At 61.5% G+C, this 56606-nt stretch carries 53 protein-coding genes and 1 tRNA gene (1 of these 54 running past the window's edge); 26 read left to right on the top strand and 28 right to left on the bottom strand.

Annotated elements, in window-relative coordinates:
* Together L8U60_RS04455 and manA are read left to right on the top strand one after the other, a co-directional pair.
* Positions 1-1045, top strand: partial view of a glyceraldehyde-3-phosphate dehydrogenase gene (locus tag L8U60_RS04455; protein ID WP_269965256.1) — the 3' portion only. 395 nt of this gene lie to the left of the window's left edge; the window shows 1045 of its 1440 coding nt (coding positions 396-1440); its start codon lies beyond the left edge, outside the window; its stop codon occupies positions 1043-1045.
* 117 nt (positions 1046-1162) lie between these two features.
* Positions 1163-2356, top strand: a complete 1194-nt coding sequence (manA, locus tag L8U60_RS04450) for a mannose-6-phosphate isomerase, class I (RefSeq protein ID WP_269965173.1) — start codon at positions 1163-1165, stop codon at positions 2354-2356.
* A 6-nt stretch (positions 2357-2362) separates the two neighbouring features.
* On the opposite strand, the gene L8U60_RS04445 is transcribed toward manA, so the two are convergent.
* Together L8U60_RS04445 and L8U60_RS04440 are read right to left on the bottom strand one after the other, a co-directional pair.
* Positions 2363-3505, bottom strand: coding sequence for a glycosyltransferase family 4 protein (locus L8U60_RS04445; RefSeq protein ID WP_269965172.1), 1143 nt, complete (start codon positions 3503-3505; stop codon positions 2363-2365).
* A gap of 24 nt (positions 3506-3529) precedes the next feature.
* Positions 3530-4723 carry an NAD-dependent epimerase/dehydratase family protein gene (locus L8U60_RS04440; RefSeq protein ID WP_269965171.1) on the bottom strand — a complete coding sequence of 398 codons (1194 nt, stop codon included), beginning with the start codon at positions 4721-4723 and terminating at the stop codon, positions 3530-3532.
* A gap of 176 nt (positions 4724-4899) precedes the next feature.
* Between L8U60_RS04440 and L8U60_RS04435 the strand changes: the two genes are divergently transcribed.
* Positions 4900-6570 (top strand): FAD-binding dehydrogenase, encoded by a 1671-nt coding sequence (locus L8U60_RS04435; RefSeq protein WP_269965170.1) that lies wholly within the window; start codon positions 4900-4902, stop codon positions 6568-6570.
* A 20-nt stretch (positions 6571-6590) separates the two neighbouring features.
* On the opposite strand, the gene L8U60_RS04430 is transcribed toward L8U60_RS04435, so the two are convergent.
* Positions 6591-7871: a D-serine ammonia-lyase gene (locus L8U60_RS04430; protein WP_269965169.1), complete on the bottom strand. Its 1281-nt coding sequence runs from the start codon at positions 7869-7871 to the stop codon at positions 6591-6593.
* Between the two features lie 125 nt (positions 7872-7996).
* On the opposite strand from L8U60_RS04430, the gene L8U60_RS04425 reads away from it, so the two are divergent.
* Positions 7997-9205 (top strand): MFS transporter, encoded by a 1209-nt coding sequence (locus L8U60_RS04425; protein ID WP_269965168.1) that lies wholly within the window; start codon positions 7997-7999, stop codon positions 9203-9205.
* Positions 9206-9207: 2 nt separating this feature from the next.
* Here the strand turns inward: L8U60_RS04425 and L8U60_RS04420 are convergent, their stop codons facing one another.
* Entirely contained in the window at positions 9208-9687 is a 480-nt protein-coding gene (locus L8U60_RS04420; protein ID WP_269965167.1) for a hypothetical protein, read from the bottom strand.
* Positions 9688-9718: 31 nt separating this feature from the next.
* Between L8U60_RS04420 and L8U60_RS04415 the strand changes: the two genes are divergently transcribed.
* From L8U60_RS04415 to L8U60_RS04390, 6 genes are all read left to right on the top strand, one after another.
* A complete protein-coding gene (locus L8U60_RS04415; protein WP_269965166.1) occupies positions 9719-10882 on the top strand; it encodes a YihY/virulence factor BrkB family protein in 1164 nt (387 codons plus the stop codon).
* 37 nt (positions 10883-10919) lie between these two features.
* Positions 10920-11786 carry a patatin-like phospholipase family protein gene (locus L8U60_RS04410; protein ID WP_269965165.1) on the top strand — a complete coding sequence of 289 codons (867 nt, stop codon included), beginning with the start codon at positions 10920-10922 and terminating at the stop codon, positions 11784-11786.
* Positions 11787-11843: 57 nt separating this feature from the next.
* On the top strand, positions 11844-12713 hold the full coding sequence (locus tag L8U60_RS04405) for a patatin-like phospholipase family protein (RefSeq protein ID WP_269965164.1): 870 nt from the start codon (positions 11844-11846) through the stop codon (positions 12711-12713).
* A 332-nt stretch (positions 12714-13045) separates the two neighbouring features.
* Positions 13046-13513 carry an LppP/LprE family lipoprotein gene (locus L8U60_RS04400; protein ID WP_269965163.1) on the top strand — a complete coding sequence of 156 codons (468 nt, stop codon included), beginning with the start codon at positions 13046-13048 and terminating at the stop codon, positions 13511-13513.
* 235 nt (positions 13514-13748) lie between these two features.
* Positions 13749-15302, top strand: coding sequence for an HNH endonuclease signature motif containing protein (locus L8U60_RS04395; protein WP_269965162.1), 1554 nt, complete (start codon positions 13749-13751; stop codon positions 15300-15302).
* A gap of 111 nt (positions 15303-15413) precedes the next feature.
* Entirely contained in the window at positions 15414-16064 is a 651-nt protein-coding gene (locus L8U60_RS04390) for an LppP/LprE family lipoprotein (protein ID WP_269965161.1), read from the top strand.
* 43 nt (positions 16065-16107) lie between these two features.
* Here the strand turns inward: L8U60_RS04390 and L8U60_RS04385 are convergent, their stop codons facing one another.
* Complete coding sequence (locus L8U60_RS04385) at positions 16108-17751, bottom strand: peptide chain release factor 3 (protein WP_269965160.1); 1644 nt, start codon at positions 17749-17751, stop codon at positions 16108-16110.
* Between the two features lie 92 nt (positions 17752-17843).
* Between L8U60_RS04385 and L8U60_RS04380 the strand changes: the two genes are divergently transcribed.
* Positions 17844-18389 carry an NADPH-dependent FMN reductase gene (locus L8U60_RS04380; RefSeq protein ID WP_269965159.1) on the top strand — a complete coding sequence of 182 codons (546 nt, stop codon included), beginning with the start codon at positions 17844-17846 and terminating at the stop codon, positions 18387-18389.
* On the opposite strand, the gene pth (L8U60_RS04375) is transcribed toward L8U60_RS04380, so the two are convergent.
* Positions 18386-19063 carry an aminoacyl-tRNA hydrolase gene (pth, locus tag L8U60_RS04375; protein WP_274708470.1) on the bottom strand — a complete coding sequence of 226 codons (678 nt, stop codon included), beginning with the start codon at positions 19061-19063 and terminating at the stop codon, positions 18386-18388. The genes L8U60_RS04380 and pth (L8U60_RS04375) overlap by 4 nt on opposite strands.
* On the opposite strand from pth (L8U60_RS04375), the gene L8U60_RS04370 reads away from it, so the two are divergent.
* Positions 19062-20012, top strand: a complete 951-nt coding sequence (locus L8U60_RS04370; protein WP_269965157.1) for a nitronate monooxygenase — start codon at positions 19062-19064, stop codon at positions 20010-20012. The genes pth (L8U60_RS04375) and L8U60_RS04370 overlap by 2 nt on opposite strands.
* 9 nt (positions 20013-20021) lie before the next feature.
* On the opposite strand, the gene pth (L8U60_RS04365) is transcribed toward L8U60_RS04370, so the two are convergent.
* Positions 20022-20576, bottom strand: coding sequence for an aminoacyl-tRNA hydrolase (gene pth / locus L8U60_RS04365; RefSeq protein WP_269965156.1), 555 nt, complete (start codon positions 20574-20576; stop codon positions 20022-20024).
* 89 nt (positions 20577-20665) lie between these two features.
* Positions 20666-21307, bottom strand: coding sequence for a 50S ribosomal protein L25/general stress protein Ctc (locus tag L8U60_RS04360; protein WP_269965155.1), 642 nt, complete (start codon positions 21305-21307; stop codon positions 20666-20668).
* A gap of 274 nt (positions 21308-21581) precedes the next feature.
* Here L8U60_RS04360 and L8U60_RS04355 point away from each other — a divergent pair, with 274 nt between their 5' ends.
* A complete protein-coding gene (locus L8U60_RS04355; RefSeq protein ID WP_269965154.1) occupies positions 21582-23057 on the top strand; it encodes an NAD-dependent succinate-semialdehyde dehydrogenase in 1476 nt (491 codons plus the stop codon).
* Here L8U60_RS04355 and L8U60_RS04350 read toward each other — a convergent pair.
* From L8U60_RS04350 to L8U60_RS04325, 6 genes are all read right to left on the bottom strand, one after another.
* Positions 23054-24400, bottom strand: coding sequence for an amino acid permease (locus L8U60_RS04350; protein WP_269965153.1), 1347 nt, complete (start codon positions 24398-24400; stop codon positions 23054-23056). The genes L8U60_RS04355 and L8U60_RS04350 overlap by 4 nt on opposite strands.
* Before the next feature lie 50 nt (positions 24401-24450).
* Complete coding sequence (locus tag L8U60_RS04345) at positions 24451-25428, bottom strand: ribose-phosphate diphosphokinase (RefSeq protein ID WP_269965152.1); 978 nt, start codon at positions 25426-25428, stop codon at positions 24451-24453.
* A 21-nt stretch (positions 25429-25449) separates the two neighbouring features.
* Positions 25450-26943 carry a bifunctional UDP-N-acetylglucosamine diphosphorylase/glucosamine-1-phosphate N-acetyltransferase GlmU gene (gene glmU, locus L8U60_RS04340; RefSeq protein ID WP_269965151.1) on the bottom strand — a complete coding sequence of 498 codons (1494 nt, stop codon included), beginning with the start codon at positions 26941-26943 and terminating at the stop codon, positions 25450-25452.
* A gap of 66 nt (positions 26944-27009) precedes the next feature.
* Positions 27010-28242 carry an MFS transporter gene (locus tag L8U60_RS04335; RefSeq protein WP_269965150.1) on the bottom strand — a complete coding sequence of 411 codons (1233 nt, stop codon included), beginning with the start codon at positions 28240-28242 and terminating at the stop codon, positions 27010-27012.
* Between the two features lie 63 nt (positions 28243-28305).
* Positions 28306-29583, bottom strand: coding sequence for a hypothetical protein (locus tag L8U60_RS04330; RefSeq protein WP_269965149.1), 1278 nt, complete (start codon positions 29581-29583; stop codon positions 28306-28308).
* 27 nt (positions 29584-29610) lie between these two features.
* Complete coding sequence (locus tag L8U60_RS04325) at positions 29611-30813, bottom strand: hypothetical protein (protein ID WP_269965148.1); 1203 nt, start codon at positions 30811-30813, stop codon at positions 29611-29613.
* Positions 30814-31075: 262 nt separating this feature from the next.
* Between L8U60_RS04325 and mfd the strand changes: the two genes are divergently transcribed.
* Both mfd and L8U60_RS04315 read left to right on the top strand, forming a co-directional pair.
* The gene (gene mfd, locus L8U60_RS04320) at positions 31076-34699 is read left to right on the top strand and encodes a transcription-repair coupling factor (RefSeq protein ID WP_269965147.1); all 3624 of its coding nucleotides are present in this window, start codon (positions 31076-31078) and stop codon (positions 34697-34699) included.
* Positions 34700-34766: 67 nt separating this feature from the next.
* Positions 34767-35978, top strand: coding sequence for an ATP-binding protein (locus L8U60_RS04315; protein ID WP_269965146.1), 1212 nt, complete (start codon positions 34767-34769; stop codon positions 35976-35978).
* A 17-nt stretch (positions 35979-35995) separates the two neighbouring features.
* Here L8U60_RS04315 and L8U60_RS04310 read toward each other — a convergent pair whose 3' ends face one another.
* Entirely contained in the window at positions 35996-36622 is a 627-nt protein-coding gene (locus L8U60_RS04310; RefSeq protein ID WP_269965145.1) for a CPBP family intramembrane glutamic endopeptidase, read from the bottom strand.
* Positions 36623-36677: 55 nt separating this feature from the next.
* Between L8U60_RS04310 and L8U60_RS04305 the strand changes: the two genes are divergently transcribed.
* Positions 36678-36751: transfer RNA gene (locus L8U60_RS04305), tRNA-Leu, on the top strand.
* Here L8U60_RS04305 and L8U60_RS04300 read toward each other — a convergent pair.
* Both L8U60_RS04300 and L8U60_RS04295 read right to left on the bottom strand, forming a co-directional pair.
* On the bottom strand, positions 36726-38159 hold the full coding sequence (locus L8U60_RS04300; protein ID WP_269965144.1) for an amidase: 1434 nt from the start codon (positions 38157-38159) through the stop codon (positions 36726-36728). The genes L8U60_RS04305 and L8U60_RS04300 overlap by 26 nt on opposite strands.
* A 13-nt stretch (positions 38160-38172) precedes the next feature.
* A complete protein-coding gene (locus L8U60_RS04295) occupies positions 38173-39186 on the bottom strand; it encodes a suppressor of fused domain protein (protein ID WP_269965143.1) in 1014 nt (337 codons plus the stop codon).
* Positions 39187-39339: 153 nt separating this feature from the next.
* Here L8U60_RS04295 and L8U60_RS04290 point away from each other — a divergent pair, with 153 nt between their 5' ends.
* Positions 39340-40170: a Bax inhibitor-1/YccA family protein gene (locus tag L8U60_RS04290; protein WP_420840146.1), complete on the top strand. Its 831-nt coding sequence runs from the start codon at positions 39340-39342 to the stop codon at positions 40168-40170.
* A 449-nt stretch (positions 40171-40619) separates the two neighbouring features.
* On the opposite strand, the gene L8U60_RS04285 is transcribed toward L8U60_RS04290, so the two are convergent.
* From L8U60_RS04285 to L8U60_RS04275, 3 genes are all read right to left on the bottom strand, one after another.
* Positions 40620-40922, bottom strand: a complete 303-nt coding sequence (locus tag L8U60_RS04285; protein ID WP_269965142.1) for a hypothetical protein — start codon at positions 40920-40922, stop codon at positions 40620-40622.
* Between the two features lie 64 nt (positions 40923-40986).
* On the bottom strand, positions 40987-41508 hold the full coding sequence (greA, locus tag L8U60_RS04280) for a transcription elongation factor GreA (protein ID WP_269965141.1): 522 nt from the start codon (positions 41506-41508) through the stop codon (positions 40987-40989).
* Positions 41509-41604: 96 nt separating this feature from the next.
* Complete coding sequence (locus L8U60_RS04275; protein ID WP_269965140.1) at positions 41605-42090, bottom strand: DUF4307 domain-containing protein; 486 nt, start codon at positions 42088-42090, stop codon at positions 41605-41607.
* A gap of 74 nt (positions 42091-42164) precedes the next feature.
* On the opposite strand from L8U60_RS04275, the gene mca reads away from it, so the two are divergent.
* The 3 genes from mca to L8U60_RS04260 are packed head-to-tail and all read left to right on the top strand — an operon-like array spanning position 42165 to position 44139.
* Positions 42165-43031 (top strand): mycothiol conjugate amidase Mca, encoded by an 867-nt coding sequence (gene mca, locus L8U60_RS04270; RefSeq protein WP_269965139.1) that lies wholly within the window; start codon positions 42165-42167, stop codon positions 43029-43031.
* A gap of 13 nt (positions 43032-43044) precedes the next feature.
* The gene (locus tag L8U60_RS04265) at positions 43045-43335 is read left to right on the top strand and encodes a hypothetical protein (RefSeq protein WP_269965138.1); all 291 of its coding nucleotides are present in this window, start codon (positions 43045-43047) and stop codon (positions 43333-43335) included.
* A 24-nt stretch (positions 43336-43359) separates the two neighbouring features.
* Positions 43360-44139, top strand: a complete 780-nt coding sequence (locus tag L8U60_RS04260) for an isoprenyl transferase (protein ID WP_269965137.1) — start codon at positions 43360-43362, stop codon at positions 44137-44139.
* Positions 44140-44160: 21 nt separating this feature from the next.
* Here the strand turns inward: L8U60_RS04260 and coaA are convergent, their stop codons facing one another.
* Entirely contained in the window at positions 44161-45087 is a 927-nt protein-coding gene (gene coaA, locus L8U60_RS04255; RefSeq protein ID WP_269965136.1) for a type I pantothenate kinase, read from the bottom strand.
* A gap of 157 nt (positions 45088-45244) precedes the next feature.
* Between coaA and glyA the strand changes: the two genes are divergently transcribed.
* A complete protein-coding gene (gene glyA, locus L8U60_RS04250) occupies positions 45245-46534 on the top strand; it encodes a serine hydroxymethyltransferase (protein ID WP_269965135.1) in 1290 nt (429 codons plus the stop codon).
* 12 nt (positions 46535-46546) lie between these two features.
* Here glyA and L8U60_RS04245 read toward each other — a convergent pair whose 3' ends face one another.
* From L8U60_RS04245 to L8U60_RS04230, 4 genes are read right to left on the bottom strand one after another with little or no spacing between them, the layout of a single operon-like run.
* Positions 46547-47281, bottom strand: a complete 735-nt coding sequence (locus L8U60_RS04245; protein WP_269965134.1) for an amino acid ABC transporter ATP-binding protein — start codon at positions 47279-47281, stop codon at positions 46547-46549.
* Positions 47282-47953: an amino acid ABC transporter permease gene (locus L8U60_RS04240; protein WP_269965133.1), complete on the bottom strand. Its 672-nt coding sequence runs from the start codon at positions 47951-47953 to the stop codon at positions 47282-47284.
* Positions 47943-48596 (bottom strand): amino acid ABC transporter permease, encoded by a 654-nt coding sequence (locus L8U60_RS04235; protein WP_269965132.1) that lies wholly within the window; start codon positions 48594-48596, stop codon positions 47943-47945. The genes L8U60_RS04240 and L8U60_RS04235 overlap by 11 nt, the downstream gene beginning before the upstream one ends.
* A 3-nt stretch (positions 48597-48599) precedes the next feature.
* A complete protein-coding gene (locus tag L8U60_RS04230) occupies positions 48600-49496 on the bottom strand; it encodes a cysteine ABC transporter substrate-binding protein (RefSeq protein ID WP_269965131.1) in 897 nt (298 codons plus the stop codon).
* A 162-nt stretch (positions 49497-49658) separates the two neighbouring features.
* Here L8U60_RS04230 and L8U60_RS04225 point away from each other — a divergent pair, with 162 nt between their 5' ends.
* Positions 49659-50546, top strand: coding sequence for an HtaA domain-containing protein (locus L8U60_RS04225; protein WP_269965130.1), 888 nt, complete (start codon positions 49659-49661; stop codon positions 50544-50546).
* Between the two features lie 35 nt (positions 50547-50581).
* Here the strand turns inward: L8U60_RS04225 and L8U60_RS04220 are convergent, their stop codons facing one another.
* The gene (locus tag L8U60_RS04220) at positions 50582-50953 is read right to left on the bottom strand and encodes a DUF5997 family protein (RefSeq protein WP_269965129.1); all 372 of its coding nucleotides are present in this window, start codon (positions 50951-50953) and stop codon (positions 50582-50584) included.
* A gap of 22 nt (positions 50954-50975) precedes the next feature.
* On the opposite strand from L8U60_RS04220, the gene L8U60_RS04215 reads away from it, so the two are divergent.
* The 4 genes from L8U60_RS04215 to L8U60_RS04200 all read left to right on the top strand — a co-directional run bounded on the left by L8U60_RS04215 (position 50976) and on the right by L8U60_RS04200 (position 54344).
* Positions 50976-51689: a type 2 periplasmic-binding domain-containing protein gene (locus L8U60_RS04215; RefSeq protein ID WP_269965128.1), complete on the top strand. Its 714-nt coding sequence runs from the start codon at positions 50976-50978 to the stop codon at positions 51687-51689.
* Between the two features lie 57 nt (positions 51690-51746).
* Complete coding sequence (locus L8U60_RS04210; RefSeq protein ID WP_269965127.1) at positions 51747-52271, top strand: LGFP repeat-containing protein; 525 nt, start codon at positions 51747-51749, stop codon at positions 52269-52271.
* 131 nt (positions 52272-52402) lie between these two features.
* Positions 52403-53746: a PhoH family protein gene (locus L8U60_RS04205; protein WP_269965126.1), complete on the top strand. Its 1344-nt coding sequence runs from the start codon at positions 52403-52405 to the stop codon at positions 53744-53746.
* 43 nt (positions 53747-53789) lie between these two features.
* Positions 53790-54344, top strand: coding sequence for a GNAT family N-acetyltransferase (locus tag L8U60_RS04200; RefSeq protein ID WP_269965125.1), 555 nt, complete (start codon positions 53790-53792; stop codon positions 54342-54344).
* Here the strand turns inward: L8U60_RS04200 and L8U60_RS04195 are convergent.
* Together L8U60_RS04195 and L8U60_RS04190 are read right to left on the bottom strand one after the other, a co-directional pair.
* Positions 54341-55873 carry an MDR family MFS transporter gene (locus L8U60_RS04195; RefSeq protein ID WP_269965124.1) on the bottom strand — a complete coding sequence of 511 codons (1533 nt, stop codon included), beginning with the start codon at positions 55871-55873 and terminating at the stop codon, positions 54341-54343. The genes L8U60_RS04200 and L8U60_RS04195 overlap by 4 nt on opposite strands.
* Entirely contained in the window at positions 55867-56478 is a 612-nt protein-coding gene (locus L8U60_RS04190; RefSeq protein ID WP_269965123.1) for a TetR/AcrR family transcriptional regulator, read from the bottom strand. The genes L8U60_RS04195 and L8U60_RS04190 overlap by 7 nt, the downstream gene beginning before the upstream one ends.
* Positions 56479-56606: the final 128 nt, after the last annotated feature.

The following is a 56606-nucleotide window of genomic DNA, read 5'->3' as shown; positions in this document are numbered from 1 at the left end:
GCTCGCACGCATCCTCATTGCCCGCGAGGCCCAGTACGGTGGCGTGCGTCTGCGTGCTGTCGTGGTGCGTAAGAAGGGTGATGACGATGTGGTGAAGCGTGCGTCGCTGCTGCGCCGTGACTCCGTGCACGGCCCGTTCAACGGCACCATCACCGTGGACAAGGAGAAGGAGGTCATCTGGGCTAACGGCACTCCGATCCAGATGATCTACTCCGACGACCCGGCAACGATTGACTACACCGCGTACGGCATCAACGACGCGATCGTGGTGGACAACACCGGCCGCTGGCGCGACCGTGAGGGCCTGTCCCAGCACCTCAAGTCCAAGGGTGTCTCCCGCGCACTGCTCACCGCGCCGGGCAAGGGCGATGTGAAGAACATCGTCTACGGCGTGAACCACAGCATGATCGACGATTCTGATCAGGATCGCGTGCTGTCCGCCGCATCCTGCACCACCAACGCGATTACGCCGGTGCTGAAGGTCGTTGGTGACCGTTGGGGTGTGAAGCACGGTCACGTGGAAACGGTTCACTCCTACACGAATGACCAGAACCTGGCCGACAACTTCCACAAGGGTGCCCGCCGTGGCCGCGCTGCTGCGCTGAACATGGTTCTCACCGAGACTGGTGCGGCGAGCGCAGTGTCCAAGGCTCTGCCGGAGTTTGAGGGCAAGCTGACCGGTAACGCCATCCGCGTTCCTACCCCGGACGTGTCCATGGCTGTGCTGAACCTGGATCTGGAGACGGAGGTCACCCGCGATGAGGTGAACAACTACCTGCGTCGCGTGTCCACGGACTCCAACCTGCGCCAGCAGATTGATTACATCAACTCCCCGGACATTGTCTCCACCGACTTCGTGGGCACCACCCACGCCGGCATCGTTGATGGCCTGGCCACCATCGCTACCGGCAACCACCTCGTGCTGTACGTCTGGTACGACAACGAGTTCGGTTACTCCAACCAGGTGATCCGCATCGTCGAGGAAATCGCTGGCGTTCGCCCGCGCATTCTGCCGACGCGTAAGGAGCCGGGTGACATCCGCTAGTTTTTAGCGCGATTTTCACTGTTAAGCGGCGCGGCCTCAAGCGAGGTTCGCGTCGCTTCCTTATGTGCTCGCTATGATTGCGGGAGACTAACAAACCACACAGAAAGCTTTATTGGCATGTTCAAGCTCACGGGAACCCTGCAGCATTACGCGTGGGGTGACACGAGCAGCATTGCCATGCTTCAGGGCCGAAAGCCGGATGGCCAGCCGGAGGCGGAGATGTGGTTCGGTGCCCACCCGAGCGCGCCCTCCGATACAGCGGAAGGCCCGCTTGATGCTGTGATCGCGGCGAATCCCGTGAAGGTTTTGGGGGAGCAGACGGCTACGCAGTGGGATAATCGCCTGCCGTTTCTGGTGAAGCTGCTCGCTGCGAAGCAGCCACTGTCCATTCAGGCGCACCCCTCCATCGCGCAGGCCAAGGAAGGTTTTGCGCGCGAGGATGCAGCGAGTATTCCCCGTGATGCCGCGCACCGTAATTACAAGGACGAGAACCACAAGCCGGAGATCCTCGTTGCCCTCACACCGTTCCGCGCGATGGCGGGTTTCCGCCCCATCGAGGACACCGTGCGAATGCTCGCCGCGTTTGAGTTGCCGGAGCTTGATGAAGCAAGGGGCATGCTTGTTGACGAATCCTTGGAAGCACTGCTTCGTCACTGGCTGAGCCTGGATACCCCAACGCCGTTGGTAGATGCGGTTGTGGCACGTGCGGGGGAGTTGGCTGCGGCAGGACATGCCGATCCGGACGTGGCGCGTTTGGCAGACAACATCGTGTTCATTGGGCAGGAATTCCCCGGCGATGTAGGTGTCCTGGCAGCGCTGTTGCTCAACCACATCGTCCTGGAACCTGGTGAGGCTGTGTTCCTGCCGGCCGGGAACTTGCACGCCTACCTTGAAGGCTTTGGCGTGGAGGTCATGGCGAACTCAGACAATGTGCTGCGCGGGGGACTCACCAGCAAACACATTGACGTGGATGAGCTCATGGATATTCTCATCTTCACGCCTATCGCGGACCCGACCCTGGATGTTGTCGCGCACATGGGGGAGACAGTGCGTGGTGAAGTGAGCTGCACGGAGTATCCGGTGCCGGTGAAGGACTTCGCGGTGAGCCGTTATTCCAGCCAGTCCGCCGGGGAAAAGCTCCTGGATATGGATCATGGTCCGGCGATTGTGCTGGTCGTGGCAGGGCAGATTGAGGTGGATAGCTCTGTGAACCTTGGCCCGGGTGAAGCCGCGTTTGTTGCTGCCGATGATGGAGTAGTGGCTGCCACGTGGGATGGGGCAGCGGACTTCTTTGTTATTCACCCCGGTTAATCCGGTTTAATCCGGTTTAATCCGGTTAATACATTCCTCGTAGTACTCAACAAGGGCGTCCGTGGCCGCGCGCCAGGACCAACGCTGGGCCTCCGCACGGGCGGCGGTGCTCATGGAGTGGCGGCGGGAATCGTCGATAAGCAATCCTGCGAAAGCCTCTGCCCACTGGGCTGGTGTGGCGTCCTTGTCCACGAGCAGGCCTGTGTCCCCGTCCTCGATGACAAAAGGGATGCCGCCGGCACGCGCACCCACGACGGGAACGCCGGAGGCGAAGGACTCGAGTGCGACAAGCCCGAGAGTTTCGGTGAGTGAGGGGAACGCGAACACATCCGCTGAGGCAAAAGCTTGCGCGAGTGGCTCGCCCGACATGTAGCCCGTGAACACGGTGTATGCAGGGTCGAAGCACTTCTTCAGCTGCTCAAACTGCGGGCCCGCACCCACCATGGCCAAGCGCGCACCGGGGGCTTTCTGGCGCAGGAGCGGCATGACATCGGCGAGAATGGCCAAGTTCTTCTCCGCGCTCATGCGGCCGACGTAGATGAGTAGCGGTGCCTCAGGGTTCCCATCGGTGAGCTGATTACGCATCGCGGGAGAGAACTTGTCCGGGTGATAGCCCACGGTGTCCACGGCCTTGGGCCACAACGCGAGGTTGCGGAAGCCATAACCGGCGGCGGTATCCATCATCGGCCCTGATGTGACCAGGTTGAGCTGCGCGCGATTGTGCAGGGCGCGGATGAGGGCAGTGGAGGGCTTTTGCACGAACCCGATGCCCAATTCCTTCGTGTACGCGGGCACGTCGGTGTGAAAGGACGCGAGCAGTGGAAGCTTGTGGCGACGTGCCAGGAGCGCGCCGTAGCCAGCAAAGAAAACCGGGTTGACCGTATGCACAATGTCCGGCTGAAAATTCGCGAGTTCTCGCGCCACAGATGGGGCAGGAAGACCAACCTGAATCTCAGGATAGATCTTGTGCAAAGAAAAGCTCGGTGCCCGCACGACGCGGAAACCGGCATAGGTATCCGGCGCATCACCGGTGGCAAAGATGACAACCTCGTGGCCAAGTTCGGCCAACTGATCCACGGTGCGGATGATGCGGGTGACCACACCGTCGATCTTGGGCAGGAATACCTCGGTGAAGATGGCAATGCGCATGGTTTTAGTGGCTGTGGCGTCTGTTTAACGCTCAGACTCAGGAACACCCTCGGACTGGTTGTGTGTCCACAGGGAGCGGGCCGGGATCTTGGAACGGTCAACGCGGTCGGCGTACTTCTTGGCCACGTCCTCAACCTCCTGGAGGAGACCTTCGGCGAGCTTGGTGGGCTGCAAACCGAGGCTGAGGAAGGTGTCGTTGGTGACGTGAAGCTCGTTCTCATCCGCTTCCTTGCGCGGGTTGGGAACGAGGGCGAAGTCGGTGCCGGAAATCTTGGCCACCAGCTGGGCAAGATCGCGCACGCGGTGGGTTTCCGTCATCTGGTTGAAGATCTTCACGCGGTCACCATTGGCCGGCGGGTTCTCCAGTGCCAGCTGGATGCACTTGACCATGTCACGGATGTGAATGAACGCGCGGGTCTGACCACCGGTGCCGTGCACGGTAAGCGGGTAGCCGATGGCGGCCTGCATGAGGAAGCGGTTGAGCACGGTGCCATAATCGCCGTCGTAGTCGAAGCGGTTGATCAGGCGCTTATCGCGTTCCGTCTGCGGGGTGTGGGTACCCCAGATGATGCCCTGGTGCAGGTCCGTAATACGCAGCTCGTCGTTCTTGGCGTAGTAGGCAAACAGGTTCTGGTCCAGCACCTTCGTCATGTGGTACACCGACCCTGGGTTGGTGGGGTAGAGGATCTCCTGGTCAATGAGCTCCTCGCCTGTATCCACCTTGATGTCCAGGTAGCCTTCCGGAATCTTCATGCCGGCGGTGCCGTAGCCGTACACACCCATGGTGCCCAGGTGGACGATGTGGATGTTCAGGCCGGATTCCACCACGGCAACCAGCAGGTTGTGGGTGGCGTTGACATTGTTGTCCACGGTGTAGCGCTTGGTCACCGGGTTCTTCATGGAATACGGTGCGGCGCGCTGCTCAGCGAAGTGAATGATGGCGTCAGGCTGGAATTCATTGATGAAGGCGAGCAGGCCTTCATAATCCTGCGCGACATCGATATTGCGGAAGTTGATCGTCTTGCCGGAGACTTCCTCCCATGCGGCGAGACGCTCCTCAATAGTGGCGATGGGGGTGAGGGATTCTGCGCCCAGTTCCTCATCGATCCGGCGCCGGGAAAGGTTGTCCACGATGGTGACATCGTGTCCAATGTCCGAAAGGTGCAAGGATGCTGGCCATCCGCAAAAACCATCGCCGCCGAGGACCGCAATTTTCATCGTAGAATTCAACCTTTCTTATTCTCTTTCCCAAAACTTCTGGGAAGTCTTTCGCTCACGTTACCGTGACTTCTCGGTGTTTGCTGGGTCTGTCCTGTGAGCAGTTGTGGGGCAGGGAGGAATATTTTTCACTCAAACCGCCTCAATGTGGTTTTGCTCACGTTACTATTTGGCCTATGAAATCAACTGAACCGATCATCATTGTTGGCTCAGGCCTGGCAGGCCTGGTGGCAGGGCACGAAGCAGTGAAGGCGGGCCGCAAGGTTGTCTTCATTGAGCAGGAAAGTCGAGCAAACTTGGGTGGCCAGGCATTCTGGTCCCTGGGCGGATTGTTCATGGTGGGCACACCGGAGCAGAAGCTCATGGGGGCGAAAGATTTTGAGGATCTGGCCTGGACGGACTGGCAGAACTCTGCGGACTATGACGATGCGGATCATGATTACTGGCCGCGGAAGTGGGGCCGGGAGTACGTCCGCTTCGCATCGAATGAGATGCACGGTTACCTGAAGGAACTGGGACTGCGCGTGCTGCCAACAGTTGGTTGGGCTGAGCGCGGTTCGGGCGATGCGTCCGGTCACGGCAACACAGTGCCGCGTTTCCACCTCACGTGGGGTACCGGTCCGGAGGTCGTGCGCGTGTTCCGTGAGCCAGTGGAGCGTGCTGAAAAGGCCGGCAAGGTGGAGTTCAAGTTCCGTCACCGCATGGATGAGATCATCGTGGAGAATGGTCGCGCGGTGGGCGTGCGCGGAATGGTGCTGGCAGATGATCCGCGACCACGCGGTGAGGCCTCGAATAATGATGAGGTGGAGCCGTTTGAGATCCGTGGTGACGCGGTGGTGATTTCCACCGGTGGCATCGGCGGCAACGTGGACAAGGTCCGCGAAATGTGGCCGGAGGATCGTTGGGGGCCGTGCCCGAAGAACATGGTGACGGGTGTGCCAGAGCATGTCGATGGCCGCGGAATCACGATCGCGGAGAAGGCCGGCGCGAACCTGGTGAACACGGACCGCATGTGGCACTACCCGGAGGGCATGATCAACTGGGATCCGATCTGGCCAGGCCACGGCATCCGTATCATTCCGGGGCCGTCGTCAATGTGGCTCGATGCAACCGGCAAGCGCCTGCCCACGAACCTGTTCCCGGGCTCGGATAACCTCGCAGCACTCGCCCACATCGGGCGGACGGGCCACGGCTACTCCTGGTTCGTGCTGAACAAGCATATTGCGGACAAGGAGTTCATCTTCTCCGGCTCGGAGCAGAATCCGGATCTGACTGATAAGTCGATCAAGAAGCTCGCTGGCAAGCTTGGCCCCGGCACGCACCCGGCGGTGAAGGCCTTCATGGACAACGGTGCTGACTGGGTTATCGCCGACACTTTGGAGGAGCTGGTGGCCAAGATGAATGAGCTCGGCGATGACGAGGTTGAGGTGGATCTGGATCTCGTGCGCAAGCAGATCGTTGACCGTGATGCGCAGCTGACCAACTCCTTCTCCAAGGACGCGCAGATCAACTACATCCGTACTGCACGGAACTTCCTTGGCGACAAGATTGTGCGTTGCGCGGAGCCGCACAGGCTTCTCGACGAAAAGAAGGGCCCCCTCATCGCCGTCAAACTGCACGTGCTCACCCGTAAGACCCTCGGCGGCGTGGAAACCGACTTGGACGGGCGCGCACTGCACAGTGATGGTTCCGTATTCCCGGGCCTGTACGCCTGCGGTGAGGTTTCCGGCTTCGGTGGCGGCGGCTACCACGGCAAGAACGCGCTGGAAGGAACCTTCCTTGGTGGTTGCATCCACTCCGGTAAGCGCGTGGGTGAGGCAGTGGCGAAGGAATCTGCAGCACAATAGTGCTTTAGTGGAATGGTTCTCTAGCGCGCGCTCCACTGCAGGGCGGCTGTGGCGGCTTGGCCGCGCAGCCGTTCCCGGTCCCGGTCGGGGATGAGTGCCCCACCGGTGAGCCACACCAAGTGTGTGGTGTTTTCGGGGACGTCCGCAGCCGGTAGGCGCCACGGGATAGTCAGCCCGGAGGCCGCCGACGGTTCCACCGACATGCCGGCGGTGCGCTCCAGCCAATTGACGCTGGCAAGAATGGTCACGTCATCGACGGTGTGGAATCCACTGATCAGGTGAGCGGCGTGTTCGAAAGCAAAAGGTGACGGGCTTTGTACGGCCAGGCCGTCGGCGACGGTGCGTCCGCTGGGCCCATAGTCGGCGCAGTTCACCGCTGCGCCTTTTCCTGTTGCCGCGCCCAGCATGAAACACGGGCTGGCCACGGGTTCAACGAAGTGGCAATGGACGTTATCCCCGAAAGCCAGCTTCAAACCAAAAGCCACGCCGCCGGGACCGCCGCCAACACCGCAGGGGAGGTAAACGTGGAGTGGCGCCTCCGGGGTGAAGGTGCGACCCAAGGCATCGAATTGTGCTTTCAGGCGCTGACCGGCCACGGCATAGCCAGCGAAAAGTCCGGGGGAGTTTTCATCATCGATGAAGAAGGTGGCCGGATCATCCGCGGCAACATCACGTGCGGCAGCGACGGTTTCTGTGAACAGCCCGGGGTGCTCAATGACAGTGGCGCCGCCGGCACGCAGTGAATCCTTCTTCCACTGCTTCGCCTCCGTGGACATGTGCACCACGGTGGGGAAGCCCAGCCGGGGGCCGATGGTGCCCACGGACAGGCCGAGGTTCCCAGTGGAGGCAACGGATAACGTGAGCTCAGCCCGTGCGGTGGGGTCGGGGTATTCCTCCGCCAGGCGAAGCACCTCATGGATTCCGCCGCGGGCCTTGATGGAACCGCTGATGGGTAGGGAGTCATCGCGCTTGACCCACAATTCACCGGGCAAGGTGAGGTCCATGAGTGAGGAGAGGTAGGCCTGCGTATCCGGAATAGGCTCGAGCGCTGACTCGATTCGGCCCGGATGCGGTGGCTGCGCCGTGTCGGGGAAGGTTTCAGCGATCCATGGCGCAAAGCGGTCAAGGCGTGCCGCTGCCTCTTCCACCGATGCGATGACGGTGGCATCAAGTGCGTCCGGTACATGGTCGGGATTACATGCCCAACTCACTTCCTGTTGGGCTTCCACAGCGCCAAGCAGCGAGAGCGGCTGTTTCGGGGGAGTGGCGGGACGGTCCCACGGCATCATCGGGGAATTCATAAAGGACAATTCTAGGAGTTCGAACACGTAAAGCATGTATAGTAACGCGGGTCACAATTTCAGCTGACGACCGCAGCTATCGATTTCAACATCGATTTCAGCCGTGAGTGAGGAGGAGCTGCCGAATGGCTACCAGCATGGGTAAGAAGACGTCTTCGCCGAACATTGTGTTCGCAAGCGCTGTTGCCTTTTTGATTAGCGCGGGATGGGCCGCGAACCACTTTGCTTCCGTGCTAGTAGTGCTGCGCGAGGACTGGGAGATGTCCACGCTACTGGTCAACAGTGCTTACGGCATTTACGCACTTGGGTTGTTCCCGTGCCTCATTGCCGGCGGTTTGGTGGCGGACCGATTTGGTTCCCGGCCGGCAGTGTTGCTTGGGTCCACGGTGGCCATGCTGGGCAACGTGGCGCTGATGTTCTGGCAGCAGAACACGGTGGTGCTGTTGACGGCCCGCTTTGTTATCGGTCTTGGCGTGGGCCTGGTGGTCAGCGCCGGTACTGCGTGGGCGGGGCGTCTGCGAGGGGCCTCCGGTACAACGCTGGCCGGCATCTTCCTCACATCCGGGTTCATGCTTGGCCCGATTGCCTCGGGCATTATCGCGCACCTGGTTAGCGCGCATAATGCGATTTACATCCCGTACATTGCTTCGATCATTCTCTCCATCGCTGCGATTGCTTATTCTTTCCGCGCCGGGGATGTGCCCAGCTTCCATGAGGTGCAGGTGGCGCCAGAGCATGAAGCACTCGCATCTGCACCGGTGGTTGAGAAGTCTGCTGCGAAGGCCTTGCTCACGGCGTTCCCCATGGGCCTGTGGGTTTTTGCCTCGATGACCAGTGCTGTCATTGTCCTGGCTGGACGCGTTGGTGCGCACTTTGAGTCCAGCGCGTTTATGCCGGGCGTGGCCGCGGTGGTGGCTTTTGGTTCGGGCCTGATCATTCAGGCATTGGGCCGCCACTTCCACTTCGGACCTGTCTCCGGTGTGATTGGCGCGGTGTGCTCTGCCACGGGCTTTGTGCTGACAGCACTGGGTGGGGCAAAGCCGTCACTCATCCTGTTCGTGGTGGCCGCGGTCTTCCTCGGCTTGGCCTACGGCCTGTGTCTGCGCGAAGGGCTGCTGGACGTGGACACGTTCTCCCCACCGGAGAAGCGCGGTTCCGTCATCGGTGTCTATTACGTAGCCACCTACATCGGCTTCGGTTTCCCGCCGCTCATTGAATGGCTGAATGGGTACGTTGGCCCGTCGCTGCCGTACTGGGTGCTGGCAACCGGTGCGCTTGTCTCAGCAGTGATCCGTACGGTGCAGATCCGATCGGGTTATTTGGTGCGCACGTAGCGCTATTCCACCACGATGGCTACGGGCATCGTGGTCAGCTCGTATTCGCCGGGCTGTGCGGGAAGAGCGCGGAGCTCGGCCTTCGTCTCGTTTGTGACCGGAATGGTCCAACCGGTATTCGGGTCAAGTGTTGGCACGCCACTGCGCACTCCCGTCTGGAAGGTCACGGGACGGGAGGTGGGGGAGGTGAGGCGCCGGGGGCCGTCGATAAGCACAAGTTCCTTGAACGCGTCTTGATCGAGCGTGATGATCACGATGAGTTCATCGGTGTCGGGAGAAAGATTCGCCGTGTGAACCTTGAGGGTGCGCGCGGCGATGACCTGCGGGGAACGGCGGCGGCGCAGTATGACGAGGACGATGGCCAGAATGAGAAGCGCTGGCACGAAAAGCAACGCCAGAATGAAGAGGGACTCAGCAGGGGTCGCGTTGAAGCCGAGCTCGCCGTTGGGTGTGAACAGGCCCGCCATGGTCACAGAAGTCATGGTCACACCATACTCACGTTAGGCTGAGCTCATGGAGCACTCGCTTATCGACGGCACCCGGCCACCCCTCGTCCGCCCCTACGGCCCCGGCGCCATCGATACCCTTGACCCCGCCGTGAATGATTCTGAGGTGCTGCACCGGAGTAACCGGCTGGGGAAGAAAGCGTGGAAGCTCGTGCTGGCACGCACGGTCTTTGATCTGGGTCCGCTGGCGATCACGGACCGTGGTGCGTCCATGACGTTTTTCAGCGTCACTGCATTTGCGCCGATGCTACTGGCGTTCTATTCCACGGTGACCTTGCTCTTTCCGACGGATCAGGACGAGCTACGTGGCATGATTGGCGGTTTCATTGGCAACACCGTGCCCGAAGCTTTACAGCCACAGGCGATGGACCTATTTCTCACCGTGGTGGGCACGCCCGCGCAGAGCACGATCGCGTTGGTGCTCTCCATCATCATTTCCCTGCTCTCTGCTTCGGCCTACGTGCGTGCTTTTTCGCGCAGTACCAACGTGATTTATGGCCGGACGGAGGGGCGCAGCTTGTGGGTCACGTGGCTGCACATGTGGGCGATCACCCTGCTTTTGGTGGCGGGACTCGTGGTTGTGGTCGCGGCGCTGGTACTGCGCGAGGACCTTATTAATGCCGTGGTGGGGCCCATCGCCGAACCGTTGGGGCTGCAGGGTGTGGTGAACTACCTCAACCAGATCCTCTTACCGGTGTGGGAATGGTTGCGCTACCCGGCAGTGGTGGTTACCGCTGTGGTGTTGTTGTCCTGCTTGTTCTACTTCGCGCCGAATGTGCGGCCGGGGCGATTTCGGCTGCTTACGGTCGGCGCGGTGTTTGCCATGCTGATTATTGGTGCGGAGTGGGCGCTGTTCGGGTGGTACGTGTCCACCTTCGGTGTGCGAAGTGCCTACGGCGCATTCGGTGCGGTGCTTGCTGTGCTGGTGGCCATCTGGGGGATGAACATCGTGCTGCTGCTCGGCGTGAAACTCGATGCGGAGATCCTGCGCGCCAAGGAGCTGCAGAAAGGGATTGAAGCCAGCGACATGATTCAGGCGGCGCCCCGTGCTGATAACGCAGTGAGATTCAGGCGCAGGATTGACGCGTGGTTGGAGCGGCTGGCGGAGGAAGTGCTGCGGGATACTTGCCAGGATGAGAAAAACAAGAATGAAATAGATAGTGATTTCTAACGGCAAATTACAAAGTTCACCCGTAGAGTGGTGAACCATGATTGACGCACGCGATACCGCCCTGATTATTGAGGGCGGAGGAACCCGAAACTCATACACTGCCCCCGCGATCATGAAACTGATCAATGAGGATGTGCAATTTGGGTGGGTCGGGGGCGTTTCCGCTGGTGCGATCCACGCCGTGAATATGCTCTCCCGCGACGCTGAGCGCACCCACGAAGCATTCACCAGCTTCATGGGACACCCGAAGATTGGTGGTCTGCGTTCGCTCGCGATGGGGCGTGGCCTGCTCAACGCGGAGTTCATGTTCCAGGACCGCGGTGGTCTACTGCCTTTCGACATTGAGACCTTTAATGCGAATGAAGCCACCATCCACGTCGAAGCGGTCCGCGCTGACACAGGTGAGACGGTGGCATTCAATAATGACCGGTTGACGGACGAGGACTTTATTAACCTGGTCATTCGCTGTTCTTCCACCATGCCGATGCTCATGCCCATGGCCTACATCGACGGTGCGCCGTACGTGGACGGTGCGCTGGGTGATGGCGGCGGATTGGTTATTGACGCTGCGGAGAAGGCCGGCTACTCCAAATTCCTCGTCCTGGCCACCAAGTCCCGCGACTATGTCCGTGAGCAAGCCAGCCGTCCGGCGATGGTGCGCCGCATGTTCCCGAAGTACCCCGAGGTGGCGCGCCGCACGATCGAGCGCCCGGATGAGTACAACCGCTCCAAGGACCGCATCATCGAACTGGAAAAGGAAGGTCGCGCTTACGCCTTCTTCCCAGAAAACATGATGGTGGAGAGCACGGAGCTCAAAGTGCCCAAGCTGGAAGCGAACTTCGCCGCTGGCGAAGAGCAACTGGAACGTGAGTGGCCCGCGATCAAGGCCTTTTTGGAGGGCTAGGTGGGGCGCGGGGGCGTCGATAAGCAATGATGGCCCTGCGGACTTACAATCAGGGCCATGATTGATGCCTCCGACACAGCCCTCGTCATTGAGGGCGGGGGGATGCGTAATTCCTACACCGCGCCCGCGATAGTCAAGCTCATCGAGGAAAAGGTGCGCTTTGGCTGGGTCGGTGGGGTATCGGCCGGCTCAGTGCACGCGTTGAACTACGCCTCGCAGGATGCGCATCGCGCGCGCGAGGCCTTCACTAATTTCGCAGCTCACGAGCAATTCGGTGGGTGGATGCACTTCGCGCGCGGGCATGGCTACTTCAACGCTGAATTCATCTACGAGCGCTCCGGCGATGTGCTTCCCTTCGACTGGGAGGCCTTCCAAGCAAACAGCGACATTGACGTCCACGTTGAAGCCATGCGCGCCGACACGGGTCACACGATGCAATGGACGCGCCGCAATATCGACTCGCTGGAAAGCGTCGGCCAGATCTCTCGCGCCTCCTCCACGCTGCCAAAAGTCATGCCGATGGGCTTCATCGACGGTGTGCCGTATGTCGACGGCGCGCTCGGATACTCAGGGGGATTGCTTATCGACGCTGCTGAGAAAGCCGGCTACTCCAAATTCCTCGTCCTAGCCACTAAAGAGCGGTCCTACGTGCGCCCAACCGTGACACGGCCGATGGCAACGCGGCGCTTGTTTACCAAGCACCCTGCTGTGGCTGAGGCCCTCATCGTGCGACCGGGGCGCTACAACGCGTCCAAGCGCCGCATCCTGGAACTCGAAGAACAGGGCCGCGCACACGTGTTCTTCCCCGACGCCATGAGCGTGGACGCATCCGAGCGCAACCTGGCCAAGCTCACCGCCAACTACGCCTTGGGGAAGGCGCAAATGGAGCGGGAGTGGGATAGCTGGGTGGAGTTTTTGCAGGCCTAAAAGAGCGTTGAGCCGATATCTACGAAGCTTTGAAGAATACCGATTCTCCGCGAAGCTGCCTGGTGAGAGGTTCAGGGAAAAATCAGCTCTGGTGGTTTTTCTTGCTGTTGAGTCCGGAGGCCTTGTGGTTCTGCTTGCTCGGCGTACCGTGGGCTGCACCGCGGTAGTTCGAAGGTAGTTCAACGTAGTTCGACGACTGAAAGTCTCACGACAGAAAGCGTGTGGTACTCATGCAGAACAAGCAACAAGAAACCAAAACCACAAGTAAGACTACAAGTAACAGAATCAGGGCTTTTGCTGGTGCTGCGCTGTCCGGAGCCATGCTCATGACGGTGGCAGGGACTGTAGACGCCACAGCTGAAGCAGCTGATGTGTGTATGACAAACGCGGACGATCCCGCGATTGTGGAAGGAAATGCGGCGCTCAACCGTGACCATTCCACTGCGCATGGTGACTGGACGTACACGGGTGACTCCAACTTCAATCACTGCTCCGACCTGACCTACGCCGTGGCTACACAGGGTGGCCAAGGCAACGGTGCACCACTGACGGTGCTCATGCTCTTCCACCAGGGCCAGTACGTGGGCATTGACTCGAACCATCCGCAGCACGCGGAACGCGTCACTGCCAATCCCGACGGAAGCATCACGGTTGTCTACCGGGATGTTGAGGCACAGAACATCGCCGGTGCACCGAACGCGGATGCCCACGAGTACACCTCCGAAGTGACCTACTTCTGGGATGGTGAGAAGGTTGACCACCACGGCCGCATCCCCAACTTGTCATATCCCGAGTTCTAGGGAGGGGATTGGCAAGAGCATCAGTTTCTGACAACTACTGATTACCGCGAGATAGTCGAACCGCCAGCGCAGGGATTGCGTTGGCGGTTCGGTGTCTTGGTGGCTTGGTGATCTGCGGGGAAGATTCTAGAAAAAATAGTTCGAACACCCTTGCGTAAAAGTGTTCGGGTGGGATAGGATGTTGTTAGTGGCCGATAAGGTTAGTTAACAGCATCCTCAGGGGAAGGAGGGGGAGATGTCCACTAAAGTTTCGCAGCTGGTTGATATCATTGGAAATGCACTAATGCAGTTGCGTGATGAATTCTCGGACCCCTCCTCTGTTGTCCTGGCGGATGTTGCTGGCGATATGGAAAAGCTTGAAGCCTTCTTCAATTCGAAGGCTTTTATTGATGCCTGTTTCGCCTATGTGTGCGAACGAGATGAGGCGGGGAGATTGGTGGGCGCGAGTCGCCCCAATGCATACCTGCAGAACCGCTTGGGGCTCTCTCCAGGGGAGGCTTATGACAGGCTCGCGCGTGGCCGGGATTTGTTTGCGCCGCCGCCGGAGCCGGTGAGTGGTGGTGAGGAACCTGAGGATTCCTCGGGGGAGGATCTGTTCTCCAGTTCATCTGGTGTACAGCGGGATACCGAAGAGGAGAAGCAGCGGGCGGAGGAAGAGCGGCGCCGTGCCCAGGAGGAATCGCGCCGGCGGGCTGCTGCGGTGTCTGCGGAGAAGCAGAACATTATTCGCAGGGAGCTGGACAAGCTCTTGAAGGCTGCGCGCGGTGAGCGTGCGCGAATTCATGCTGAGGCCATGAAGCAGGCGGATCGGCGTGATGCGAAGGATCTGCGCTTCTTTGTGCGGCGTCTTGTTGAGGAGGCGAACCGGGAGCACGCTCCGCGCACGAACCCGAATGCGGGATTTGAGAACCGTGGGATGCATATTGGTCGTAGGAAGCCTGATGGATCGGTGGACATTACGCTGACCACCACTGCGGGGCATGCGGCTTTGATTAAGGCTCATTCCGATAAGGGGCTGGCGCCGAATAGCAATATGAGTCCGGATGAGACGGATTACCGGAGCCCGGCCCAGCGCCGGTATGACCAGTTCTTCTCTATCTTTCAGAAGTATGAGTCGGACCAGCAAAAAGTCTCTGGTGGAGCTGCTTCTGTTGTAGTGCCGATGACGCTGGATGATCTGGCCGATGCCGACGGGCAGACCACGTTTATGACGAATACGGGGATCGAAGTTGATGTCTTCGACCTCGTGCGTCTCGGCCTTGATGGTTCGGAAGGGCCAACTCACTTTGTTCTGCAGCTGGATAGTGTGACCGGCGTTCCACTGTCGATGGGGCGGACTCGGAGCGCATCCATTGCTCAGCGAATCGCGTTGCTTGCGGTGCAGGGGGTGTGTGCTTGGACAGGTTGCACGGCCCCGTTGTCGGAGTGCGAGATCCACCACATCATTGCCTGGATTAAGGGTGGTTCGACCGATATCTCGAACCTCACCGGGCTGTGCCGTGAGCATCACAGATGTAATAACGACGAACGGGACGGCAGCAACGGCAAGGGGCATATGGAATATGACCCGGGGACGGGGCGGGCAGGCCTAGTTAGGTCTGGAAGTACGCGCATAGAGTTCAATGGGGCGGACCCGGCGGAAAACTCGGCAGTCAACCGCGCCATGGGGAGGGCCGGGGGACATCGGCCGCGAGCAGCGGCACGAGTAAGAGGCAGACCTGATGGGGAGATGTTCCCAGTGAGGCCGCGGTCTTCCAGGGAAAAGTCGAAAGTGGTGCGCCGCGTGTGATGCATGGCGGATGAATCAGAATTGGTCGGAGCATCCTCCGAATGGGTGAGATCCACGTAGAATCGTGTGCACGCTGCGTTCTTATCCCTGAACAGAAAGCTGGTGATTCCAATGCTTAAAGGCAAGAACGATGGCAAACGCGTAAACAGGATCTTCGCGGGAGTGGCGCTTTCGGGTGCTGTGCTTCTTGCCGGATGCAGCAATGGTGAAAGCTCCGATCTTGCGGAACCGTCGCTGAAGGTTACTGGGTCGCAGGCGGATCGTGCCGCGGATGATAGTGCGGCCGAGTCCACGGTCGAAGTGACCACGACTCAGAAAGAACGTGAGAAAGAAGGCGAGAAAGACTGCAACACGGATCCGTCGGCGCCGGAGATTCACAAGGCTACGGCGGAAGTGAATGAGAAGTATCCGAACAAGTACGGGGGCTGGGTATTTACGGGGCACACGAATTATGACTCGTGTGGGGATCTGAGTTATGCGCTCGTGACGCAGGCGAAACAGGGGAACGCGCAGTTTGGCACCCTGATCCTGATGTTCCACAAGGGTGAGTACATCGGCATCGATTCGATTGCGCCGCAGCAGGCGATGGAGGTCACGCCGAATGATGGCGGCAGCTTCACGGTCCTATATAAGGATTGGGAGGCATTGATGGAGTCTGGTGCAGGGAACGCTGAGGCACCGAAGTACAACAGCACCGTGACGTACTACTGGGACGGCGACAAGGTGGCGCACGAGGGAAGGATCCCGAACACGAACCTCTAGAACACGAAGGTTCTAGAGGGGGACTAGAGGGGAGCGGCCGGACCTAGTCGGCGACGAGGGGCTCCATGGTGAGCTCCGGGTGCTCCTTCTCAATGAAGGCGAGCTTCCACTTGTCGCCGAACAGGGCGATGAGTTCGCCGTCGGTGCGGGTGAAGATCTCCACGCCGCGCTGGCGGCCCAGCTCCGGGGCGGATTCCGCGTCAGTGCGGCGCGCGACGGAGTAAGGGATGGGTTCGGCGACGGTCTCCACGTTGTACTCGTTTTCCATGCGGGCCTGCATGACTTCGAACTGCATGGGGCCGACGGCGGCCATGACCGGGGCGGCGTCGCCACGCAGGTCGTTGCGGAGGATCTGCACCACGCCTTCCGCGTCGAGCTGCTCGAGCGCCTTGCGGAACTGCTTGTACTTGCCCAGGGACTTGGCGCGCAGCGTGCGGAAGTGCTCCGGCGCGAACTGCGGCATCGGCGGGAACTGGACCTTCTTGCCGGCGTAGATGGTGTCGCCGGGGGCGAGCGATCCAGCGTTGACTAGGCCGATGATGTCGCCCGGGAAGGCGGTTTCCACGGTGTCGCGGTCGCGGCCGAAGACGGTGAGCGCGTACTTGGTGGAGAAGCTGCGGCCCGACTGGGCGTGGGTGACCTGCATCCCGCGGTCGAATTCGCCGGAGACGACGCGCATGAAGGCGAGGGTGTCGCGGTGGTTCTTATCCATGCCGGCCTGGACCTTGAACACGACGCCGGAGAAATCGTCGCCGACCTCACGCGTCGGGTCGATGGCTTGGCCGCCGCCGGACGCAGCAGCCTCAATGGCCTTCGGGTCGGAATCGCGGCCCTCCGGGGCGGGGGCGATGGCACACAGGGTGTCCAGGATCTGGTGCACACCGAAGTTGAGCATCGCGGAGGCGAAGATCAAAGGGGAGGTGACGCACTGCTCAAAGAGCTCCTGGCTGTGGACGGCCCCATCGGCGGCGAGTAGCTCGGCCTCCTCGACGGCGGTGTCCCAGGCATCGCCCTCCTTGGCGGCGGCGTCGGCCGGGGCGAAGTATTCCTCCGGCGCGATGGTGGAGCCGCCGGCGGTGCGGGTGAAGTGGATGTACTCGTCAGCTTCGCCGTCGTCGTTGACGTGGGCGAGCCCGCGGAAGTCGCCGGCCTCGCCAACCGGCCAGTAAAGGGGGGTGGGTTGGAGGTCGATTTCGGTGACGATTTCGTCGACAAGCTCAAGGGGCTCACGTCCGACGCGGTCCCACTTATTGATCACGGTGACAATCGGCAGGCCGCGGGCCTTGCAGACGCGGAAGAGTTTGAGGGTTTGGGGCTCGAGGCCCTTGGCAGCGTCGATAAGCATGACTGCAGCATCGACTGCGGAGAGCACGCGGTAGGTGTCCTCCGAGAAGTCGGCGTGACCTGGGGTGTCCACGAGGTTGATCACGTACGGTTCGCCCTCGTGGCCTTCCGGCGCGTACTCGAACTGCAGGGCGGAGGATGCGATGGAGATGCCGCGGTCCTTCTCCATCTCCATCCAGTCAGACACCGTCGATTTGCGGTTGCCCTTGCCATGCACCGCGCCCGCCTCCGAAATGACGTGCGCGTGCAACGCGAGTGCCTCCGTCAACGTCGACTTACCGGCGTCCGGGTGTGCGATGACGGCGAATGTGCGGCGGCGGGCGGCCTCGGAAACGGTGCTCATGACCTGTAGAGGGTAGTCGCTACCGCCACGGGAAGATAACTGGCCCGCGTGCGTTATTACAGTAGAGAAAACACGAGATCTTAAGGAGCCACATGAAAATCGGCGTGATCATCGGATCCATCCGCAAGGGACGCACCGCGGAGAAGGTTGCCGCCTGGCTGCGGGAGAAGATCGGCGAGCGTGATGGCTTCGAGTACGAGTTCATCGACCTCGCGGACTTCGAGCTTCCGCTTTACGACGGCGCCGGGCTGCCCATGCTGATGAACAAGCAGTACGACAACGATGAGGTGACCCGCTGGTCACAGGCGATTGATGCGTGCGATGGCTTCATCTTCATCACGCCCGAGTACAACCACTCCGTGCCGGCTGCACTGAAGAATGCCGTGGACACCCTGGGGCCGGAGTGGGTGGGCAAGCCCCTCGCTTTCGTCGGCTACGGCGGCCTCGGTGCCGTCCGCGCCATCGAGCACTGGCGCCAGATCGCGTCGAATTTCCACATGCACGATGTGCGTGAGCAGCTTGGCTTCATCCAGGCCGTGGACATGGTGGACGGGTTCAACCCGATCCCGCACCGCGCGACCGAGCTGGCGGCGATGCTTGATCGGTTGGAGGCGCACACTGGGAAGCTGCGAGGCTAGCTCTTCGGGTGGATGACGTTCTGCGCGCGCTGTAACCCGTCGGTGACGGTGAGGCGCGCGGCCTCCGCGGCCAGGGTGATCTGATCGGCGAGGCCCTCATCCTCGACGGGGCCCAACACCCAGTCGGGGACCGGAGTGCCCTTCGGTGGGCGTCCAATACCGATGCGCACGCGGATGTAATCGCGGGTGCCTAGGTGCTCGGTCAGGGACTTCAGGCCATTGTGGCCGTTTTCGTTCCCGCCCAGCTTGACGCGCACCTTCCCGGCGGGCAGGTCTAGCTCGTCGTGGAGGACCACGATGCGCTCCGGGGGGATGCCCAGCTTCTGTGCCACGGGCGCGATGCCCGCGCCGGAGAGGTTCATATAGGTCGTTGAACGCACCGCGAAGGCGTTGGTGTCCGGCACCATGAGGCCGTGAGCTTTGATGCCGGGAAGCGGCTGCAGGGGAGCGCCCACAAGCTCGTCGAGCGCCATATAGCCCACGTTGTGCCTGGTGGCGGCATATTGTGCGCCCGGGTTACCCAGGCCGACGATGAGCCACTCGGCGTCGACTTCGGCGAGGTCGGGGCCACGGGCTGGGGCGGGATCAGAAGCGGGGGACGGCGAGAACAACCTGCGCAGAAAATCAAACACGGTGCCAAGTCTATGGGAGGTGGGCGTTAAGGTGGACCCCATGCCACCTGAACTACCCGCACGTTTGCCCCGCGTCATCGCTGCCCCCATGGCGGGCGGCCCAAGCACCCCGGAGCTGGTGAATGCCGTTGGCTTCGGCTTCCTTGCCTGGGGCACGTGCTCGCTTGATCAGACGCGCGAGGAACTGTCGCGCGTCGAGGAGCCGTTTGGTGTGAACCTCTTCTATCCGCAGCGCGAAGAGCCACTCCGGGAGGATCTCGAGGCGATCGCAGCGGAGCTGGGGGCGGAGATCCCTGAGCCGGACTACGCGTTTGGCTTCCACGACAAGCTGCGCCTAGCGCTGGAAGACGGGCGCGCCACCATCATTTCCTGCACGTTCGGCTGCTTCACGGAAGAGGAATTCAAGCGTATTCACGACGCGGGCATCCAGGCGTGGGTGACGGTGACGAATGAGGTTGACGCACTCAAGGCCACCGAGCGCGGCGCGGATGGATTGATCGTGCAGGGCCCGAAGGCCGGTGGTCACCGCTCCACGTGGACGCTCACCGAGGAGCCGGATCCGCGGCCGCTGGAGAAGCTTCTCGACGGCATCTTCCGCCACGTCAACGTCCCCCTCATCGCCGCTGGTGGTGCCCGTACTCACGAGGACGTGGAGCACCTCATCGAGTGGGGTGCCACCGCCGTCGCCTGTGGAAGTGCTTTCTTGCTTGCCGACGAAGCCGGCACCTCCGACCGCAACCGCGCCCTCCTGCGCGAAGGCGGGAAATCTGTATCTACCCGTGCCTTCTCCGGCCGCTACGCCCGCGGCGTGGAAACCCGCTTTACTCGCGAGCACGATGACCTGCCACCGCTGTACCCGCAGCTCAATGCGATGCAGAAACCGCTGCGCAGCGATCCGGACCATGCCTACTGCTTGGTGGGTGAGGACTTCGCGGGCAAGCTTCTGGAGGGGGCAGCCGCCGAAATCGAGTCCGCCCTGTTGGGCTACTAACCCCAAGTTCTAGATAGCAGCGAGGAGCTCGTCGGCGGCATCGGCGAGCGTGATGGGCAGCTCGGCGGACTCTTGTTTGCCGAAGGGCTTGAGCACGTAATCGGCTGGTGCCTGGCGGCCGGGTGGGCGACCGATACCGATGGCCAGGCGGTTGTAATTTGGGGTGCCCAGGGATTTAGTCACGGACTTCAGGCCGTTGTGGCCGTGGTCGCCACCGCCCAAGCGGAGTTTGACGTGGCCGAAGTCGAGATCGAGTTCGTCGTAGATGACGTAGAGGTCCGCCGGTTTGACCCCGTAATAACTGGCCAGGGCCTTGACTGGGCCGCCGGAAACATTCATGAAGCCGCGGGTGCGCGCGAGGATGGCGCGGCGGTTGGTCAGGCGCCCGGCGGTGAGTTCGACGACCTCGGTGTTCGTCTTCTTGTGCACGCTCAGCTGGGCGGGCATGGGGGTGGTGCGGTCCAGGAGCTCCTCGATAAGCATGGCTCCCGCATTGTGGCGGGTTTGGGCATAGATCGTGCCTGGGTTGCCAAGGCCGACGATGAGAACCGGTGAATCAGACATGCAGTCCAGCATAAATGACAAAACGGCCGGCAACCCCGCGGTGGGGTGCCGGCCGTTGAGGCGTTTAGCCGTTAGCGTCGATAAGCGACTTACTCTTCGCCCTCGGTAGCTTCCTCGGTGGACTCAGCGCCAGCCTCAGCGCCGCCCTCCTCAGCTTCCTCAGCGGCAGCCTCGATCTCTTCATCAACCTGCTGGAAGGTGACGTTGATGACCAGGTACTCCGGATCGGTGAGCAGCTCTGCACCCTCCGGCAGCGGCAGGTCACCAGCCAGGATCTGGTCGCCGATCTCCTTGCCCTCGATGGACACGACGATCTCGTCCGGAATCTTGAGAGCATCGACCTCGATCTCCACCAGGTCCAGCTCCTGCAGGACAACAGCGTCCGGAGCAGCCTCGCCCTCGTAGATGACCGGGACCTCAACATTGACCTTCTCGCCGCGCTTCACGCCGAGGAGGTCGATGTGGTCAATGTTCAGGGTCAGCACGTTCTGATCAACGTGCTTCACGATGGCCAGGTGCTTCTCGCCCTCAACCTCGAGCTCGAGAATGGCGTTCACGCCGTGGTTACGCACCAGAGCGGTGATCTCCAGGATATCCACGTGGAAGTGGATGTTCTCCTCGCCCTTGGAGTAGATGACGCCCGGGACGCGGCCCGCAACGCGCAGACGACGAGCAGAGCCCTTGCCAAACTCGTCGCGCTTCTCAGCCTTAATAACAGGGGTGGTAGCCATAATGGTTCTCCTATGGTGTTCTCACTGTGTTTTCACCGGGTGGAGCCATAAAAAGCGGCCACCCAGACGATGGACAATAACGTGCTCGTCGAGTGACCGTGATGCTGCGCGGAGCGCAACGTGAAGTCTTCATCGCGTCGATAACGGCCCTGCTGATTGATCAGCAAGTCCCTCGCCGAGACCTGCAAAATCTTAGCAGTCCTCCGCCCCATGCTCCAAACGCGCCACGGTGGTAGACCGGAGGGCAGACGCAACGATAGGAAAGAGGTAGGACATGTCCAATATCGACGTTTCGACGTTGCTTGCACGAGTAGAGAAGCGCCTGCTTATCGACGGCACCTGGCGCGACGGCTCGGAGGGGGAGACCTTTGACGTGGTCAACCCCGCGACCGGGAAGGTGATCACGAGTGTGGCCTCCGCCTCCCGCACGGATGCGGTCTCTGCGCTGGCGGCCGCGCACCGCGCCCGCGCGTCCTGGGAGAAGACGACACCTCGCGAGCGTGCGGACCTTCTGCGCAAGGCTTATGACCTCACGCTCGAGCGCAAGGAAGAATTTGCCCCCCTCATGTCGCTGGAGATGGGCAAGACCTATGCCCAAGCGTTGGGGGAGGTCGACTACGGCGCCGATTACCTGCTGTGGTTCTCCGAGGAAGCCAATCACTTCTTCGGTTCCACCAACCACTACCCGGCGAAGGGGGCGCGCATGCTCACCTTCCGCAAACCTGTCGGACCGTGTCTGTTGATCACTCCGTGGAACTTCCCGCTCTCCATGGGCACCCGCAAGGTCGCTCCGGCGCTGGCGGCCGGCAACACCGTCATCATCAAACCTTCCGGCAAGACCCCGCTGACGATTCAGTATTTTGTGCAGACCCTCATCGATGCGGGCGTGCCCGCCGGTGTGGTCAACCTGGTACCCACGGCTAGCTCCCGGGATGTGTCCGAGCCGCTTCTGGCGGATCCGCGTCTGCGCAAGGTGTCCTTCACCGGCTCCACCAAGGTGGGTGCCACGCTGCTGAAACAGGCAGCCGACAATATCTTGCGCACCTCCATGGAATTGGGTGGAAACGCCCCGGCCATCGTGTGCGCCGATGCTGACCTTGATGTCGCCGTCGAGGGGGTCACAATGGCCAAGATGCGCAACAATGCGGAGGCCTGCACTGCCGCGAACAGGATCTTTGTGCATGAGAGCGTCGCCGATGAGTTCACGGAGAAATTCGTCGCCGCCATCAAGGGGATGCGCGTGGACGAGCCTTTCGCGGAGGGCGTGGACCTTGGGCCGCTTATCGACGGGGGAGCGGTCGAACACATGCAAGAGCTCGTCGCTGACGCCAAGGCCCACGGCGCCGACGTCCTTTGCGGCGGCCATGCCGTGGACCGCGACGGCTACTTCTTCGAGCCCACGGTCCTGCGGGGCTGCAGCACCGAGGCGCGCGTGTACCAGGAAGAGATCTTCGGGCCCATCGCGCCGATCTTCACCTTCCGCGATGAAGAGGAGCTGTGGGGGCTAGCCAATGACACGGAGTATGGCCTGGCCTCCTACGTGTTCTCCCAGGACCCGAACATGCTGCACCGCGCGTCCGACAACCTGGAATTCGGCATCATCGGCTTCAACACCGGTGCGGTGTCAGATGCCTCCATTCCTTTCGGTGGGATGAAAGCGTCCGGCCTGGGCCGCGAAGGCTCGAAGGAAGGCATGCTCGAATACACGGAGCTGCAGTTCGTGGGCATGCCTGACCCCTACGAGGCTTAAGTTGCGGGCGTGCTTTCTCCCGCCGAGCGTGACAGCGACGCCACGGCGAACAGAATCACGGCCCACACACCCATGGCTGCAAGGCCCACGCGGTAGTCGGGCAGCATGGCCATGAGCACGAGCACCAGCACGAAGTAGGCGGCGCAGATGTAGTTGGCCACGGGGAACAGGGGGGCCTTGAAACTAGATGAGTAGCCACGCTTGCGGAAATTGAGGTGCGCGAAGTTCACGGCCGCCCACGTGATCAGCTCAGAGCCGACTACGACGGCGAGCAGGATGGTGAAGATCTTGCCCTCAAAGAAGTAGTTGAGCAGGACCACGGAGCCCATGAGCGCGCCGTTGAAAAGCAAAGCGCGCAGCGGAAGGCCTTTCTGCGTCGTGTGCGCGAAGTAGCTCGGTGCCTGCCCGTTGCGGGAGAGGTCACGCAGCATGCGTGCGCCCGAGTACGTCATGGTGTTGCACACGGAGGCGACAGCCGCCATGATCACCAGGTTGAGCAGGTGGGCGGCACCGTCAATGCCCACAAAGGTGAGCACGCGCACGAAGGGGCTTTCCGACGCCCCTTGTTCATCCCACGGCGCCAGCAGCAGAATCACGCTCATGCCGCCGATGTAGAAGACCAAGATGCGCCAGATGATGGAGTTGATGGCCTTGGGGATCGTGCGCTCCGGGTTCTCGGCCTCTCCGGCCGCGGTGCCCACGGACATGATGCCGCCGAAGGTGAACGTGACCGCCACGAGGGAGAACACAACACCGGTGGCGCCCATGGGGAAGAAACCGCCGTGAACGGTGAGGTTGTGGAACCCCGCTTCGGAGGAGGGGTTGAGCACCAGGATGAAGCCGAGGATGATCATGGCCACGAGCGCCAGAACCTTGATTAAGGACAGCCAGTATTCGGCCTCCGCGAAGATACTCACACGGGCGGCGTTGATGACCAGCACGATGATGAGCGTGACCAGCGCCGTGACCCAGTGGGGAATATCCGGGAACCAAAAGTCCAGGAAGGTACCCATGGCGGTGAGCTCAATCATGCCCACCACGATGGTGGTGTACCACCAGTTCCACCCAGCGATGAAGCCGGCGCGGGGGCTGATGTACTCACGCGCATACGCGGCGAAGGAGCCGGACACGGGGTTGGCCACCGCCATCTCACCCAACATGCGCATGAGTAGATAGACGATAACGCCCACGATGAGGAACGTGACCAGCACGGCCGGGCCGGCATAGTTGATGGATTCGGCAGAACCCAAAAACAGGCCCGTGCCAATGGCAGAACCCAGCGCGATCATGTGCAGCTGGCGGCTCTTCATGGCCCGGTGCAGGCCATGATCAACGTTGTGCATAGGAGAAGACCCAGCCGAAACAGCTGGGTCTGGTATTGGGGCGGTCACTTTTACGCTTGGCCCTCAAACAGGGTGGTCACGGAACCGTTCTCGAAGATCTCGTGGATCGTGCGTGCCAGCAGCGGAGCGATGGACAGCACGGTGAGGTTCTTCCAGCCCTCAGTGCTCTGCGGGAGGGTGTCGGTGGTGATGATCTCCTCAGCGCCACAGGTGGACAGACGCTCGCGCGCCGGGTCCGAGAACACGCCGTGGGTGCAAGCAATCACAACGGAGCGGGCGCCAGCGTCTTTCAGCACGCCGACGGCGCCGGCGATGGTGCCGCCGGTGTCAATCATGTCGTCGAGAAGCACGCAGTCCTTGCCCTCAACCTCACCGACGACGCGGTTGGACACAACCTGGTTGGCGGCGTCGATGTCGCGGGTCTTGTGGACGAAGGCCATCGGTGCGTCCCCAAGCGTGTTAGCCCACTTCTCAGCGGTCTTCACACGTCCAGCGTCAGGGGAGACGACCACGAGGTTGTCCAGGGAGTACTTGGACTTGATGTAATCCGTCAGGATCGGCATCGCGTGCATATGGTCCACCGGGCCGTCGAAGAAGCCCTGGATCTGGTCGGTGTGCAGGTCCACGGACACGATGCGGTCCGCGCCAGCAGCGGTGAGCAGATCCGCAACCAGGCGAGCGGAAATCGGCTCGCGGCCGCGGTGCTTCTTGTCCTGGCGGGCGTACGGGTAGAACGGCAGGATCGCGGTGATGCGCTTAGCCGAACCACGCTTGAGCGCATCAATCATGATGAGCTGCTCCATGAGCCACTTGTTCAGCGGCTGCGCGTGGGACTGGATGACAAAGCAGTCGGAGCCGCGGACGGACTCCCCGAAGCGGATGAAGATCTCGCCGTTAGCGAAGTCGCGCGCCGTGGTGGGCACCAGCTCGATGCCGAGTTCGCGGGCGACCTGCTCCGCTAGCTCGGGGTGCGCACGGCCCGAAAAGACCTTGAGATCTTTGTGGCTTTCGACTTTCTTACCGGTCATGGGTCAGGTGTTGCCTTTCAGTCAGTTATCGCTCGCGGTATCGGTTGCGTTCTCACGTGCGCGCTGGGCAGCTTCCGCTGCGGCCGTACCGGGCCGCTTGGCTTCCACCCAGCCCTCGATGTTGCGCTGGTGTCCTTCCTTGATGGCCAGGGCGCCCGCAGGAACATCTTCAGTGACTACTGTACCCGCGCCCGTGTACGCACCATCGCCCACGGTCACTGGTGCCACAAACATGGTGTCGGAACCGGTGCGGCAGTGGTCGCCGATGGTGGTGCGGTGCTTGTTCACGCCGTCATAGTTCACAAAAACAGAGGAGGCGCCGATGTTGGATTCGCGGCCCACCGTGGCATCGCCGATGTAGGTGAGGTGGGGGACCTTGGAACCTTCGCCGATCTGCGCGTTCTTGGCCTCCACGAAGCCACCGAGTTTGCCACGTGCACCCAGCGTGGTGCCGGGGCGGATGTAGGTGAAAGGACCCACGGTGGCCTCATCACCGATCACGCCGAGCTCACCCTGGGTGCGCACGACGGTAGCGTCGCGGCCCACCTCCATATCGGTAAGGGTCGTGTCGGGCCCAATCGTCGCACCGTCGCCGATCTTGGTGGAGCCCCACAGCTGCGTGTTGGGGTGGATGGTCACGTCCTGGCCGATCTCCACGTCCACGCCGATCCAGGTCGTCGCCGGGTCGATGACGGTGGCACCGGCGCGCATGGCGCGCTCCACCAGGCGGCGGTTGAGCTCCTTGCCGGCCGCGGCAAGTTGCACGCGGTCGTTCACACCGGCGAGCTCGCGGGCATCGGGGGCGGTGAATGCGGCGACCTTGCGGCCGTCGTTACGCGCGATGCCCAGCACATCCGTGATGTACAGCTCGCCCTGCGCATTGTCGGAATTGATGCGGGTCAGCGCGTCACGCAGCACGGCGCCGTCGAACGCGAAGACGCCGGAGTTGACCTCACGGACGCGGCGCTGCTCATCGGTCGCATCCTTTTCCTCAACGATTTCCTGCACGTCACCGGCGCCGTCGCGGATGATGCGCCCGTAGCCCGTGGGGTTCTCAAACTCGAGGGAAAGCACGGTCACCGCGGCATGTTCGCTTTCATGCTTATCGACGAGCTTCTCAATCGTCTCCGCCCTCAACAACGGCACATCACCATTGGTCACAACCACGGTGCCGGTGAAATCCGGGATCGCCTCCAAGCCGACCTGCACGGCGTGGCCGGTGCCGTTCTGTTCCTCCTGCACTGCCTGCACAATGGTCACGTGCATGTGCTCCGCGATGGCGTCCACGGCGGGGGAGACCTGGTCACGCTGGTGGCCCACCACAGCGACGAGGTGCGCTGGATGAAGGCCGGCAGCCGCATGCAAGGAGTGGGAGAGCAAACTGCGACCACCAATTTCGTGGAGCGTCTTTTGCTTCGTTGACTTCATGCGGGTCCCCGCACCAGCAGCGAGAACAACAACAGCGCGCTGCGGGGTGGAGGAATCAGACGGGGTAGCAGGTGTGGTCACCGGCATGGTCTCCTTGGTATCAGTACGTGAAGTGGACAGGGTGTAGCTTCCACACAGCTTAACCGTGTGGGTCTAGACACCGGGATCCGAAACGTCCTTGAGGCGTGCCGCGCCGAAAACGCCGGCAAAACCCATGGCGGCGAGGAAGAGCAGCGCGGCCTGCGGGTCAAATGCCGCGATGGCGGAAGAAATCGCACCCACAATGAGCAACACGATTCCCATGACCGTGTTGGACACACCTGTGATCAGCGTGCGCTGGTCACCTTCAGTCATATCCACCAGGTAGGTTTTGCGGGCCACGCGCACCGTCGTGTGCGCCAGGTTGACCAGGAAGAAACCCAGCGGCATGACCCAGGCGTTGACAACAGCCGGGGCGAATTGGGCGCTGGCGACAAGTCCGACGATGACAGCGGACGCGACGGCAGCCGCCATCGACATCGTCGTTTTGGAGGAACGATCCGACCACATGCCAGACACGCGTCCACCCACCAAGGCCGCACCACCGGACGCGATGATGAAGGCGCCCAGGCCAGCCAAGTTTGCGCCCTCACGCTGGGCCAGCACCACGATGAATGGGGTGGATAGCGCCGTGGCCAACAGGAGGGAACGCACGAGCAGGAAGCTTTGCAGCACCCGGTCGCCCTTGACCAGTTCCCACATTTGTTTAAAGCCGTGATGACCAGTGGACTCTTCGAGCTCTGCTTCCGGTTCCTTGATGCCGGAAAACACGATGCTGGCGAAGGCCCACGTTGACGCGCCTACGGCGAGCAGCGCCACGATGGCCCATTCAGGCAGATCATTGGGCAGGAAGAACAGCAGCAAACCGACCGCCAACGTAAACCCACCACCAAGGGCAGTCGCGCGGCCCGTAATCACACCGCGATGCCCTTTCGAGATCGTGCGGCCCTGCACATCCTTACCGGCGATCGAACAGATGGCGCGGAACAGGGCCAGGCAGGCGAGGAAGAACAGGGTGGTGATGCCCAGGAGTGTGCCGCTAAAAAGCAACGCACACACAGCGATGAGTGCTGCTGAAACAGCTTGGCCCCACGAGCCGATTAGCCACATCTTCTTGCGGGAAGCGTGGGATGTGACCCACGGGCTGAGCGCGAACTGCGGCAACATCGAGCCCGACTCCCGGATCGGGACGAGGAAGGACGTGAACACCGCCGGCACCCCAGCGGCCGTAAACATCCAGGCCAGAACTGATTTTGGTGCGACAATTTGATCGCCGATATTTTGCAGGCCATTCGACCAGATGAACCGGCGAGCGTTGTGCTCCTCGTGCGGCATGGGGGAAGTCATATCCCGGATAGTAGGTGCCACGAAAACCCTCGTCGCGCTAAGTGTTGGCTAACTTAGCGCTGGCTAACCGCATTTACGTGTGGCTTTGATTAACCCCTCGGGAGCACCCTCGTTCTTGAGAATCTCCGGGTGGTGGCACGGGTAGCTACTGATCGATTGGAGGTCGTGGTGGGGCACGTATTGCCATTCACCATCCACGAAACGGAAAGCTCGCACGTCATCGGTGCCACCAGCTGCGGCTGACGCCCATTCGCCGTCACAAAAATTGACGATCGTCTCGAATGGGGTGGGCCAACCGTCCACAACGGCATCAAAAGCTCCTGGTTCGCACGAGCCCTTTGCCTGAGCTGGCTGCGCGTCGGCCTCCTTCTCTTCTTCCTTGTCGGCGTCCTTTTCGTCGAGGGAATCCTCAGTGAACTCGCGGTAGAAGTCGAGCACCGGGCCGGAGCGGGAATAGCCGATCTCGCCGTCGAGGTCGGTCCACTCGGTGGCCTTGTAGGTGAGTTTGCCGGTGGTGGACTCGTCGGCGGAGGTGAACTCGGCCTCGCCGGCCTTCTCATCGCCGCCGGTGAAGTGCCAGATGCCGCCGTCTTCACAGTCGCCGACGCTGAACACCTCTTTCTTGGTCACGTTGTCGATGTGCTCGAGCACGCCGTAGCAACCGCGCTCCGGGTACGTCACGGTGAACACATTGGCTTCACGTGAACCGCGGAAGATAGCGGTTTCCGTGGTGCGATCTCCGCCCTCCGAGGCCAACTCGATGGTTGCGAGGGCGCGCACGCCGTCAGCGGGGAACTCGATGCCGTCCGGTTCCGCGCCGGCCACGTTCGGGTTGATGCCAATCTCACCAGCGTTGTCAGCGGGGTCAGTCTTGGGCAGCTGCGTGGTGGCGGTAGCACCATCCGGGGTGGTGTAGGAGACTTCCATCACGTCGTTCTCACCCGGGGTGAATACCCACTCGGTGCCGCCTTCGCCCTCACCGTGGACGATGTCCTCCCGGTAGGTGTTCTCCCCAGTGCGTGTCAGCGAGGAGTGGCGCTTCAACGTGGGGGAGGTGAGTTCACCGGTCTTGCCGTTCTCGTGGAAGCGGATCACAAGAACGACAGGCACTGCATCCTCGGTGTCATCAGCAAGGCCCTCAGGCTTATCGACGGCACCGCTATACCGCGTCCCCTTAAACGGCTCAGCAATATTGTTGCTGTTGCTGTTGCTGTTGCTGTTGCTGTCGCTGCCGCGCGCACCGATCCAGCCGGACTGCACCGCGATCGCGCCGCCGATCACAACAAGGATCAGCAGCAGGACTGCCAGAATGGTGGTGAGGATCTTGTTCGTCTTGGTCATTGGGGGACTTTCGCGTTGAACGGGGGATTAGGAGCAAGGAATCACGTTGGTGAGGAATTCATCCGGGGCGCCTTGCCTACGCAGCTTGGTGTGATCAAAGCACTGGAACCTGGTCTCGCCTGTCTGGCCGTCGGAGGGAATTACGGACCACTGGTCATCAGCGAAGTGGAAATGACCAGCGTTGCTCGTTCCGTATTCACCAGCTGTTGCCCACGTGCCGTCGCAGTACATGACCACGATCTTGATGTTGGAGGACTGTACGTTCGCAGCTTCCGCGAACGTGGAGGGATCACATGAGCTCTTTGCCTGCGTCTCTCCCTGGGAGTCGTTGTCTGCCTGCTCCGTCTGCTCCGTGAACCTGCGGTAGAAGTCAAGGACTGGGCCGGAGCGGGACAGGCCGATCTCGCCGTCGATAATGTCCCAATCACTGTGGGTGAAGTTCATTGTTTCGGTCTGGGACCCATCCGGGGAGGTGTACTCGACGCTGCCGCCGCTCGGATCACCCGCGATGAAGTGCCAGGTGGCGCCGGTCGGACAGTCGCCGACGGTGATGGTCTCCGTCATATAGTTGGGCTCAGTTCTGTCAAGGAGGCCGTAGCACCCGCGGTCCGGGTACGTCACGGTTGCCGCCTCCAGATCCGCGCCCCAGCGGAAGATCACGTCGGTGGGCTCACCCTCAGGCGTGCCAGCGGTTTCGAGCGTGCCCGTGGTGCGGAAGGACTGTTCGGGGAACTCGATGCCGTCCGGGTCCGTGCCACCCACGTTCGGGTTCATGCCTACTTCACCTGCGGTGTCGGTGGGATCGGTCTTAGGCAGCTGCGCGGTGCCGGAAGCACCGTCCGGGGTGGTGTAGGAGACACCCATGGTGTCGTCCTCTCCCGGGGTGAAGGTCCATTCGATACCGCTCTCGCCATCACCGTGGACGATCTCTTCGCGGTAGGTGTTCTTCTCAGTCCGGGCAAGGGTCGAGTGACGCTGCAAGGTGGGGGAGGTCAGCTCACCGGTCTTGCCGCCCTCGTGGAAGCGGATGACAAGGACCACGGGAACGACATCATCCGTGAGCCCTTCGGCATCGTCGATAGTTCCGCTGTAGCGCGTCTCATTGAATGGCTCCGCCAAATTCCGGGATTCGAAAAATCCCATCTTCGTGCCGATGACGCCGCCAATCGCGCACAAAATAAGAATTAAGACAGCCAGAATTGCCAGCAAAATCTTGTTGGTTTTAGACATCGCTTGAGAAACTCCAAATACACGGGATTAATGCATTAATGCTCAACAATAGCGGGGGTAGGGGCACGCAACGCGTATAAGCAAATGCCTTATTTCGAGCCCCGTGTCAGATTTGGTAAGCTCTGGGACGTCTTTCCCCATGGTGTAATTGGCAACACTACGGTTTTTGGTACCGTCATTCTAGGTTCGAGTCCTGGTGGGGAAGCTTTTTTATTGCCTGACTTGTAATGCAGAAAGCGCGCACTGAGGTTTGATGGGGTTTATGGCACACGATTCTTCTGACCTGCCCGTGTTGGCTGGGGTGCTCACCCAGGCCATTACCGATCCGAAGCTGACTGGTCTGCAGAAACGGGTGGGCGAAGAATCGCTGCACATCACCGGCATTGATCAGGTGCGCCCGTGGGCGGCGGGCGCGATCGCGCGCAAGGCGCCGGTGCTGCTGATCACGGCGACGGGGCATGAGGCAGAAGACCTCACCGCTGAGCTCGCCGCGATGTTGGGGCGCGATGCGGTGGCACTCATGCCCGCGTTTGAGACCTTGCCGCACGAGCGCCTGTCTCCCGCGGCCGATGTGGTGGGCAAGCGCAACAAAGTCGTGCACGATTTGGACAAGACCCGTGTAGTGGTGGCGTCCGCGCGCGCGGCCTGCCAGCCGGTGCTGCCGCCGGTGGAGCCCGTCGTGGTGGCCGTGGATGAGGAGCATGATTTCGGCGAACTCACCCAGCGCCTAGTGGACCTTGCGTACAGCCACGTGGACATGGTGGCCAGCCGCGGCGAATTTGCCACGCGCGGCGGCATCATCGACGTGTTCCCAACGACGTCCGAGCACCCCGTGCGCATCGAATTCTGGGGTGACGAAGTCACCGAACTGCGCTCCTTCGCCGTCGCTGACCAGCGCACTATCGAAGACATCAGTGCGGTTGAGCTGCATCCAGCCCGCCAATTGCTTATCGACGACACCGTGCGCACCCGCGCCACCACCCTCGCCCAGTCCTACCCGGGCAACCGCACCCTGGTGGAGATGGTCGAACGCATTGCCGGTGGCTCCCACCCGGACGGCATGGAGGCGCTCATCCCGGCGCTGACGGATCAGACCTATGAGGTGTTGCCGGCGCTTATGCCCGCCGGTTCCGTAGTGCTGGTGACCTCCCCGGAGAAGGTGCGCACCCGTATTGCTGACCTGCAGGCCACCGATGAGGAATTTCTGGAAGCCGGTTGGGAAGCTGCCGCCATGGGGGCTGAGGGCCCAGTAGCTGCTGAGGGCCTGGACGTGTCTGCCAGCTCGTATCGTTCCTTCGAGTCGCTGGAGGCCTCCGCGCTGAAGGCGGGCAATACATGGTGGACCTTTGCGCCCCCGGGAATGGGCATGGCGGATGAGATCACGCTGCCCCTGGAGTACGAGCCGGCGCCGGCACCCAAGGGTGACCCGAAGGAAATTGAGGCGCTGTACGGCAAGATCAAGCTGCACCTGCAGAACGGTGGTCACGCCGCCTTCGTCGCGCCCGCCAAGGGCACGATCGACCGCATGGCGGACAGGTTGCGCGAAAATGGCGTGTCCGCGCGCATTGCCACCCCGGGTCTTGAGCCCGTTGACGGGCAGGTCACGCTGTACCAGGGGATTTCTCATGCTGGCTTGACCTTCACTGGTCCCGGCCTGGTTGTGTTCACCGAAACCGATGTGACGGGTAACCGCGTGGGTGACATTGCTGGCGCCAAGCGCCGCGCCCCACGCCGCCGCAACCGCGTTGATCCGCTGGCGCTCAAGCCGGGGGATTACGTCGTGCATGACACTCACGGCATCGGCAAATTTGTGAAGATGGCCGAGCGCACCGTGGGCGATGCCCGCCGCGAGTACATCGTGTTGGAGTACCAGCCCGCCAAGCGTGGCCAACCCGGCGACCAGCTGTGGGTGCCCATGGACTCGCTGGACTTGCTGAGCAAGTACACCGGTGGGGAAAGCCCGAGCCTGTCCAAGATGGGCGGCTCTGACTGGAAGAACACCAAGCGTAAGGCGCGTGCCGCTGTGCGAGAGATCGCCAGCGAGCTCATTGAGCTCTACGCCAAGCGTGCTTCCGCGCCGGGCCACGCCTTCGCGCCCGATTCGCCGTGGCAGCTGGAGATGGAAGACAACTTCCCCTTCGTGGAAACCGAAGACCAGATGGCAGCCATCGAGGCGGTGAAGTCCGACATGGAAAAGCCGTCCCCGATGGACCGGGTCATCGTCGGTGACGTGGGCTTTGGCAAGACTGAGGTTGCGGTGCGCGCCGCGTTCAAGGCCGTCCAGGACGGCAAGCAGGTTGCGGTGCTCGTGCCCACGACGCTGCTGTCCCAGCAGCACTACTCCACCTTCACTCAGCGCATGGATGGTTTCGGCGTGGAGATCCGGGAGTTGTCCCGCTTCACCACTGCCGCTGAGGCGAAGAAGACGCTCAAAGGGCTGGCGGATGGTTCCGTCGACATCGTCATTGGCACCCACCGCCTCCTGCAGACGGGTGTGCAGTGGAAGAACCTGGGCCTCATCGTGGTGGATGAGGAGCAGCGCTTCGGTGTGGAGCACAAGGAGCACATCAAGGCGCTCAAGTCTCACGTGGATGTGCTCACCATGACGGCAACACCGATCCCGCGCACCCTGGAGATGTCCCTGACGGGTATCCGTGAGATGACCTCCATTACCACCCCGCCCGAGGACCGCCACCCGGTGCTCACCTATGTGGGTGCGCAGGAGGATAAGCAGATTGCGGCGGCGATTCGTCGTGAATTGCTTCGCGACGGCCAGGTGTTCTACATCCACAACAAAGTCGCCGACATTGAGAAAACCGCGCGGCATCTGCGTGAGCTCGTACCGGAAGCGCGCATCGTCGTGGCGCACGGCCAGATGGGCGAGCAGCTCCTCGAGCAAACCGTGCAGGGTTTCTGGAACCGCGAGTATGACGTGCTGGTGTGCACCACCATCGTGGAAACCGGTCTGGATATTGCGAATGCGAACACGCTCATCGTGGAAAACGCGCAGAACATGGGCCTCTCCCAGCTCCACCAGCTGCGCGGGCGTGTGGGTCGTTCCCGCGAGCGCGGCTACGCCTACTTCTTGTACCCCAAGGACAAGGTGCTCACGGAGATGTCTTACGACCGCCTGGCCACCATCGCTCAGCACAACGACCTGGGTGCCGGTATGGCCGTGGCGCAGAAGGACCTGGAGATGCGTGGCGCCGGCAACGTCCTAGGTGCTGAGCAGTCCGGCCACATCGCTGGCGTCGGCTTTGACATGTACGTCCGCCTTGTCGGCGAGGCCGTGGAAACCTTCAAGTCCCTCATGTCTGGGGAAGTGGTGGATGCCACCGACCAGGGCCCGAAGGAGATTCGCATCGATTTGCCTGTGGACGCCCACATTCCGGAGTCCTACATCAACTCCGAGCGCCTCCGCTTGGAGAGCTACCGCAAGCTCGCCGCCGCGCGTGACGACGCTGAGCTGGCCCACGTCGCGGAAGAACTCACCGACCGCTTCGGTGAGATGCCGGAGGAAGTCTCACGCCTCTTCGCTGTTGCCCGGCTCCGCCACCAGGCCCGCCGCGCTGGTGTCTCGGACATCACCATGCAAGGCGCTCGCCTGAAGTTCCACCCGGTGGACATGCCGGATTCCAAGCAGGTGCGCCTCAAGCGCCTGTACCCGGGATCAAACTACCGCGCGGCCGCGAAAGCCGTGCAGGTCCCGTTCCCGCGCGAAGGTGGAGCCAAGCGAGCACTCAATGCGCCGAACCTCCGGGACGAAGAGCTCCTGCAGTGGGTCGCTGATTTCCTCTCTGCCATCTTTGATGTGGAGGAGATTTCGGTGCGGGGCGGGGACGTCGACAAGCCAAAAGGCAAGCGCGTGTTCTCGGTGAGCGAGTAGAAAAAATTACGACCATACTCGTAACTGTGGTGCTTTTTGAAAAAAGTTGCGACTATACTCGCAACTTGTGAACCTTCTTCCGCGTCCGCAATACCTTCAGGAACTTGCCGCCATCACCGGGAACGACCTTGTTCGCCTGATCACGGGTGTGCGTCGTGCCGGCAAGTCATCGCTGCTGCATTTGTATCGCGAACACCTCGTTGAGCAGGGAGTTGACCCACGCGCGATTCTCACGATCAACTTTGAGGACGTGACGTTCGATGCCCTCCGCGAGCCCCAGGTTTTTCATGAGTACGTCTTAGATCGCGTGAAGCACGGTGTCACGCATCTGCACGTCGATGAGGTTCAGGAGTTGAGGGACTGGGCCCGGATGATCAATTCACTGCGAACAGCACAGAATATTGAGATCTGTGCGACGGGCTCGAATGCTTCCATGTTTTCGGGGGAAGGGCTGACGTACCTTGCGGGGCGCTACGTGTCGCTGGAGGTGTTCCCGTTGTCGCTTGCGGAGTTCCGCCAGTTCACGGGGGTCAGCGACAGTGAATCGGTGGAGGAAAGCTACCGGCGCTGGATGACAACCGGTGGGTTTGCTCGCAGTGTCTTGGAGTCCTCGCCCGAAATCGCGCGCCAACTGAACAGGGATTTGTTCGACTCAATTTTCACCCGCGACATCGCCTTGCGTGGTCAGGTGCGTGATACGGCCACCTTTATTAAAGTCGCAGCATTCGTATTGGATAATGCTGGTTCGCCGCTATCGGCGAACAAGATTGCCAACACCTTGAAATCCGAGGGTGTGAAGGTAAGCACCGACACCGTGGACCGCTACCTCCAGCTCATGGCAGATGCCCACCTGATTTATCCGTGCCACCGCTATGACACTCGCGGGCGCGGGTGGTTGAAGACAACGCCGAAATACTACTGGGTCGATGCGGGGTTGCGTGATGCTCTTACTGGGCATAAGAACACGAACACGGGGCATGACGTGGAAAATCAGGTGTACCTTGAATTGCTGCGACAGCGCTTCGAGGTCCACACGGGAGTAGGCCCCGGCGGGGAAATCGACTTTCTCGCTCAGCGCGGTGATGAAACCCTCTTCATCCAAGTTGCGCTGACCGCTTTGGATGAGCAAGTACTGCAGAGGGAACTGTCCTCGTTCGAAGGTCTGCCGCCGGGATCCAGGTGCCTGTTGCTGACGGGGGACCGGCTTCCCCTTTCAACTGGGTACGTGCAGCACCTGAATGTCTTTGATGTTCTTGCACGAAAAGTGTCACTGTCTTAGGTTCGTGCATCGGTGGGCTACAGCACCAGCGGCATCGCCAGCAGCATCGTCACTGACCACGTGAGGTGAACCGCGATCGGGGAGATGACACGCCGGGTGCGGGAGGCCTCGTAGAAGCACAGCGCGCCGAGCACACCGGCGGCGAAGACGAGCAGCGAGACACCCATCCCGATGGTGATTAGGCAGTAGACGCCGGTGGAGAGCACTCCGACCGCCAGTTCACCACAGCGGCCACGCAGTTGGCGGGGCAGCGCGTCGCGGTAGACGAGCTCTTCGCCGATGCCGTTCAAGATCAGCACGGTGAGCGTGGGTATCCAACCACCCGCGCTGGGCATGCTGAGCAGCTCTGTAACCGGCCCGGCCAGCAGCGGAATGTGGCGCACCACCAGCGCGCCGAGCAAAAAGACCACCGCGAGCGCGCCGCCTAAGGCCACGCCGCGCAGCAGGTCCGGCGCCTTCGGACCCGCGAACGCTTGCCGGTCGCCCCACACCCACCACGTGCCGGCATACAGTGCGGCGGTGAGAAGGGTGATCACGTAGAACGTAGCGGTGCCATCGCCTGCCTGGCGCGCGGTGAACAGGCCAAGCCCGCCCAGCACGCACGGAAGGAGAACAAGCCAGGAACCAGCAGCGCGAGCAGTCATGATGGAGCAATTATAGGGACGGGTAGGGCAGTGCCGTACACTCATTCACCGATACGCCCCTATAGCCCAATTGGCAGAGGCAGTCGACTTAAAATCGATTCAGTCAGGGTTCGAGTCCCTGTGGGGGCACAAGTGCAGGCCAATCGGTCGCGTCCTGCAGCTGGCGTGCGACTTGGCATAGCAGCGGCTCGCTGTTGAATGGCCCCACGAGCTGCGCGCTGAGCGGCAGGCCCTCGTGGAAGCCAGCGGGCACGGTAGCCGCCGGGTTACCCACCGCGTTCCATGGCGAGGTGAAGGATGCGACCCCGCTCGCCTTCAGCGCGGCCGGCAAAAATCCATGCGCATCCAACTGCCCAATGGGAACCGCCGGGTGGGGGACACTCGGCGTCAGCAGAAGATCCACGTCGGAGAACACCTCACGCATGAGCTTTTCACCGATCTCCGCGCTTTTCGCCTCCGCCTTGTGCACCATCTTCGGGGAGGTCAAACCCAGCACCTTGCCCAATCGCACGCCGCGCCGGGTACGTCGCTCAAGCAGCTCCGGATGCTCAGCCATGTGCGCTTCCTCGCTGAAACCATTCAAGAACTGCGGGACAAAGGACAAGGCCAGCGCGGGTGGATAGGAAAAATCGTGCTCGAACACGTCGTGGCCCACGTCCTTGAGGGTCTCAGCAGTCGTCTCCACCGCTTGCCGCGCCGGCTTCTTCAACACGGTGCCCAGCGGCGCGGCCGTGCTCACACCAATCCGCAACCGCCCCGGGGCATGCTGTAAAGCCTCCATCAAGGTCGTGGGCAAAGCTTGCGCCACATGCTTATCGACGCCCTCCGTACCCCCACCCACACAATCCAAAATCAGCGCCGTGTCCTCCACGTACCGCGTCAGCGGACCAATCGTGCCCAACGCTCCCCAGAGGCTCGCGTTCGGGGCGGCGGACACGCGCCCGCGCTGGGGCTTCAACCCAAACAGGCCACACCAGGCGGCGGGCAGACGGATGGAACCGCCACCATCCCCACCAATCGCAGGGGGGACGAGGCCCGCGGCCACCGCAGCGGCCGTACCGCCGGAAGATCCGGCGGGGGAGTACGCGGTGTTCCACGGGTTGCGGGTCGCACCGTTAGCTACTGATTCTGTGTACGGCCAAATCCCAAATTCCGGCATCGCGGTCGTGCCCACGATGACAGCACCCGCCGCACGCAGGCGCGCCACCACCGCGGAATCAGCGCGCGCCGGGGTGGTGAATGCGGCGCCTCCGAAGGTAGTGGGAATCCCTGCAACATCATTTTCAGCCTTGATGGCGATAGGAACGCCGTGCAGCGGGCCGCGTTCCTCACCGCGTTGGGCCTTCACATCGAGTGCGTCGGCGTCTGCGCGTGCTTCATCCGCAAGCACGGTGATAAATGCGTTGAGCTCGGGATTGAACCGGGCAATCCGGTCAAGAAAGAAATCAGTGACCTCGCGCGCAGTGAGCTCGCCGGAGCGAGTCTTTGCAGCAATCGCGGTTACGCCGGCGAAGGCCAAATCTTCATGAGTACCCATGACCGCATGATAGTTAACGCGTCGGATCAATAACGTGAAAATCCAGCGGCGCTGTTGTCAGCCGGTAGGCACCGGGCGCAGTATCGAGCACCGCGAGGATTTCATGGCACGCCTTTTCTGCGAGCGTGACGGTGAGGTGCGGTGGTTCCGCAACGATACGGCGGCGCCGGTTGGCGGGGACGGCTGGGTGATATTCCACCGTTGAATGAGCTGCCGAGGGGTCAGGAATGAAGCGTGCCCAGGCGTCATCGCTCATCACCGCGAAATCACGGCCGTAGCTGAAACGCCAGCGCGCAGCCCGCAACAGATGCGCCGCGGCATGAGTGGTCATGTCAATGCGCCCCGACGGATCAACGTCGAAGTAACTCGAGGACACTGCGCTGATCCGGGACCCTTCGGTTGCGCGTTGGGTGGTGAAGTGGGTGTGGAAGGATTCGTCGAGAAGCATGCTCTGGCGTTGCGGGACGGTGCGGCCGAGCGGATCGACGTGCAAGAGCTTATCGACGAACTTCGCCGGATCCCACGACAACGCCGCGTCCAGCTCATCGGCCGTGACACCCACGGCGGTAGTGAATGCGACATGGCCCGTCGGCGCGTCAATGACGGGCAGCCGAGGATCCGCTGCGAACAGGAAACCCGTGAGCTGCGCGTCCTCGCACATCGGCTCGTGGAGGTTCACGTAATGGCCCGGCTCAATCGGGGACAGCGCCGCCAGCGCACGCAGCCGCTCAGCGGGCCACGTGGGTGGGGTCCCGGGGTCCGCGGTGGCCGGCACGCGCACAGTGAGCTCCGTCTGCGTGCCCGCCACCGGAAGAGATGAACTCGTCCGTGAGATCCCGTGCGTGACATAAAGAAAATGGGGAACAGGGGCTGGGCAGTGGTAGACCAACACCGCGACCTTCTCCGTGAAATCGAGCTCCCCATGCACCGCTACCGGGGCACCGCAGTAAGCGGCGAGGTGCTCCCGAAGATGCTCGCCACCAGTGCGGCGCCGGTTTTTACCGAACAACCCGCCACGAAGATCCATGCCCCATAGTTTAGGCCGGTCAGCGCCTTGAAAGAAAAAGTTTGCCCAAGTGGGAACGAATCCGGACGGTGCTTCGTTGGACTATATGACTGGTGATCATGTCAACATTGTGATCACGCACATGGAGTTACCAATAGAAAGGAACGTCGAAGCGTGAAGTCCTCGAACCCCGTTTTGACTCAACTGCCCACCTCCTACCAGCAGACCGGCTACGGCCAGCCGATGGGAACTGAGCACAACCCGTATGGCCAGCAGCCCTACGGTGCCCCGGCGCCATTCGCGGCCCAGGACGCTGAGCGCCCCATTACCGTCGATGACATTGTGACCAAGACGGGTATCACGCTCTCCGTGATTGTGCTTTTCGCGCTGGTCAACTTTGGCATCGGCCTGGCTATTGATCCGTCTATCTCGATTCTGCTCACCTTCGTGGGTGCTATCGGCGGTCTGATCACCGTTCTGGTGCACGCCTTCGGCCGCAAGTACGGCTCCGCTGCTGTCACGCTGATCTACGCCGCGTTTGAAGGCTTGTTTGTTGGTGGCTTCTCCATGCTGGTCTCCGGCTGGATGGTCGGCAGTGCCGATGCTGGCTCCCTGATCTTCCAGGCAGTGCTGGGCACCATCGGCGTGTTCGCCGGCATGCTCTTCGTGTACAAGACCGGTGCTATCCGCGTCACCCCGAAGTTCACCCGCATCATCACCGGCTGCATCATCGGTGTTGCAGTTCTGGCGCTGGGCAACCTGCTGCTGTTCATGTTTACCGGTATGTCCCCGCTGCGTGATGGTGGCCCGATTGCCATCATCTTCTCGCTCGTCTGCATCGGCCTGGGTGCTATGAGCTTCCTCACCGACTTTGATACCGCAGACAAGCTTGTGCGCACCGGTGCACCGGCCAAGATGGCGTGGGGCGTTGCCCTCGGCCTGGCCGTGACCCTGGTGTGGCTCTACACCGAGATCCTGCGCCTGCTGTCCTACTTCAGGGACTAACTGACTGGCCGTAGGGCTTTTGAGAGCTTCCCGGCCCGCCACGTGTACTCGCGTACCGTGGCGGGCCGGTTCTTTTGTGTGGGTGCACTGCTGGGCGGACTGGCGGGGGCGGCAAAACACACCTGCGCTGTCACCCCGGCAAACCGTGATGAATGAACTGCAATGAATGAACTGCAATAAACGAATTCAAATAAACCAAGTCGCGGGTGGCGGTAATACGAAAAGGTGAATGCGCCACCTGGTTTATTTGAAAACGTTTATTGGGGTTTGGTTTGCACCAAGAAGAGGCGAGGACTCGGCAGCGGATCAGCTCCAGCAAACCGCCAATCCTGGGCGAAGTCTCTGCTGCCTACCCCCTGCCAAACCCGACGCAGGCATGAGAAAACCCCCGAGACCACGCGGTCCCAGGGGGCTGAAGCAGACGGTGTGCACTTGCGTGCACACGGAGGCTAGTTCAGCGGAGTGAGGGTCTCGCCCTCGACAGGCTCCTCGTTCAGCAGGGTGGTGGTAGCCATCTCGGTCTCGGTAGCTACGTCAACCTCCGTTGCTGCGGTGGTGGACGCCGTGGTGGTTGCGGACGTCGTCGCGGAAGCCGTGCCGCTGCCCGGCAGGGAGTCAGGGTTTTGGCTGGTTGCGGTGTCCGCCTTCTGGTCGGAGGGCTGCTCATTCGGCGGGGAGCATGCTGCCAGGCCGAGGGCGGTAGCAGCGGCGAAAGCGGTGATGGCAACCTTGCGGGAAATGCTGGTAGTCACGTCAAAAATCCTTCAATGACAGGTAGTGGGTGGGGATATTCACGTTTTCCGTATGACCGTGCGCTTACTGAGCGCGCGGAGTCTTGGCCTTAACTGAATCATACGGGTTAGCGGAGACAATGGTGACCGAAATCTCGCGTCCGTTCGGAGCCGTGTAGGTGCGGGTCTCGCCTTCCTTCGCGCCGAGCACGGCAGCGCCAAGCGGGGACTGCTCGGAGTAGGTCTCCAGGTGCTCGTTGTCGATGGAGGCTGCGCGGGTACCGATGAGGAAGGTTTCCTTATCGTCCTCATCGCCGTTGTAGTACACGTGCAGAACAGAACCGACGAGTGCAACACCGTCGACGACGCCGGCGCGCTCGGTGGTGGAGTTGGCCAGCAGCTCGGAAATCTGCTTGATGCGGGCCTCTTCCTGGTCCTGCTGCTCGCGGGCTGCGTCGTAGCCGGCGTTCTCCTTGAGGTCGCCCTCTTCGCGGCGCTCGTTGATCTCGGCGGCGATGACCGGACGGTTGTCAATGAGCTGCTGCAGCTCGGCCTCAAGCTTGGCCTTCATTTCCGGGGTGATGTACTGCTGCTGGGTTTCAGCCATGGATTGAACCCTCGTTTCCGTTAATTATCTCGGCTTAGTCGTTAGGGCATATTAGCACAGCTAGGGCCATTGCTTTTCTGCGATCCCCGCTCCACGTCACCGCGCCTCCGGATGGTCCGCCGTGGAGTCAAGGAATGGTGGCATGGTGACCGCGCAACCGTAGACGCCGCCGTTGACCGGAGGTTCATTGACGGGGATGTCCACGTGCATGCGCTGGATGCGTTCACCGCCAGCGGGAATGATGATGTCGCGGCGGCCAATTTCCGCCATGTCGTAGTTCAAAGAGGTGATGATGCAGTAGGAGGGCTCCTTCATAGCGTCCTCCTTGCGCTCCACATCGAACCAGACGCGGGAGGTGGTCTCATCCACCTGCTCGTGAGCAATCAAGGTGGCTGCGATCGGCTGCTCCTGGCGCTGCATCACGTAACGGCCAAGCATGAACACGAGGAGGCCAACGAGGATGACGGAGACGATGGCCACAACCTTGCCGGCCACGCCGCCCCCTTGGGACGCGGGCTTGTTGCCGTAGCGTGCGGACGGGCGCGTGGGCGCACTGGGGGTTGGGTTCGATGCGGTGCTCATCGTGCTCCTTTACTACTATTGTCTGCTAGTCAACATTAACCCCTAATCGCTTTTAAACAGAGGTGGAGTACCACGTGACCGGCTATCGCTTGTTAGCCATCCATGCGCATCCGGATGATGAGGCGTCGAAAGGCGCAGCGACGATGGCTCGATACGCCCACGAAGGCAACCGTGTGAAGGTGCTGACGTGTACGGGGGGAGAGCGCGGGGACATCCTTAACCCGGAGATGGATCGTCCGGGGGTGATGGACCGGATTACGGAGATTCGTCGAGAAGAAATGGCGGAGGCCGCGCGCATCCTGGGCGTCGAACACGAGTGGCTGGGCTATGTCGATTCCGGCCTGCCCGAAGGTGACCCGCTGCCGCCGTTGCCGGAGGGGTGCTTCGCGCTGGAGGATCCCTATGAGGTGGCCAAGCGCGTGGTGGCGGTGATCCGCGAGTTCAAACCCCACGTGATCATTACTTACGACGAAAACGGCGGCTACCCGCACCCCGACCACATCATGGTGCACAAGGTCTCCATGATCGCGTGGGAGGAAGCCGGAAACCCAGACTTTGCGCCGGAGGCAGGCCAGCCGTGGAGCCCGCAGAAGCTGTACTACACCCACGGTTTTGTACCGCAGCGCATGCGCCTGCTGCATGATCACCTCTATGGCCAGGGCAAAGATAGCCCGTACGAGCCGATGCTGCAGAGGTTTGAGGAGGAGAGCTCGGACATCATGCAGCGCGTGACCACGCAGGTTGAATGCGGTGATTTCTTCACGCACCGCACCGAAGCCCTGCGCGCGCACGCTACGCAGATCGCTCCGGACGGGCCCTTCCTGGTCTCCCCACCGGAGGTCCAGGCCGAGCTGTGGCCGACAGAAGAATTTGAACTAGCCCAAACCCGCGTGCGCACGTCTCTGCCGGAGACTGAACTGTTCGCCGGCGTGGAAAAGTGAGAGAGTGGTTTACATGACCCTGGATACTGCAACCAACCTGTTCTACTACGCGCAGCAGGTGAGCAAGGACGCCCCGATCGGCCCCGAGTTTGGTAAGGCTGAGCCGATTGGTGCTTTCATCGTTGTTTCCCTGGCAGTCGTGGTGCTGTCCGTCGGATGGGCGTTCTACCGGCGCTACACGCGGTTCAACCGTCGCCGCGCTTTCGCGGAGGCGAACGGCCTGGATGTGTTTGACCGTGAGGCCATCGATCGTGCCATGGCAGAACAGGGTTTGCTGGACCGCCGGAAGCAACGCTTCTTCTAAATCTCCGGTGCGCGTCGGAGTAGAATGGGGGCCGTGACTGTGTTCGACCGACTCCTTTACCCGTTGTATGAACGGCGTCTGAAGCATGAGTTAGCGGACGTCAAGCGCCCCAAGCACATCGCCGTTATGGCCGATGGCAATCGACGGTGGGCGCGCGAAGCTGGGTTCACCGACATCTCCCACGGGCACCGTGTTGGTGCCAAGAAGATTGGGGAATTGATCCGCTGGTCTGCGGAGATGAATGTCGATGTGGTGACCATTTACCTCCTGTCCACGGAGAATCTCTCCCGCACCGAAGAAGAAGTACAGCTGCTGTACGACATCATTTCGGGCGTTGTGGATGAGCTCTCCAGTGATGATTTTGAGGCCCGCATCCGCCTCGTCGGCCACCTCGAACTGCTGCCGGATAAGGTCTCCGCGCGTATGCAGTCAGCGGCCGCAGCCACAGAGAACAAAGACGGCATCGTGGTCAACATTGCCGTCGGCTACGGTGGGCGCCAAGAAATCGTCGATGCTGTACAAAATTTCATGCGCGCCAAAGCTGAAGAAGGGGTGTCGCTCGAGGCGCTCATCGACGAGGTCTCGGTTGAATCCCTCTCCGAACACCTTTATACATCCGGCCAGCCTGACCCGGACCTGGTCATCCGCACATCGGGGGAGCAGCGCCTCTCCGGGTTTTTGCTGTGGCAGTCCGCCTACTCCGAGATTTGGTTCACGGACACGTACTGGCCGGCCTTCCGCAAGATCGATTTCCTGCGTGCTCTGCGGGACTACTCGCAGCGGTCGAGGAGGTTTGGGAAGTAGCTGGCGCGGATAAGCAAAAAGCTACATTTTGCGCATGCGCACGCGCTGCACTGAGTGATCAGCGGATTTTGTGAGCACCAACGATGCTCGCACGCGCGTGGGCAGAATGTTCTCCACCAGGTTGGGCAGGTTGATGGTCTGCCAAATGGCGCGCGCCTCCAGCGCGGCCTCCTCATCCGTGAGCTCCGCGAAACGCGCAAAGTGCGCGCCTGGTTCGCGGAACGCCGTGTTCTTGAGTTTGATGAAGCGCTCGATGTACCAACGCTCAATGTCTTCGGTGCGCGCATCCACGTAAACGGAGAAATCAAAGAGGTCACTGACCATCAGCGTGGGGCCCGTCTGCAAAACGTTGAGGCCCTCCAGAATGAGGATGTCCGGCTGATCGACGATTTGATACTCGCCCTTCACCACGTCATACGCATCATGCGAGTAGACCGGTGCCTTTACATTGGGGCGGCCTGCTTTGACCTCGGTGACAAAACGCAACAAATCGCGGCGATGGTAGGACTCCGGAAAACCTTTCCGGCCCATCAAATTGCGGCTTTTCAGCTCATCCGAGGACAACAGGAAACCGTCCGTGGTCACAAGATCCACGCGCGGGTGCGAATCCCAGCGCTGCAGAAGCACCTGGAGCACACGCGCTGTCGTGGACTTGCCCACAGCGACCGAGCCCGCGATCCCAATAACAAACGGCACGTGGCCCGGATTCTCGCCTAAGAACATCTCTGTCACCGCCGTCAATTTCTGGCGGGCGCGAATCTGCAAATGGATGAGACGCGACAGCGGCAGATAAATATCAGCGACCTCTTGCAGGTCAATGATCTCGCCGATACCGCGGAGTTCCTCCAAATCGGCCTCACTAAGCACCTGTGGCATCGCGGCGCGTCGCTCGCGCCACGCATCACGCGGGAAATCCAGGTAGGGGCTGGGATCAGCTGCTCGCGACATGGGGACCATTCTTGCACTGCTGCGCCCAGACCACCCGATCGGGTCTACCTGCGCGGTGAAGAGAATCTATTGGGGAGGAGATTTCAACCTCCCGGCGTGCCTTGGGGCACAATGGTGGCACGAAATCCGTGCAATGCGAAAGGAACAGGTACAGCCGATGACGGATGACCTCCGCTACCAAGAGCTTTCCCAGCTCGACCCCGACGTATACGAGCAGATCCTTGGGGAGGTGGCCCGCCAGCGCAACACGCTTGAAATGATCGCGTCGGAGAACTTTGTTCCCCGCGCAGTGCTGCAGGCACAGGGCTCCGTCCTGACCAACAAGTACGCAGAGGGCTACCCGGGCCGCCGTTACTACGGTGGCTGCGAGAACGTTGACGTCATCGAGGACATTGCCCGCGACCGCGCCAAGGCGCTCTTCGGTGCTGAGTACGCCAACGTCCAGCCGCACTCCGGTGCGCAGGCAAACGCTGCCGTGCTCCACGCGCTGATCAAGCCGGGCGATACCATCATGGGCCTCTCCCTGGCACACGGTGGCCACCTGACCCACGGCATGAAGATCAACTTCTCCGGTCGTCTGTACAACGTCGTGGCGTACGAGGTTGACCCGGACACCATGCTCATTGACATGGACAAGGTCCGTGAGCTGGCACTGGAGCACCGCCCGCAGGTGATCATCGCCGGCTGGTCCGCATACCCGCGCACCGTCGACTTCGCTGCGTTCCGCGCTATTGCCGACGAAGTGGGGGCTTACCTGTGGACCGACATGGCTCACTTCGCTGGCCTCGTCGCTGCTGGCCTGCACCCGTCGCCGGTGCCGCACTCTGACGTGGTGTCCACCACCATCCACAAGACGCTTGGTGGTCCGCGCTCCGGCATGATCCTGGCGAAGGAGAACTACGGCAAGGCACTGAACTCTGCTGTGTTCCCTGGCCAGCAGGGTGGTCCGCTCATGCACGCTGTTGCTGCGAAGGCAACCGCGCTGAAGATCGCCGGCACCCCTGAGTTCAAGGACCGTCAGGAGCGCACCCTTGAAGGTGCCCGCATCCTCGCTGAGCGCCTCACCTCCGCCGACTGCAAGGCAGTGGGCGTTGACGTGCTCACCGGTGGTACGGACGTGCACCTCGTGCTCGCGGACCTGCGTAACTCTGAGCTCGACGGCCAGCAGGCTGAAGACCTCCTCCACGCAGTGGGCATCACCGTCAACCGCAACGCCGTGCCGAATGACCCGCGCCCGCCGATGGTCACCTCCGGCCTGCGCATTGGTACCTCCGCACTGGCCACCCGCGGCTTCGACCAGGCTGCGTTCACGGAGACCGCAGACATCATTGGTACCGCTCTGGAACAGGGTAAGAACGCTGATGTTGATTCCCTGCGCGCCCGCGTAACCAAGCTGGCTGAGCAGTACCCGCTGTACCCAGGCCTCGAAGACTGGAAGATGCTCTAGGGGAAACCGCCCCTAGAACACCAGCTGGTCGAGGAAACGCTGCGCGCGTTCTGATGTCGGTGCGGCGAAGAACTCCTCGGGCGGCGCGATTTCTACGATGTGGCCCGCGTCCATGAATGCGACGCGGTCCGCAACAGCGCGGGCGAATCCCATCTCGTGGGTGACCACGATCATGGTCATCCCGTCCCGGGCGAGGCCGACGACAACGTCGAGGACCTCGCGGACGATTTCGGGGTCGAGGGAGGCGGTGATTTCGTCGAGAAGCAATGCCTTCGGGTGCATCATCAGCGCACGCACGATGGCCACGCGCTGCTTCTGACCACCCGACAGCTCGCGCGGGCGAGCGTCGGCCTTCTCGGCGAGCCCCACGCGTTCGAGCAACGCGAGTGCGCGCGAGCGGGCCTCGGCGAGATCCGCGCCCTTCACCACCTTTGGCGCGAGCAGCAGGTTGTCCATCACAGTCAGGTGCGGGAACAGGTCGTAAGACTGGAACACCATGCCCACGTCCGAGCGGACATCTTTGAGCTTCGTCTGTTTAGAAGCAACATCGCGGCCGTTGACCAGGATCTGGCCGGAATCGACCGGCTCCAACCCGTTGACCGTGCGCAGCAGCGTCGATTTTCCGCAGCCGGATGGGCCGATGATGGCCAGGACTTCGCCGGCGGCGACGGACACGGAGACGTCGTCAAGCGCCTTGTGCCCGTTGGGGTAGGTCTTTGAAACATGCTCGAGCGAGATAAGTGACATCTAGCTCCACCTTTCTTCCAGCTTGCGCGCGGCGAGCGAGATTGGGAAACACACGAGGAAATACAGCAGGAATACCACGCCGTAGATCCACAGGGCGGCGGACGGGTATTCAAAACGATTGGCGTCAATGATTTGCTGGGCCACCTTGAGCACCTCCACCACGCCGATCAGCGCGATGAGAGAGGTGGTCATGATCATGCGGTTGGTCAGATTGATCGTCGCGGGGAGCAAGCCCCGCAGGGCTTGCGGGAGCACGACGTGGCGGTACAGCGCGCGGCCCTCAATGCCCAGCGCCGCCGCGGAGAGGTACTGGTGTTGTGGAACGGATTCGATGGCACCGCGCACCAGATCACCCAGTTCAGCCGTGCCCCACAGCGTGAACACAATCACCGCGGCGACGCGCGCATCCAGGTTCAGCCCCCACGCGCGCGTGGCGTCGAAGTACACAAGGAACAGCAGCACCAGCTGCGGCATAATGCGCACAAACTGCAGGTAGGTCTGGGTGATGGCGCGCACAATTTTGCTTTTCGACGTCATCACCACCCCCAACAACGTCCCCAACACAATCGACAACCCCATTGACGCGAGCGCGATCTGAATGGATACGCCGAGGCCTAGAAGGAGGCGTTGGAAATTGTTGCCGTCGGCGAGCACCTGGAGATCAGAAAACATTCGCACGCACCTTCTTCTCCACCTGTCCTGCGATGAGCGACACCGGCAGCAAGATGATCAGGTAGAACGTGACTAGAAGCAGCAGGGCCTCACGCGTTTCATACGTCTGCCCGATCTGTTCCTTGGCGGTGTACACCAGATCCGGCAACGCCACGATGCTGACCACGGAGGTCTCCTTAATCAGGAAGATGATGTTCGCCGTGATCGCCGGCAAGGCCAACGCTGTGGCCTGTGGGGCAACCACGTGACGCAGCGCCTGTGTGCGCGACATACCCAGGCTCAAACTGGACTGCAACTGAATCGGGGCAACGCCCTCCAGTCCCGCACGGATCGCTTCTGCCATGTACGAGCCGCCCAGGAAGGCCAAGCCCACCACGGCGCAGGTTTCACTCTCCAGCACGATGCCCACCTTGGGCAGGCCGAAGTACAAGAAAAACAACTGCACCAACAGGGGAGTGTTGCGGGACAACTCGATGTACACCCGTGCGATCTGACTGAGCACGGGCACCTTGAAAAACCGCACCCCGGCCACCAGCGCGCCAACGATAAAAGCGAGCAAAATGCCTTTGGCGGCAACCCTCACGGTGAGGACTGCCGCCGAAGCGTAAACCGGGATGTTCTCGGTAATAACCGAAAGATCCATGAGTTAGAGCTGTCCGCCCTCAACGACCAAGTCGTCAGCGGAAACTGCGTCGCCGTAGACCGGCTTCAAGGTCTTCTCGTAGGCGTTGTGGAAGAAGTTCTCCTTGCCCAGCTCGACCAGGTTATTGTTCAGCCATTCGCGCAGGTCGTCGTTGCCCTTAGCGACGGCACCCGCGATGGTATCGGTCTCACCCAACGTCGGGATCGTGGCGGAGAAGCCGTCCGTCTGTGCTGCCCAGGCGAGGGCCTCGGTGTTGTCGGTGACCCAGGCGTCGCCACGGCCGTCGAGAAGCGCATTGGTTGCTTCCGTGTACTGCTCAAACTTGGTCAGCTTGATCTCTGGGTGGTTCTTCTCCAGGTACGCCTCCGCGGTCGTGCCCTTCACGACGATCACGTTCTTGCCCTCAAGCCCCTCAACGCTATCGATCGGCGCATTGTCCGGCGTGACCGCGCCCAGCGACACCTTCATGTACGGGTTGGCGTAATCCACCTTCTCCGCACGCTCCGGAGTCACCGTGAAGTTGGCCAGGATGATGTCGACCTTGTTGGTGTCCAAGAACTCCACGCGGGAGGCGGCCTCTACCGGCACGTACTCGACGTCAACGCCCAGGTCCTGGCCTAGACGGTTGCCGTACTCGATGTCGTAGCCCGCGTACTCGCCGTTGGCATCCACGTAGCCGAACGGGGACTTGTCGGAGAACACGCCGATCTTCACGGAGCCGGACTCCTGAATCGCGGCCACATTGCGGAAGTCCGCCGACGGCTCCGCACCGGCAGCGCCGTCGCTGCTACCGGCGTCTACAGAGCAAGCAGTAAGAGAGACAGCCGCAAGAAGTGCTGCGGCGCCCGCGGCGATGCGCTTGCGGGAAGCGCGGGACTTTCGGGACGAGAAGAATGACATGATGATGAACTTTCTTTAAGTGAACGGAACGCGGTTAAACCGCTTGGTTCGTTCAAACTACACCACTCTGTCTAGTTTTGTGAAATGGCGTTCTGAACTGGGCTTTGTGATAGGCTCACCGCCAGCAATAAGTTGGACACCTTTCGATTGATTGGAACTGCTATGTCTCGTGCATTTTTCACCCGTTCTCTGCTGGCAGCTGGTACCGCGGCTGCCGTCACCGCTGGCGTCTTTGTTGCCCCCCACGCTGGCGCCCAGGAATCGCCGACCAACGCGGCGGCCCCTGTCCAGGACGTGGCCCAGGAGGGTCTGCTCAAGGCTGGTGACGTGAAGTCCGGCACCGTGTCCTGGCCGATCAAGGCTTCCTTCCTTCGGTACCTCCAGAGTTCCGCCGCGGGAAAGATCACGCTCTCCGAAGGTGTGAGCGCCAAGGAGGAAGCCGGCAAGGCGACAAACTTCAACTTCCCGATTGATCCGGAGAAGTCCCACATCGATGCAAACGGCAATGGCGAGCTGGCTCTTTTTGGCAAGATCGAGTTCCTCGGGCACGAGGGGCTGGGTAAGGGTCGTACTTGGGGTATGGACGTGGCTTATTCCAACTTCAAGATCAAGGTGGAAGGCAAGAAGGGCTACATCATCGCCGACTACAAGCTGAAGGGTGCGCTGCCTGATCAAGAGCAGCATGACGAGTCTGTGTCCCAGGCTGTTCTGGCCTCCTTCGATCTGTCTCGCCCGCTGCAGCCCGAAGGGCAGGAGAACAACACCAGCACCAAGGTCGTTCTGGAGCAGGGTGGTGTGGACTCGCTGCTGAACTACAAGAAGGGTGAGACACTCAGCTCCGTGACCCTCGCGCCGCTCTTTGCCAAGGAGGGCGACAAGCCGGTCAAGCCGAACAAGGCAGAAGGCAAGGTCTACGACTTCACGAAGAAGGCCGGATTGAATCTCAAAACCTTGATTGGTGTCGGTGTCGCCTTGGCACTGCTGGCTGTCCTGGGTGCAGTCGGCGCATGGTTCGCCGGCCTGATCCCAGGCGTGCCGGCACCGCGCTAAGGCGCCGGCGTTAAAGCCGTCAAAGCACAGGGGGATTAATCGTCAGCAGGCGCGCTGCCACGCGATTCAGCGTGAATGCGGCGCGCCTCTGACAACCATGCGGGCTGGTTGCTCAGTAGCTCCTTGATCTCAGCGCTGGTGAGGGGCTTGTCCATGTCGTTGTTCTTCAACGCGGTGATGGAGATGCCCAGCTTGCGCGCCACCTCTGGCCGCGGGTGGGGGCCGTTCAGTCGCAGGTCGGTCAGCCACTGCGGCGGATTGTCCTGCAGTTCGCGCAGCTCGGTGTGCGTGATGCCGCCTTCCTGGAATTCGGGCGGGGTGGCGGGCAGGTAGATGCCCAGTTTCTTCGCGGCGGTCGCCGGCTTCATCGCGGTGCTGGACGGGGCGGTTGACGGAGTTTCGCTCATGCCCAAACGGTAGCATCGAGGCATGCTGCGCATTGCTTTTGTCACCGGTACGGAGCCAGGGAAATGGTTCGCGCGCTACCGCGAAACCACGGACCACGGGCTGGAGGAACTCCCATCGGATGACCCGTTTGCGCTCGTCGAAGGGGGCGAGGCGGACCTGGCGCTCATGCGCCTCGATGACCGCGTCGGGGAGCCGGGGGAGACATACCACTGCGTGAGCCTTTACAGCGAGGCGCCGGGCGTCGCCGTGCCCAAAGACTCGGTCTTCGCGGAGATGGGGGAGAAGCTCGCGCCACGTGAGTTCGCCGGGGAGATCATCAACTTCACGTACAAGCCAGATTCGCTTATCGACGACCTCCGCTCCGCCCTCCAAATCGTCGCCGCCAACGTCGGCGTTGCGTATGCGCCCGCCCCGTTGCTGAAGGTCCTGTCGAAGAAGCAGGTAGCGGTGGTGGAACTCACCTCCCAGCCAGAGGGGATGGAACCGACGGAGATTGGCTTGGTGTGGAAGGTCAACGCTGACAGTGATGCCGTCCAAGACTTCGTCGGAGTGGCCAAGGGGCGGACACGGAACTCATCGCGTGCTTCTTTGCGTCCCGCAAAGAAGACAGCAAAGAGGAATGCGCAGAAGAGCGGGCAGAAGAGCGCGCAGAAGACTGTGCAGAAGGGTGCACAGAACAAGAGCGCCCAGAAGCGTGGGAGGAAGCAGGCGGGGAGGAGGGGGAGACGTCGATAAGCTCTTCTTTGCATAATGAAGCATGCGCTTAAACGCATGAGACGAAAGGATGTTTCCATGATGAACCGTAAGATTGCTGCTTCCGCTACGGCATTCGCGCTCGCTGTTAGCCTTGCTGCCTGCTCCAATGATGAGGGGGAGGCAGGCAAGGTAGAGGCCACGGAGACAGCTGCGGAGGGCACGGCCACGGACGTTGCTGAGGAAGACACCGGCACCGTCGAGCTGACCACCCAGGACGGCACGAAGGTTCTCGTCCCAGCGAAGGCTGCCAACGCGACGGAGGAGCTCGGCCTGGGTGACTGGGGTGAGCCGGTGAAGGTGGAGTCCCGTCAAGATGGCACCACGCTTATTGAGTACGCCGGTGGCAAGAACATCATCTACACCGCCGACGGTGGCCCGGTGGCACTCGTTGGTGAGATTGCCCGCGTGTGGAAGGAAAATGGCGGCCTGGACAATGAGATCGGCCTGCCGACGGGTGCTGAATCCGAGCGTGATGGCAAGAACGGCTGGATCCAGGAATTCCAAAACGGCACTATTGAGTGGCTGGAGGAAAACGGTGTCTTCGGGGAGCGCGTGAGCTAAAGCGCTGACGGGCTCGTAACCGGAAGTTCATCTTACAGCGATGTAATTTCCACCTTGCTCCCTTAGTGTGGCGGGTGCCGGGCACCGAGGAGACCGGTGACGGCTCATGCCAACCGCACTAGGGGAGCTACATGTTGAACCCTCCTGTTACGCAACTAGATACTTTTGAACAACTCACGCCACCGACGGCGTTGAGAACCTACGTGGTGGACACATCGGTCCTGTTGTCCGACCCGTGGGCGCTGCGGAAATTCGCAGAGCACAGCGTTGTGTTGCCGCTCGTGGTCATCGCGGAGCTGGAGAACAAACGCCATCACCCAGAGCTTGGCTGGTACGCCCGCCAAGCTCTTCGCTTTTTGGAGGACCTGCGCGCTGATTATGACCGGCTGGATCAGCCCATGCCGGTCAACGTGGACGGCGGCACGCTGCGGGTGGAGTTGAACCACCAGTCGCAGGAGAATCTTCCGGCGGCGCTGCGGGGCACGGAGAATGACAACCGGATTCTCGCGTGCGCTTACAACTTCCTGCAGGAGGGCAAGGACACCGTTTTGGTGACCAAGGATGTGCCGCTGCGCGTTAAAGCCGGTGCCGTGGGCTTGCCCGCACAGGAATACCGCGCGCAGGATGTGGTGCTCACGGGCTACACGGGCATGGCTGAGTTGGAGGTCTCCGGGGAAGAGATCGACGAGCTCTACGCCACCGGCTTCGTTGCTGTGGATACCGGGGAACTGCCGGTGCACTGCGGCGTGCGGGTGCAGGCAGGTACGCAGTCGGCGCTGGCACGTGTTGCGCCGAGCGGCGGGCTGCGCCTCGTGCGCGGGGACATCGACGCCTTCGGGTTGTCCGGTCGCTCCGCGGAACAGCGGGTTGCGCTCGATCTGCTTCTCGACGCTTCCGTGGGCATCGTCTCCATCGGCGGCCGCGCCGGCACCGGTAAATCGGCGCTGGCGCTGTGCGCGGGCCTCGAGTCCGTCCTGGAGCGCGGGGACCACAAGCGCATCATCGTCTTCCGCCCGCTCTACGCTGTTGGCGGGCAGAACCTGGGCTACCTGCCGGGCGATGAGATGGAGAAGATGAACCCGTGGTCCCAGGCGGTCTATGACACGCTTGAGGGCGTCGTGTCTGACAACGTCATGGAGGAAATCGCCGCGCGCGATCTGCTCGAAGTCTTGCCGCTGACGCACATTAGGGGCCGCTCGCTTCACGACGCATTCGTGATCGTCGACGAAGCCCAATCCCTCGAGCGCAACGTGCTCCTGACGGTGCTGTCCCGTCTGGGGCGAGGTTCGCGTGTTGTGCTCACACACGATGTTGCCCAGCGCGACAACTTGCGCGTGGGTCGGCATGACGGGGTGCAGGCGGTCATCGAGAAGCTGAAGGGGGAGGATCTGTTCGCCCACATCACTCTGACGCGGTCGGAGCGGTCCGCGATCGCGGAATTGGTCACTGACCTTCTCGAAGACCAGGAACACTAGCCAATGTCAGGTTGGGCTCTTTTCTGGTTGTACGATAGGCGCCATGTCTGAACGCGATTTCACCATTCGCCCCATCCGGCCCGAAGACTACCCGCAAGTCCGCGAGATCTACGAGGCCGGTTTGGGCACAGGCCACGCGTCCTATGAAACCGAGGGCCCAACGTGGGCGAAGTTCTCCACGAACAAGATCATTGAGACTGTCTTCGTTGCCACGGAGAAAGACAATGATGATTACGTGTTGGGGTGGGTAGCGGCGGCGCAGGCGTCGTCGAGAAGCGTTTTTCATGGCGTGGTCGAAGACTCGATTTACACCCGTGAAGAGGCCCGCGGCCGCGGTGTGTCGGGCGCGCTGCTGGACAAGCTTATTGAGACCTGCAAGGGCCTGAACAAGTGGTCCATCCACTCCTGGATCTTCCCGGAGAATGAGGGCTCCGCGGGGCTGCACATCTCCCGCGGCTTCGTCAAAGTGGGCACTTACCACCAGATGGCCAAGATGACGTACGGCGAAATGGCCGGCACCTGGCGTGACACCGATATCTATGAGCTGCTGCTGCCGAAGCCGGGGGAGAAGCCGGAGGCGGACGGCACAGACAGCTAGTCCACCGTTTCTTTCAGCTTGTCCTCGTGCACGGGCAGCAACATGGCTGCCGCTGCGAGAACCAGTGGGATGAGCAGGAGGAAGATCGGGGTGAGGCCGTCGTTGTAGCTGCTGGAGATGACGTCGCGAAGCTGCTCCGGCAGCTGACTGACCGCACCTGGCGTCAAGGACTGTGCCGCGCCCTCCTGGAACGCGGCGGCGAATTCCGCGCCCTGGGGTCCCATGGCGGCGAGGGCTGCGGGCAGGCGCTCTGCCATGTTGTTCTGCATGTTGTGAATGAACATCGAGCCCACCACCGAGGCGCCCACGGACATGCCGATCTGTCGGAAGAAGTTATTCGCGGCCGTCGCCGTGCCCACCACGGACAGCGGGAACGAATTCTGCACGATGAGAATGAGCACCTGCATGACCAGACCCAGGCCGAAGCCGTAGACGAAGATGTAGGCGCCAAGCGTCCAGAGGTCTGTGTCCACCGTCAAGCGCGTGAGCAAGAAGCATCCGACCGCGATGGTGCACAGGCCGATGATGGGGAATATCTTGTAATTCCCGCGGCGCGCAATGAGCGCGCCGGAGCCGGTGGAGGTGAGGATCATGCCGCCGACCATGGGGATCATCATGAAACCAGCCTCCGTGGGGCTCAGCGCGTGCACCATCTGCAGGTACGTGGGCATGTATGCCATCACGCTGACCATGGCTACGCCGAGCACGACGCCGGCAGCGGTGGTGAGCACCATGTTGCGGTTGCGGAACAGATGCATGGGCACGAGCGGGTTCGTGGCGCGGAGCTCCACAGCCACGAAGATCGCTGCCGCCACGGCCGAGGTACCCAGCAAGCCCAGAATGCGTGCCGACGTCCACGGGTACTGCAGCCCACCCCACGTCGTCGCCAGAATAAGCGTGGACGTGGCCACCGTCAGGAGCGCGGCGCCCAGCCAGTCGAAGCGGAACCCATCACGGTTGCCCTTAGACAAGTGGAGCACCAACGTGGCCACCGTCATGGCGAGCAGCCCCAGCGGGATATTCATCCACAGGCCCCAACGCCAGCCAGGGCCATCCGTGAACCAGCCGCCGAGCACTGGCCCCAGCACCGAGGAAATACCAAAAACGGCACCCATGACACCCATGTACTTGCCGCGCTGACGCGCCGGGACGACCTCCGCGATGATCGCCTGCGAGTTAATCATCATGCCGCCTGCGCCGAAACCCTGCACCGCGCGCCCGATGATGAGCATGGTCATCGAGTTGGCAAAGCCACCCAGCGCTGAACCCACGATGAAGAAGGCGATGCCGGAGATGTAGAACCATTTGCGGCCAAGGCCGTCGCCAAGCTTGCCGTAGATCGGCAGCGCGATGGTCATGGTGACCATGAATCCGGAGATCACCCAGCTCATGTGCTCGACACCGCCGAGCTCACCCACGATCGTGGGCAAGGCAGAAGAGAAGATCATCTGTCCGAGCGAGCTCATCAGCATGGTGAGGAGCAGCGCACTGAACACGAGCCCGACGTTCGGCTTTTGTGTGTCTACCATTCGAGTTTCCTTGCGTAGTCAATGATGAACATGGCGGCGTTGCGGACGTTGTCGCGCAGGTCGAGGTCCGGATCGAAGAATTCAGGCTGGAAGGCAGTGATGCTCACCGCAGCCTGGACAAGCTCGATGAGCGCCTGGATCTCCGCTTCCACAGGGAGCTCTGGGCTGCGCCGATCTGTGGGGAAGCGCGTGAAGTGTTCGTGGAGAGCCTCCGCGATCGAGGTGAGCATCGTGCGCCTGCGCGCCATCGCGAGCGAGGCGAGCGTCGGATTCTCAGCGAAGATCTTGCGGCGCCGCGCAAAAGCGTCCTGCCCTGCGATCACTCCTTGCGACACACTGCTCGCGCTGAGGACCAGGTCGACGAGGTTATCTGCCTGCGTCTCCGCGATTGTGCGCAGCCCGTCCTCACACACCGTCAGGGGTGCTGGCCCCAGCACGGCCTCATCCTTGGACTTCATGTAGTTGAAAAACGTCCGCCGCGAAATGCCGGCATCGGCGCAGATGTCCTCGACGGTCACATCATCAAAGCCATGCTTTTCGACGAGCCCCGCCGCACTCTCCACTATCCTCCGCCGCGTTTCCCGCCGCTTGTGTTCCCAACCCATGGCCAGAAACTTTACACCCAGTGCAAAGATGTGCAAAAGGTGAGGTCAGGCGGCGCCAAGACGCCAAAAACCCCGACAGGTGGATACCTGCCAGGGTCTGGTTTGCTAGCGCCTAGTTGCGCCTAGTT

The organism is Corynebacterium meitnerae, from assembly GCF_027570075.1.
In the GTDB taxonomy this organism is placed as follows: Bacteria; Actinomycetota; Actinomycetes; order Mycobacteriales; family Mycobacteriaceae; genus Corynebacterium; species Corynebacterium meitnerae.
This window is presented reverse-complemented; position numbering and strand designations above follow the sequence as displayed.

Coding starts and splice junctions, on each gene's coding strand:
- glyA (WP_269965135.1), top strand. CDS start 45,245: ATGACGGATGACCTCCGCTACCAAGAGCTTTCCCAGCTCGACCCCGAC.
- L8U60_RS04310 (WP_269965145.1), bottom strand. CDS start 36,622: ATGACTGCTCGCGCTGCTGGTTCCTGGCTTGTTCTCCTTCCGTGCGTG.
- L8U60_RS04335 (WP_269965150.1), bottom strand. CDS start 28,242: ATGACTTCCCCCATGCCGCACGAGGAGCACAACGCTCGCCGGTTCATC.
- greA (WP_269965141.1), bottom strand. CDS start 41,508: ATGGCTGAAACCCAGCAGCAGTACATCACCCCGGAAATGAAGGCCAAG.
- L8U60_RS04440 (WP_269965171.1), bottom strand. CDS start 4,723: ATGAAAATTGCGGTCCTCGGCGGCGATGGTTTTTGCGGATGGCCAGCA.
- L8U60_RS04420 (WP_269965167.1), bottom strand. CDS start 9,687: ATGACTTCTGTGACCATGGCGGGCCTGTTCACACCCAACGGCGAGCTC.
- L8U60_RS04355 (WP_269965154.1), top strand. CDS start 21,582: ATGTCCAATATCGACGTTTCGACGTTGCTTGCACGAGTAGAGAAGCGC.
- L8U60_RS04430 (WP_269965169.1), bottom strand. CDS start 7,871: ATGAATTCCCCGATGATGCCGTGGGACCGTCCCGCCACTCCCCCGAAA.
- L8U60_RS04260 (WP_269965137.1), top strand. CDS start 43,360: ATGGGGGCCGTGACTGTGTTCGACCGACTCCTTTACCCGTTGTATGAA.
- manA (WP_269965173.1), top strand. CDS start 1,163: ATGTTCAAGCTCACGGGAACCCTGCAGCATTACGCGTGGGGTGACACG.
- pth (WP_269965156.1), bottom strand. CDS start 20,576: ATGTCTGATTCACCGGTTCTCATCGTCGGCCTTGGCAACCCAGGCACG.
- L8U60_RS04245 (WP_269965134.1), bottom strand. CDS start 47,281: ATGTCACTTATCTCGCTCGAGCATGTTTCAAAGACCTACCCCAACGGG.
- L8U60_RS04325 (WP_269965148.1), bottom strand. CDS start 30,813: ATGTCTAAAACCAACAAGATTTTGCTGGCAATTCTGGCTGTCTTAATT.
- L8U60_RS04300 (WP_269965144.1), bottom strand. CDS start 38,159: ATGGGTACTCATGAAGATTTGGCCTTCGCCGGCGTAACCGCGATTGCT.
- mfd (WP_269965147.1), top strand. CDS start 31,076: ATGGCACACGATTCTTCTGACCTGCCCGTGTTGGCTGGGGTGCTCACC.
- L8U60_RS04350 (WP_269965153.1), bottom strand. CDS start 24,400: ATGCACAACGTTGATCATGGCCTGCACCGGGCCATGAAGAGCCGCCAG.
- L8U60_RS04215 (WP_269965128.1), top strand. CDS start 50,976: ATGCTGCGCATTGCTTTTGTCACCGGTACGGAGCCAGGGAAATGGTTC.
- glmU (WP_269965151.1), bottom strand. CDS start 26,943: ATGCCGGTGACCACACCTGCTACCCCGTCTGATTCCTCCACCCCGCAG.
- L8U60_RS04205 (WP_269965126.1), top strand. CDS start 52,403: ATGTTGAACCCTCCTGTTACGCAACTAGATACTTTTGAACAACTCACG.
- L8U60_RS04275 (WP_269965140.1), bottom strand. CDS start 42,090: ATGAGCACCGCATCGAACCCAACCCCCAGTGCGCCCACGCGCCCGTCC.
- L8U60_RS04265 (WP_269965138.1), top strand. CDS start 43,045: ATGACCCTGGATACTGCAACCAACCTGTTCTACTACGCGCAGCAGGTG.
- L8U60_RS04370 (WP_269965157.1), top strand. CDS start 19,062: ATGCCACCTGAACTACCCGCACGTTTGCCCCGCGTCATCGCTGCCCCC.
- coaA (WP_269965136.1), bottom strand. CDS start 45,087: ATGTCGCGAGCAGCTGATCCCAGCCCCTACCTGGATTTCCCGCGTGAT.
- L8U60_RS04445 (WP_269965172.1), bottom strand. CDS start 3,505: ATGCGCATTGCCATCTTCACCGAGGTATTCCTGCCCAAGATCGACGGT.
- L8U60_RS04225 (WP_269965130.1), top strand. CDS start 49,659: ATGTCTCGTGCATTTTTCACCCGTTCTCTGCTGGCAGCTGGTACCGCG.
- L8U60_RS04330 (WP_269965149.1), bottom strand. CDS start 29,583: ATGACCAAGACGAACAAGATCCTCACCACCATTCTGGCAGTCCTGCTG.
- L8U60_RS04395 (WP_269965162.1), top strand. CDS start 13,749: ATGTCCACTAAAGTTTCGCAGCTGGTTGATATCATTGGAAATGCACTA.
- L8U60_RS04360 (WP_269965155.1), bottom strand. CDS start 21,307: ATGGCTACCACCCCTGTTATTAAGGCTGAGAAGCGCGACGAGTTTGGC.
- pth (WP_274708470.1), bottom strand. CDS start 19,063: ATGGGGTCCACCTTAACGCCCACCTCCCATAGACTTGGCACCGTGTTT.
- L8U60_RS04345 (WP_269965152.1), bottom strand. CDS start 25,428: ATGACCGGTAAGAAAGTCGAAAGCCACAAAGATCTCAAGGTCTTTTCG.
- L8U60_RS04230 (WP_269965131.1), bottom strand. CDS start 49,496: ATGTCATTCTTCTCGTCCCGAAAGTCCCGCGCTTCCCGCAAGCGCATC.
- L8U60_RS04210 (WP_269965127.1), top strand. CDS start 51,747: ATGATGAACCGTAAGATTGCTGCTTCCGCTACGGCATTCGCGCTCGCT.
- L8U60_RS04295 (WP_269965143.1), bottom strand. CDS start 39,186: ATGGATCTTCGTGGCGGGTTGTTCGGTAAAAACCGGCGCCGCACTGGT.
- L8U60_RS04385 (WP_269965160.1), bottom strand. CDS start 17,751: ATGAGCACCGTTTCCGAGGCCGCCCGCCGCCGCACATTCGCCGTCATC.
- L8U60_RS04405 (WP_269965164.1), top strand. CDS start 11,844: ATGATTGATGCCTCCGACACAGCCCTCGTCATTGAGGGCGGGGGGATG.
- L8U60_RS04240 (WP_269965133.1), bottom strand. CDS start 47,953: ATGTTTTCTGATCTCCAGGTGCTCGCCGACGGCAACAATTTCCAACGC.
- L8U60_RS04425 (WP_269965168.1), top strand. CDS start 7,997: ATGGCTACCAGCATGGGTAAGAAGACGTCTTCGCCGAACATTGTGTTC.
- L8U60_RS04410 (WP_269965165.1), top strand. CDS start 10,920: ATGATTGACGCACGCGATACCGCCCTGATTATTGAGGGCGGAGGAACC.
- L8U60_RS04220 (WP_269965129.1), bottom strand. CDS start 50,953: ATGAGCGAAACTCCGTCAACCGCCCCGTCCAGCACCGCGATGAAGCCG.
- L8U60_RS04195 (WP_269965124.1), bottom strand. CDS start 55,873: ATGGTAGACACACAAAAGCCGAACGTCGGGCTCGTGTTCAGTGCGCTG.
- L8U60_RS04390 (WP_269965161.1), top strand. CDS start 15,414: ATGCTTAAAGGCAAGAACGATGGCAAACGCGTAAACAGGATCTTCGCG.
- L8U60_RS04415 (WP_269965166.1), top strand. CDS start 9,719: ATGGAGCACTCGCTTATCGACGGCACCCGGCCACCCCTCGTCCGCCCC.
- L8U60_RS04190 (WP_269965123.1), bottom strand. CDS start 56,478: ATGGGTTGGGAACACAAGCGGCGGGAAACGCGGCGGAGGATAGTGGAG.
- L8U60_RS04380 (WP_269965159.1), top strand. CDS start 17,844: ATGAAAATCGGCGTGATCATCGGATCCATCCGCAAGGGACGCACCGCG.
- L8U60_RS04235 (WP_269965132.1), bottom strand. CDS start 48,596: ATGGATCTTTCGGTTATTACCGAGAACATCCCGGTTTACGCTTCGGCG.
- L8U60_RS04435 (WP_269965170.1), top strand. CDS start 4,900: ATGAAATCAACTGAACCGATCATCATTGTTGGCTCAGGCCTGGCAGGC.
- L8U60_RS04200 (WP_269965125.1), top strand. CDS start 53,790: ATGTCTGAACGCGATTTCACCATTCGCCCCATCCGGCCCGAAGACTAC.